The 42,007-nt window shown below is 55.0% G+C and carries 41 protein-coding genes and 1 tRNA gene (1 of these 42 only partly in view); 27 read left to right on the forward strand and 15 right to left on the reverse strand.

Translation table 11 applies throughout. The annotated features are described in order from the left end of the window. The 4 genes from lysS to ilvE form a co-directional block, all read left to right on the forward strand. Positions 1-252, forward strand: partial view of a lysine--tRNA ligase gene (gene lysS, locus SFX18_13185; GenBank protein ID MDX1964101.1) — the 3' portion only. 1,254 nt of this gene lie to the left of the window's left edge; the window shows 252 of its 1,506 coding nt (coding positions 1,255-1,506); its start codon lies off the left edge, out of view; it ends in the stop codon at positions 250-252. Between the two features lie 349 nt (positions 253-601). Further along, entirely contained in the window at positions 602-2,212 is a 1,611-nt protein-coding gene (locus tag SFX18_13190; protein MDX1964102.1) for an FtsX-like permease family protein, read from the forward strand. Continuing rightward, positions 2,205-3,092, forward strand: coding sequence for an ABC transporter ATP-binding protein (locus tag SFX18_13195; GenBank protein ID MDX1964103.1), 888 nt, complete (start codon positions 2,205-2,207; stop codon positions 3,090-3,092). The genes SFX18_13190 and SFX18_13195 overlap by 8 nt, the downstream gene beginning before the upstream one ends. 166 nt (positions 3,093-3,258) lie before the next feature. Next, positions 3,259-4,116 (forward strand): branched-chain-amino-acid transaminase, encoded by an 858-nt coding sequence (ilvE, locus tag SFX18_13200; protein ID MDX1964104.1) that lies wholly within the window; start codon positions 3,259-3,261, stop codon positions 4,114-4,116. A 352-nt stretch (positions 4,117-4,468) separates the two neighbouring features. On the opposite strand, the gene SFX18_13205 is transcribed toward ilvE, so the two are convergent. After that, the gene (locus SFX18_13205) at positions 4,469-5,611 is read right to left on the reverse strand and encodes a DUF1570 domain-containing protein (GenBank protein ID MDX1964105.1); all 1,143 of its coding nucleotides are present in this window, start codon (positions 5,609-5,611) and stop codon (positions 4,469-4,471) included. 187 nt (positions 5,612-5,798) lie between these two features. On the opposite strand from SFX18_13205, the gene SFX18_13210 reads away from it, so the two are divergent. The 3 genes from SFX18_13210 (at position 5,799) to SFX18_13220 (ending at position 9,394) form a co-directional block, all read left to right on the forward strand. Next, positions 5,799-7,292 carry a hypothetical protein gene (locus tag SFX18_13210; protein MDX1964106.1) on the forward strand — a complete coding sequence of 498 codons (1,494 nt, stop codon included), beginning with the start codon at positions 5,799-5,801 and terminating at the stop codon, positions 7,290-7,292. A gap of 162 nt (positions 7,293-7,454) precedes the next feature. After that, positions 7,455-8,567 (forward strand): peptidylprolyl isomerase, encoded by a 1,113-nt coding sequence (locus SFX18_13215; protein MDX1964107.1) that lies wholly within the window; start codon positions 7,455-7,457, stop codon positions 8,565-8,567. An 83-nt stretch (positions 8,568-8,650) separates the two neighbouring features. After that, positions 8,651-9,394 carry a response regulator transcription factor gene (locus SFX18_13220; protein MDX1964108.1) on the forward strand — a complete coding sequence of 248 codons (744 nt, stop codon included), beginning with the start codon at positions 8,651-8,653 and terminating at the stop codon, positions 9,392-9,394. 631 nt (positions 9,395-10,025) lie between these two features. Here the strand turns inward: SFX18_13220 and SFX18_13225 are convergent. Then, entirely contained in the window at positions 10,026-10,850 is an 825-nt protein-coding gene (locus tag SFX18_13225) for a hypothetical protein (GenBank protein ID MDX1964109.1), read from the reverse strand. A 25-nt stretch (positions 10,851-10,875) separates the two neighbouring features. On the opposite strand from SFX18_13225, the gene SFX18_13230 reads away from it, so the two are divergent. After that, positions 10,876-11,091, forward strand: a complete 216-nt coding sequence (locus SFX18_13230; protein ID MDX1964110.1) for a hypothetical protein — start codon at positions 10,876-10,878, stop codon at positions 11,089-11,091. 14 nt (positions 11,092-11,105) lie between these two features. Here SFX18_13230 and SFX18_13235 read toward each other — a convergent pair whose 3' ends face one another. The 5 genes from SFX18_13235 to SFX18_13255 all read right to left on the reverse strand — a co-directional run bounded on the left by SFX18_13235 (position 11,106) and on the right by SFX18_13255 (position 16,419). Continuing rightward, the gene (locus tag SFX18_13235; protein MDX1964111.1) at positions 11,106-11,291 is read right to left on the reverse strand and encodes a hypothetical protein; all 186 of its coding nucleotides are present in this window, start codon (positions 11,289-11,291) and stop codon (positions 11,106-11,108) included. A gap of 95 nt (positions 11,292-11,386) precedes the next feature. After that, positions 11,387-11,920 carry a hypothetical protein gene (locus tag SFX18_13240; protein MDX1964112.1) on the reverse strand — a complete coding sequence of 178 codons (534 nt, stop codon included), beginning with the start codon at positions 11,918-11,920 and terminating at the stop codon, positions 11,387-11,389. A 662-nt stretch (positions 11,921-12,582) separates the two neighbouring features. Next, positions 12,583-12,993 carry a J domain-containing protein gene (locus SFX18_13245; protein ID MDX1964113.1) on the reverse strand — a complete coding sequence of 137 codons (411 nt, stop codon included), beginning with the start codon at positions 12,991-12,993 and terminating at the stop codon, positions 12,583-12,585. A 34-nt stretch (positions 12,994-13,027) separates the two neighbouring features. Further along, the gene (locus SFX18_13250; protein MDX1964114.1) at positions 13,028-14,251 is read right to left on the reverse strand and encodes a metallophosphoesterase; all 1,224 of its coding nucleotides are present in this window, start codon (positions 14,249-14,251) and stop codon (positions 13,028-13,030) included. Positions 14,252-14,430: 179 nt separating this feature from the next. Next, positions 14,431-16,419, reverse strand: a complete 1,989-nt coding sequence (locus tag SFX18_13255; GenBank protein ID MDX1964115.1) for an ABC transporter ATP-binding protein — start codon at positions 16,417-16,419, stop codon at positions 14,431-14,433. Between the two features lie 381 nt (positions 16,420-16,800). Between SFX18_13255 and SFX18_13260 the strand changes: the two genes are divergently transcribed. Then, complete coding sequence (locus SFX18_13260; GenBank protein ID MDX1964116.1) at positions 16,801-17,640, forward strand: RNA polymerase sigma factor RpoD/SigA; 840 nt, start codon at positions 16,801-16,803, stop codon at positions 17,638-17,640. Between the two features lie 137 nt (positions 17,641-17,777). Here SFX18_13260 and SFX18_13265 read toward each other — a convergent pair whose 3' ends face one another. Next, positions 17,778-17,942, reverse strand: a complete 165-nt coding sequence (locus SFX18_13265; protein ID MDX1964117.1) for a hypothetical protein — start codon at positions 17,940-17,942, stop codon at positions 17,778-17,780. A 344-nt stretch (positions 17,943-18,286) separates the two neighbouring features. On the opposite strand from SFX18_13265, the gene SFX18_13270 reads away from it, so the two are divergent. From SFX18_13270 to SFX18_13290, 5 genes are all read left to right on the forward strand, one after another. Then, positions 18,287-18,907 carry a DUF447 family protein gene (locus SFX18_13270; GenBank protein MDX1964118.1) on the forward strand — a complete coding sequence of 207 codons (621 nt, stop codon included), beginning with the start codon at positions 18,287-18,289 and terminating at the stop codon, positions 18,905-18,907. 46 nt (positions 18,908-18,953) lie between these two features. Then, complete coding sequence (locus SFX18_13275) at positions 18,954-20,036, forward strand: hypothetical protein (GenBank protein ID MDX1964119.1); 1,083 nt, start codon at positions 18,954-18,956, stop codon at positions 20,034-20,036. 22 nt (positions 20,037-20,058) lie between these two features. Beyond that, the gene (locus SFX18_13280) at positions 20,059-20,862 is read left to right on the forward strand and encodes an ATP-grasp domain-containing protein (GenBank protein MDX1964120.1); all 804 of its coding nucleotides are present in this window, start codon (positions 20,059-20,061) and stop codon (positions 20,860-20,862) included. A 628-nt stretch (positions 20,863-21,490) separates the two neighbouring features. After that, a tRNA-Ile gene (locus tag SFX18_13285) sits at positions 21,491-21,563 on the forward strand. Between the two features lie 326 nt (positions 21,564-21,889). Beyond that, positions 21,890-22,747, forward strand: coding sequence for a hypothetical protein (locus SFX18_13290; protein MDX1964121.1), 858 nt, complete (start codon positions 21,890-21,892; stop codon positions 22,745-22,747). Positions 22,748-23,271: 524 nt separating this feature from the next. Here SFX18_13290 and SFX18_13295 read toward each other — a convergent pair. Further along, on the reverse strand, positions 23,272-23,706 hold the full coding sequence (locus SFX18_13295; protein ID MDX1964122.1) for a hypothetical protein: 435 nt from the start codon (positions 23,704-23,706) through the stop codon (positions 23,272-23,274). A 195-nt stretch (positions 23,707-23,901) separates the two neighbouring features. Between SFX18_13295 and SFX18_13300 the strand changes: the two genes are divergently transcribed. From SFX18_13300 to SFX18_13350, 11 genes are all read left to right on the forward strand, one after another. Continuing rightward, entirely contained in the window at positions 23,902-24,204 is a 303-nt protein-coding gene (locus SFX18_13300) for a hypothetical protein (GenBank protein MDX1964123.1), read from the forward strand. 328 nt (positions 24,205-24,532) lie between these two features. Then, the gene (locus SFX18_13305) at positions 24,533-25,519 is read left to right on the forward strand and encodes a hypothetical protein (GenBank protein ID MDX1964124.1); all 987 of its coding nucleotides are present in this window, start codon (positions 24,533-24,535) and stop codon (positions 25,517-25,519) included. Positions 25,520-25,522: 3 nt separating this feature from the next. Beyond that, a complete protein-coding gene (locus tag SFX18_13310; protein MDX1964125.1) occupies positions 25,523-27,229 on the forward strand; it encodes a hypothetical protein in 1,707 nt (568 codons plus the stop codon). Further along, positions 27,226-27,549, forward strand: coding sequence for a hypothetical protein (locus SFX18_13315; GenBank protein ID MDX1964126.1), 324 nt, complete (start codon positions 27,226-27,228; stop codon positions 27,547-27,549). Before SFX18_13310 ends, SFX18_13315 begins: the two co-directional genes overlap by 4 nt. 29 nt (positions 27,550-27,578) lie before the next feature. After that, positions 27,579-27,797: a hypothetical protein gene (locus SFX18_13320; GenBank protein ID MDX1964127.1), complete on the forward strand. Its 219-nt coding sequence runs from the start codon at positions 27,579-27,581 to the stop codon at positions 27,795-27,797. Next, positions 27,784-29,715 carry a hypothetical protein gene (locus tag SFX18_13325; protein MDX1964128.1) on the forward strand — a complete coding sequence of 644 codons (1,932 nt, stop codon included), beginning with the start codon at positions 27,784-27,786 and terminating at the stop codon, positions 29,713-29,715. The genes SFX18_13320 and SFX18_13325 overlap by 14 nt, the downstream gene beginning before the upstream one ends. Positions 29,716-29,826: 111 nt before the next feature. Next, positions 29,827-30,831, forward strand: a complete 1,005-nt coding sequence (locus tag SFX18_13330; protein ID MDX1964129.1) for a phage minor head protein — start codon at positions 29,827-29,829, stop codon at positions 30,829-30,831. Beyond that, positions 30,828-33,038, forward strand: a complete 2,211-nt coding sequence (locus SFX18_13335) for a hypothetical protein (protein MDX1964130.1) — start codon at positions 30,828-30,830, stop codon at positions 33,036-33,038. The genes SFX18_13330 and SFX18_13335 overlap by 4 nt, the downstream gene beginning before the upstream one ends. Before the next feature lies 1 nt (position 33,039). Further along, a complete protein-coding gene (locus SFX18_13340) occupies positions 33,040-34,053 on the forward strand; it encodes a hypothetical protein (GenBank protein ID MDX1964131.1) in 1,014 nt (337 codons plus the stop codon). Between the two features lie 594 nt (positions 34,054-34,647). Further along, entirely contained in the window at positions 34,648-36,198 is a 1,551-nt protein-coding gene (locus tag SFX18_13345) for a LamG-like jellyroll fold domain-containing protein (GenBank protein ID MDX1964132.1), read from the forward strand. Positions 36,199-36,211: 13 nt separating this feature from the next. Beyond that, positions 36,212-36,385, forward strand: a complete 174-nt coding sequence (locus tag SFX18_13350; protein ID MDX1964133.1) for a hypothetical protein — start codon at positions 36,212-36,214, stop codon at positions 36,383-36,385. An 8-nt stretch (positions 36,386-36,393) separates the two neighbouring features. On the opposite strand, the gene SFX18_13355 is transcribed toward SFX18_13350, so the two are convergent. Together SFX18_13355 and SFX18_13360 are read right to left on the reverse strand one after the other, a co-directional pair. Further along, entirely contained in the window at positions 36,394-36,684 is a 291-nt protein-coding gene (locus SFX18_13355; protein ID MDX1964134.1) for a hypothetical protein, read from the reverse strand. Further along, positions 36,656-36,967 carry a hypothetical protein gene (locus SFX18_13360; GenBank protein ID MDX1964135.1) on the reverse strand — a complete coding sequence of 104 codons (312 nt, stop codon included), beginning with the start codon at positions 36,965-36,967 and terminating at the stop codon, positions 36,656-36,658. The genes SFX18_13355 and SFX18_13360 overlap by 29 nt, the downstream gene beginning before the upstream one ends. A gap of 321 nt (positions 36,968-37,288) precedes the next feature. On the opposite strand from SFX18_13360, the gene SFX18_13365 reads away from it, so the two are divergent. Together SFX18_13365 and SFX18_13370 are read left to right on the forward strand one after the other, a co-directional pair. Then, positions 37,289-37,735, forward strand: a complete 447-nt coding sequence (locus SFX18_13365) for a hypothetical protein (GenBank protein MDX1964136.1) — start codon at positions 37,289-37,291, stop codon at positions 37,733-37,735. Next, entirely contained in the window at positions 37,732-38,793 is a 1,062-nt protein-coding gene (locus SFX18_13370; GenBank protein MDX1964137.1) for a site-specific integrase, read from the forward strand. The genes SFX18_13365 and SFX18_13370 overlap by 4 nt, the downstream gene beginning before the upstream one ends. A 137-nt stretch (positions 38,794-38,930) precedes the next feature. Here SFX18_13370 and SFX18_13375 read toward each other — a convergent pair whose 3' ends face one another. The 4 genes from SFX18_13375 to SFX18_13390 form a co-directional block, all read right to left on the reverse strand. Next, on the reverse strand, positions 38,931-40,271 hold the full coding sequence (locus SFX18_13375; GenBank protein ID MDX1964138.1) for a site-specific integrase: 1,341 nt from the start codon (positions 40,269-40,271) through the stop codon (positions 38,931-38,933). Then, a complete protein-coding gene (locus tag SFX18_13380) occupies positions 40,271-40,519 on the reverse strand; it encodes a helix-turn-helix transcriptional regulator (GenBank protein ID MDX1964139.1) in 249 nt (82 codons plus the stop codon). The genes SFX18_13375 and SFX18_13380 overlap by 1 nt, the downstream gene beginning before the upstream one ends. 137 nt (positions 40,520-40,656) lie before the next feature. Then, positions 40,657-41,073, reverse strand: a complete 417-nt coding sequence (locus tag SFX18_13385) for a hypothetical protein (protein ID MDX1964140.1) — start codon at positions 41,071-41,073, stop codon at positions 40,657-40,659. Then, the coding region (locus SFX18_13390) for an AAA family ATPase (GenBank protein ID MDX1964141.1) at positions 41,070-42,007 on the reverse strand (938 nt) is incomplete at its 5' end. The genes SFX18_13385 and SFX18_13390, both read right to left, overlap by 4 nt.

Here is a 42,007-nt window from a genome sequence, read left to right on the forward strand (position 1 = left end):
ATGGAACTGGCCAACGCCTATACGGAACTAAATGATCCCGACCTGCAGGAGCAACTGTTCAGCCAGCAACTGGCTGGCCAAAAAGAAGAAGACAGCATGGCCAAGATGGACCGCGACTTTATCAAGGCCCTGCGCCACGGCATGCCCCCCGCCGGCGGCCTGGGAATCGGCATCGACCGGCTGGTGATGCTACTCACCAATAGCACGACGATCCGCGATGTGATTTTGTTCCCGCTCTTGCGGGGGGAATGAGGGATACAGAGTCTAAAGGGAGAGGATACTGATTTAAGCACGGAGTCACGGAGTAAATCCAGAGTTGCACGGAGAAAAGAGGGAAACTGATGGCATTGCAATTAGAAGAGCTTACCCACGAGATCATTGGCGCAGCAATTGAAGTAAATCGTGTGCTAGGTCCAGAACGAATTAAAGTCAGAATTATGAATGCAGAATGAAGATTTGAATGCTTGCCAATCGGCGCTTTGCATTTTTACTTCCCTATTCTGCTTCTCACTTTGCCCTACCCCCCGTTCACTATCCCCTATCCCCTTCCCCCTGTTCCCCATTCCCCGTTCCCTAACTTCCCGTCCACGGATGGACAACCATGTACAAAATTTTGCTCTGCCTGCGGTATCTGCGGACCCGCTGGATCGCGCTTGCCAGCATTATTAGCGTGATGTTGGGTGTGGCGACGATGATCGTGGTTAATAGCGTCATGTCGGGCTTTACGCACGAAATGATGACCCGTCTGCGCGGCAGCTTTGCCGATTTAATCTTTGAAAGCACCAGTCTGGACGGTTTTCCCGACGCCGACTGGCACATGGCCAAAATCCGCGAAGTCGGCGGTGACCGCATCGTCGGGGTCACGCCCACAGTCCATGTCCCCTCCATGCTCAGCTTTCAGGTCAATGGCCAATGGATCAACCGCCAGATCGTCTTGATCGGCGTCGATCCCGCCACCCAAGCCAGCGCGAGCGACCTGTCCCAAAATCTGCTCCATGCGGGGAATCGGCAAAAGTTGTCGTTTGACCTGCGCGAGGGAGGCTTCGACCTGTATGATCGCCAGGCTCCCGCCGGAGAAGCCCAGGAACGAACCGACCTCAAACACGCGGGGTGGGAGTATCGCCGTTTTCAGGCCGAACGCCGCAAAGCGCTCGAACGAACCCAACAGGCCGAAGCCGCCCTGCGCGAGCAACAGGCCTTGGCCAATCCATCCCCGGCCCCCCTAAATCCCGCCGCGGGCAACTCCTCCGCGCCCGTGGGCGTCCCCACGGACTCAGCCGCAACCGATAGCGCCGCGGCCCCGGTGACGGATCCGTTCGCCCAGCGAGCGACACAACCAGAGCAGGTTTTTGACCCAGCCAAGGAGCAGTTCACCGGGATCATCCTGGGGAAGGAGCTGATTTTTCATGACGCGCTGGCGCGGTTTTTGGTGATCCCCGGCGATGATGTCAAGATCTCCTTTCCCACCGTGGGCCACCCCCCCAAGATCCTCAGTGATAACTTTACCGTGGTGGATATTTATGAAAGTAAAATGACCGGGCATGATGGAAACTTTGTCTTTGTGCCGTTGCGCCAATTGCAAGAAATGCGGGGAATGATCGATCCCGCCACTGGCAGCGGACGAGTCAATGCCATTCAAATCCGCGTGCGGGACGGCGTCGATGTGACAGAGCTGCGCGCGGAAATGGCCGCGGCTTTTTCCAAGGCGTTTTATAAAATCGAAACTTGGCAGGAAAAAGTCGGCCCGCTGCTGGCCGCCGTCGCCATGGAAAAGCAAGTGCTGAACATACTATTGTTTTTAATCATTGCCGTCGCCGGATTTGGCATCTTGGCGATCTTTTTTATGATCGTCGTGGAAAAAACCAAGGACATCGGCATTCTCAAATCGCTCGGGGCTTCGCGGCAGGGGATCATGGGCATCTTTCTGGGCTATGGCCTGTCGCTGGGGATTGTCGGCTCCGGAGTTGGGCTAATCCTGGGCTTGATTTTTGTTTGGAATATCAACACCATTCGGGACCTGCTGGAGTATTGCACCGGCCAGCGCGTCTTTGATCCCAGCATTTATTACTTTTACAAAATCCCCACAGTGGTCGAGCCATTGACCGTGGGCTGGATTGTTTTAGGCGCATTGGTGATCGCGGTGTTGGCCAGCGTGCTGCCGGCCATTCGCGCGGCCAATCTTCATCCCGTGGAGGCGCTTCGCTATGAATAACCTAATCGAGTCATTTTCCACCGCGACAGTACCCCCAGCGCGCGGCGGGCAGGGAGCTATTTCTCCCCAGGAACAGACCCACTTAAGCCAAAATACCGCCGCCGAGCGCGGCGTGCGCGGTCCACACGCGCGGTTTCCACCAGCGGCGATAGAGCCCTCCGGGGAGCACCAATCTTCCACCGGCGCAAAAACGCAACTATGTGCGCGGGGGTTGGTCAAAAATTATCGCAAGGGAGAATTAGAAATTCCCGTTTTGCGGGGGGTGGATTTGGAACTGCGGGCGGGAGAGTTTTTGTCGATTATCGGTCAAAGCGGATCGGGTAAAAGCACGTTATTACATTTGCTGGGGACGCTGGACGCGCCGACCGCGGGGGAAATTCACTTTTGGGGGCATCGGATTGACAATTTGCCCGTCAAAGCGCGCGATCGCCTGCGAAATGAAGAATTTGGCATGGTGTTTCAGTTTTACCACCTCTTGCCGGAACTGACCGCGCTGGAAAATGTACTGATGCCGCTGATGATTCGGGAAAATTGGTGGAATTATCAGCGAAACAAGCGAAAATACGCCGCCCGCGCGACGGAACTGCTAGAGATGGTAGGCCTGGGTCACCGCAGCCATCACCAACCGCGGGAAATGTCCGGGGGTGAAATGCAGCGGACCGCCATCGCCCGCGCCCTCATGACCCAGCCGCAAGTGCTCCTGGCGGACGAGCCGACGGGAAATCTGGACGCGGCGACCGGGGAGGAAATTTTGGGAATCTTGCGAACCTTGAATCGCACCCAAAACCTCTCTATCATCATGGTCACACACGATCAGGGGCTGGCGGCCCGCGCCGATCGTATTATCCGCTTGTCCGCGGGGCGTGTGGAGTTGGTATAATGGTAGCGAGCAGGGACAAGGGGATAGGGAGCCAGGGGCCAGGTGTTAGGGACGAGGGGTCAAAGTGCCAATTCTCGTACCAAAATAATAAATACCAAAAACCAAACTTCATTACTCCAAACTCCACTCCTCCAAACTCCAAAACCAAACTTCATCCTCCCGCATCATGTCGCTGCAAATTTACATCTCTGGCAAATTCTACCCCAAAGAGGACGCCAAGATCAGCGTCTATGATCATGGGTTGCTGTATGGCGATGGCGTGTTTGAGGGGTTGCGCAGCTACGGCGGCAAGGTCTTTCGCCTGGAACAGCATTTGGACCGCCTGTGGGCGTCGGCCCGGGCGATCATGCTAGAGATTCCCCTCTCGCGCCCCGCCCTGGCCAAAGCGGTCAACGACACCGTCGCGCTCAATAAAATCCAGGATGGGTACGTGCGGCTGGTTGTGACCCGCGGGGCGGGCAGCCTGGGCCTAGACCCCCACAAAACCAGCCATCCCCAGGTGATCATCATCGCCGACGCGATCAGCCTCTATCCGGATGAGTTTTATCAAAAAGGGTTAGAGATCATCACCGCCAGCACGATCCGCAACCATCCCGCCGCCCTCAGCCCCCGAATCAAGTCGCTGAATTATTTAAATAATATCCTGGCCAAGCTCGAGGGCCTGCAGGCGGGATGTGTCGAGGCCCTCATGCTTAACCACAAAGGTGAAGTGGCGGAATGCACGGGAGATAATATATTTCTGGTTAAAAATTCCGCCGTCCTTACCCCCCCCTTGGACGCGGGAATACTCGAAGGGATCACCCGCGACGCTATCATGGAACTGGCCCGCAAGGCGGGCTACGAAGTTCGTGAACCCGCCCTGACCCGGCACGATGTCTACACCGCGGACGAATGTTTCTTAACCGGTTCCGCCGCCGAGGTCATCCCCGTGGTCAAGGTCGATCAACGCCCCATTGGCAATGGCACCGTCGGCCCCGTAACCCGCGACCTGCTAGAACGCTTTAAGAAAGCGACACGCGGCTAGGGGACAGGGTTAGGGGATAGGGGTTAGAGACGAGGGATGAGGGACGAGGGTGGCGGGGAAAAAACTTGGCCCCTCACTGCTTCAACAAATCCGCCGATGGTATCGGCGGTGCGAGAGACGGGAGGTGGGAGACGAGAGGCGGCAGGCAGGAGACGCAGGGGTGCAGGGGAGCGGAGGTGCAAGGGGGGAATGGCAACAAAGCCGCCGATGGTATCGGCGGTGCGGGAGACGAGGGTCGAGGGACGGGAGACGCAGGGAGAATGGTAAAAATTTAGTAGTAAGAATGCAGCAGGCAGAATGACTGTAATCAATTTTTGATTCTTCATTTTTAATTCTTATTTGACAGCCCTCCTCACCGCAGTTCCTCCATAAACCTTAAATACCGCGCGTTCAGCAAGCGAAAGTCCTTGCCAAACACACTGACAAAGTCCGTCAACCGCGCTTGCGGTGGATAATCCGTAAATGCCTCGCGATTGGCCGTCAGTTGCAAATACCGCGCGTATTCCCGTGGGTGTTGCTCCACCAGAAAAAACGTGAACGCCCACGCCTCGGCATAACCCGCATCCGGGTCGGCGTCAAAAAAACGGTCATCGGCAATTAGTCGCAACAACGCGTCTTCCGGACGGCGTTCTTTTACATATGTCCTAAACTGCGCTAGCCGGTCGCGATTGATGCGATCCTCGCGTCGGGGATAGCCTCGCGAATCCCACACGCCGGGGGCTTCAAACATGGTCCCCAACCCCTCCGCCACCCACCGCGGCGGCGGCGACCAGCGATTATGGATGCCGGTGTTAAACGCCGCCTGGTGGGCCGCTTCATGCACAATGGTCGCCATATTTTGCTGCCAGTTGCGAGTGGATTTTCCCCCATCCAGGTCAAAGAGGGCCACGCGGTTGGTTCCTCCCAGGTAATAGCCCAGCATTTCCGGCGTCGCGGCCACCCCTTGATTGGTCGAATACCTGATAAAATCGGCCTGCCGGTCCAACACCACGGCCACGAGCGGAAATTCCGGCTCCGCCAGTTGAAACCCCCGCACCTGAAAATACATCACGAATGAACGGTACATTTCTTCAAACCGCTCCGCCCAGGCGCGGGCTTTGCCGGATTGGGTGGCGACCAAAAAATGCCCGGTGGATGTGACCGTAAAATCATGTCCTAGTTCGGCTTCTAGCCGGGCTTTCATGACGCTGGCGGGATAGCTAGTAAAATCACGCGCGGTCTGGCGAAAATCCGTTGCTTGATTAGGGTGAAATGATTTGAGCGCCCCCGCGCGGGTCAGCAGCAGAACGTTATCCTCCGACCAGGCGAGCGGCCGCCCCTCTAGCCGCTCGCCAGCCAAAGTCAGTTCAAAGGTCACCCGCGGCGGTTCCGCCGACAACGTCAGAGGCAAAATCATCTGCCCGCAAATGGCCAGGACCATAGACAACCAGCCGCGCGCTTGCCATCTCGTCCGCCCAGCCACAAAATCATCCCCTGCCGGCGTCAGTGCTTGCATGTTTCACTCGATGATAAGTGTCTAATCCCCCAGGCTCCGCACTTTAATTCTAGGTTACGCGAAATGACGGTGACGCCCCATAAATAACGATTTTTCTAGCGAACCGGGGGAAATAAAATGTTAAAATGAATTTGCCTAAATGGGATTTGTCATGTTGCCGCCCCAACACTTTTTTTACGGTTGCCCGATGACCGCCGACACCCTCATTCATTTCCTATTTTCACCCAAGTTCCCCGGGAGGATAACCAGCCAGCTCATGCGGTTGCTGGCTGGGGCGTTGTTGCTGGTTTATTTGCAGCATGGGGGGACGCGCGCGGGCATCGCCCAAGACACAACCAAGCCAGGCCCCCCCTCCCCTGCTGCTCAATCACCTTCCCCGACGCAGCCCCCTTTGACTACGCAGCCCCCATTAACAGATAAACCGCCATTGGCGGACCAGGCTTCCCCGGCTTCGGAAACGTCGGACATGTCCGACACCCCGCAAGCGACGGCCGTGCGAAAACTACTGCGTCAGTTAGAGGCCCCCGTGCTGGAGGACCGGGACGCGGCGGAAGCGGAGCTGATCGAGCTGGGGCCGGATATCTTGCCGCTTTTGCCCGCGGAAAAAACCTTGCCCAAGGGGGCCCAGCAAAGCCTGGCCCGTATTCGCAAAGCCATCGAGGTGCAGGCGATCGCGCTGACGGCTAAAGGCTCGTTGGTAACGCTCAAGGTTGAAAAAATCCCCTTGGCGGATGTCCTGGCCGACCTGCAAAAGCAAACGGGCAATACGCTCAAACTTGGCGAAAATCAAGCCGACCTGGCCAACACGCCGATCACGCTGGATTTAACTAAGGAACCATTTTGGCGGGCGCTCGACAAAATTTTGGACCAGGCCCAGGCCACGACCTATCTCTTTCATCCCGATCATGGAATTCTAATTATTCCCAAGGCCAAAATGGCTTTGCCGCGCTTTGGACAGGCCAGTTACAGCGGTCCATTACGGATCGATGCCACGCAATTAATTCTGAGCCGCGATCCCCGCATGGCCAATGACCCATTATTGCGGGCCACGGTGGAGATCGCCTGGGAACCGCAGTTGCGGCCGATTTTTTTGGAATTGGACCAAAAATCACTAGTCGCCAAGGATGATCAAAGCCGCACGTGGTCCTCGGCGATGGACCAGGGGAGCGCGGGGAGCCTGATTAATCATAAAACCAACGCCGCTTCCCTGGATATGCTGCTGGAGGCTCCCCCCCGCGCGGCGACCGAGCTAAAAAGCCTGACCGGCAGGATCAAGCTATTGATGCCCGGCCAAACCCAGACGTTCACCTTTAACGACCTGGGCAAGGCCAAGAACGTGGAAAAGAAGCTGGCTCAAGCGACAGTCACGCTAGAGAACATTGTCAAAAACGATGAATTGTGGGAATTTCATGTGCGCATCCGCTATGACCAGCCGTATGTCGCGTTTGAATCGTATTTGGCCGCCTGGATCTTGTCTTATCAGCCGGTCTTGTTTGACAACCAGGGCAAAACAATAGAACATATCAGTTTGGATACCAACGGCCGCAATGAGCGGGAAATTCTCTTGGTGTATCTGTACGATGTGGCGGACCTGACGGGGTGTAAATGGGTTTATACCTTGCCGGGGGGGATTTTGGAGGTACCGTTAGAATTTGAACTACAGAGCCTGCCGCTCCCCTAAGAATATTGATTTGTCCGGGTTTCCCGGAAAAAAATCTTGTCCCACGCAACTTTGTTGACACCTGGCCACTTTGTGCCAGAACATCCTTTTTTCCAAGACCGTATTTTCGCATAGGTAACGCCAGTGCCCGCCCCCATGAGAAAGCCTTTCCGGAGTCAGCCCTTGTTACTGACTTGCAATTTCTTTCGAACGCGCGGGGCGTCGCTTGCCCGGTCGGTCATTACCAGTTGGTGCCTGCTGTTTTGCCTATGGGCGGTATGGGGTTACCGGGCCGCGGCGCAAGCCGTCGGTGACCCGCCTGCCGCATCCCCTCCGTCCCCCACCAGTCCCGCCCAGCCCCGCCCCGACCAAATCATCGTGGCCAAAATTAACGAATTGCCCATCTTTATGGCCGATGTCGAGCAAGCGCTCGAGCGGCATCTCAAGGGAAGGCAAGTGGATCAGCAGGTACGGACCCTGATGATCGCCGAACTGTTGCGAAAGCTGATGGAAGAGCGGATGTTGGTCGGTTTTATCGATCAATGGCCAGACCGCGCCACGGAGGCGGAGATAGATAAAGTGCTAGAGGAACGGCGGGAAATGATCAAAACCAAGGATCCCATGGCCGATTTGGATAAAATCCTGCAAAAGGCGGGTATGACGTTGGCGCAATACCGTCGGCGGCTATTTTGGGAAACCAGTTGGAGCAAGTACGTTGCCCAAAAAACCACCCGTGAGGCCCTGGAGAAGTATTTTGAGGATCACCATCAGGAATTTGACGGCTCGCAAATTCGCGTGCGGCATGTGCTTTTTCGCCCGGTAAAAAACCTGGATGAACGGGAATTTCAACGCCTCTACGACCGGGCGTTGGCCGTTTATCAGCAAATCCAGGCCAAGGAACTGACCTTTGATCAGGCTGTCGAAAAATACTCCAACGGTCCCAGCCGCCTGCAAAACGGCGATTTGGGCTGGATAGAACGGAGCGGCCCGATGCTCGAGGAGTTTTCCAAACCCGCGTTTGGACTAAAAATGAACGAAGTCAGCGAGCCGATCCTGACCCAATTTGGCGTGCATTTGATCATGGTGACCGAAACCCGGGGCGAAAATCTAAAAAAATTTGACGATGTGCTGGATAAAGTGCAGGTCGCCTATTCGCAAATGATCATGAGCCAGGCCACCGAAGAATTTCGTGCCGCGGCCAAAGTGGAAATCAGCCCCTACATTCCCCACTATGAATGGGGGACTAAAAAACTGCACATTCCCGACCCCAAATTGCTTCAGAAAACTGGTAAATAGCCCACCTACAAAGGGCTGGGCCAGCGGTGGAATTACCGCGCGGGCCGTGGCCCCCCCTGTTAGTGGCTCCCGCGGATTCGCGTATGGCACATATCTTGATAGTCGAGGACGATCCCCATATTGCCCGCGCGCTCAAGCTGAACCTGGAGGCGGAAGGATACGACGCCAGTATTTCCGCTGACGGCCAAACCGCGCTCGCGTTGCTGGGCGAGTCGTCCACCACGATTGATTTGGTGATTTTGGATCTCATGCTTCCCGGCCTAAGCGGGTATGCCGTCTGCGAATCGCTACGTAATCGGCAGTGCGAGATACCAATCGTGATTTTAAGCGCCCGGACACTGACCGAGGACCGCGTGCGGGGGTTTGACTCGGGGGCGGATGTGTATTTACACAAACCGTTTGACCTGGAGGAATTGCTAAGCGTGGTGCGAAATTTGCTTAACCGGCGCTCCCGGGGGCGAATTGACGCCGAACAAAAGACCACTGGCAAGGGGGCGACTTATGCCTTTGGCGATGCCAGCGTGAACTTTGACACTTATGAAGTCACCGTCCACGGAAAGCTGGTCCGGCTGACCACCCTGGAAATCAAGCTCCTGCGATACTTTATCGAGCACGAGGGGATGGTGGTTTCTCGTTCGGAACTTCTGGAAGAAGTGTGGGGGCTGGCCCACACCCCCACGACCCGCACGGTGGATAATTTTATTTTGAATTTACGAAAGACGTTCGAGCAGGATCCGGCGAATCCGCGGCATTTTTTGAGTATTCGGGGCACAGGTTATCGTTTTGTGGCCCGACCCCAGACAGATCCCCCGACGGGCGACGGCTAAAAACAGCACAAGCGGGTACGCTCTTGCACCCTCTTCCGCCTGTGCGATCGGGGCCATAACGATTGGCGGCACCGGCCCATTCAGTATCGCCATTTATTTAGTCCAACAAAAAAATCGCATTTTATATTCACGGTCAAGAATCGCGCCTGTTGACTCGATAGAAATAGGGAACCACCCGCAACCGCCAACACTCGACTTCACGGGTCAGACAAAGCTATACAGGTGGCATATATCCCCGGCGATTCAACCGAACTCCGGGGCTGGCGGCCTTGGTGACTAACGGCGCTGGTTGTGTAGCTTCCAACCAGTAGGACTATGGGGGTCCCGCCCTTATTCCACCACGGCTCGTCCTCCCTGGATTCGGTTTTTTCAAAGTTTCCGCAGGTTTCCGCCCGTTTCATCACCACACCCTAGGTATCCTTGGCTGGGGGAATCTACCGGCGCATTCTTGTCCGAGCTCAAATCAACAGCCGCCTAAGGTTTGGGGGGCTTGCCCGATGGCCGGAACGGCGCGCGAGGCTGTATCAAGATAACGCCAGATAGCCCGGGGATAGCGGGCGCAATAAAAAACCGCCGGGTTGTGCCAGCCCGGCGGTATCGCGATTCTTGACTTCAAACTTTGTCCACTAGATTAGCGGAACAAGAACAGGGCCGCCAATAAGGAGCAACCCAGGACGACATTTTTACGCAAGTCGTGTTTGCGGGATAATTTTCCAAACAACATAAGCACACCTACCGTGGATAGGAAGATGCCCCCCATTAAAACGCTGCTGACTTCGGGAATGATGACTTGGTTATAAAATTGGAAGAATTCACCCAAGTGGGCGGAACCGGATGCTCCCCCTGTGACGGAGATCGCCTTGCGAACAAAGACCGACGAACTAGGTGTAGTCAAGGCTGTGGTTTGCTCTAAATCGCCAAGCGGGCTATTTTGCTGCTTTGAAACGCTAAGGCTACCTAGGATCGGGGAATTCGGCGAGGAGTTGGCAAAAATCGTCTCTGCGATATTGACAATGCCATTTCCCGTGGCGGAGGCACCGCTCATCACCATCCCGACACCCGCTCCGCCAATCACCATTTGCTGGGAGGGAGGAAGCATTGGATCCGGGATAACCGAAACCTTAAAGGTCAGGTTGGCGTTGGTTGTCGCGCCGGACCCGGCGTTCATCGACATCAAGAAACGCAACCCGTATTCCCCTGTCATGCTATCCTGGCCCCCTTGGACAAGGAATGTGCTCAAGCTTTGGGGAATGGAGCCGCCAAAAGCGATCCCATCCAAGGCAAACATGCTAAAGAGCTTGTCCCCGGCAATCAATTGCCCATTCGGCAAATTGCTGAGGGCCACGGGATCGCCCGTGAGGGAAACAAATGCTGCTGGGGCATTTTGTAGCGGCATACAAACCGCAAATGCCAGGGCCGTTAAACAAACCGCCCAAATTCGACGTAGTCGTCGCATAGGATGAGTCCTTAGGTGCAAACACGTGTGTAGTTTCTCGCAGACAACAGGTTGCCGCGACCATGATGGCTCTAAAACCTTGCCGGACAAACGGAGTTTTGCCCGACGATTTCCCCCCAGCCCGCCGAATGGCGCGGCTTCTCCCGTCTTTCAAACCACCATGGCCGATGACCACATCCCACCCGGGGGAAGAGGCTGGCGAATACCGGGTAAACCGGCAATCGACAACGACCAACGATAGCTCTGACAGACCCCTTACCAGCTCCAACGCTTGTTCCGGCGACGATGAATTCCGTTCATGCTGACCGGGCGCTTCTTAGTGCGAAAATCTTGCTTACGAGAGCCTTGCGGGGCTTCGTTGGACTTTTCGCGGACCCGCATCGAGCGATAATCCAGATCGTTGCCTTCGTCTTCGTGAATCCAAGTGTTAGGAGCGTTCATGAGTCTGTCCTCTAGGTAAAAAGTGCTTCAACCCAACTAATGATTGACCGCTTAAAATCCAAACCATCGTTAAAACGCGTCGCGTTGTACTATCCTTAAACCGTTGTCGGCGAATGCCTGGCGGCAATTTGCAGGGCTTGCTCACACAACTCGGTGTAATTCGCCTGCAAATCAACCTCGGATAAGTAGGTCCAAACCCCCGCCTGTCTGGCCCATAGTTCAATCTGCGGATCCGACTGGGAAGCTCCCACAATGAGCAACACCCCCCCGATCCACGTCATGTGTTCCACTAACTGCCGCACTCCGCTCGCCGCGGAATCTTCCCCGGGCAAATGCAGAAAAGCCATTCTCACGGGATTGCGGCATAAAATCTTCAATGCTCCGACCGCGTCCCGTGTAATCCACGGTTGCCAACCAGCCCGCTTCGCCCCGGCTGCAAACTCGGTGGATAACCTTTCGTCATGACTCATGACCAAACACGGCCAGTGGGAATTGCCTTGCATTGTTATTCCACTAGTCGTTTGCTGATCTGTCTGACGCGGTTGGTCCGTGATGTTTGTCTGCGTGGCGTTCGGCCCATCGCCAGGTAAAGCGACGTTGTTCGGCAAAACCATTGCGCTGGGTGACATCCTGAATCAGTCGTTGTGCATCTGTGATTGTTGGCCCGTAATCCAATTCCAACCCGCAATCAAAATCCACACTCTCTCTGCGCAGAATCCAATTGCTTTCTGACGCACTGTTACAAAGCAATTGATATGCCATGAGCCGCATGACCTTAAAAGCTATTCTTTAACCACAAGCGCAATAACGGTTTACAGAATTTAATAACCACCCATGCGGCACTAAATTGGATTTATGAGAATTCACCCAAATGGTGATTCCATTACCGCCGAAGAGCCTAGATTGGCCGTATAATGCGGCACTTTAGCTACGATTCACCAATTTAGTGACAGCTCACCAAAACAGTGATTTTCACAACTTAGCCTGCTAGCAAGGACAAATTATCCCAAATGGCCCAGCCAGGGATCTTGTTATTATGAGTAACGTTTATCCCTTTAGTTTTGTCATAGCTAGGGGTAAAAATCGCGCAGAACCACCGGTGGGAATCAGTCCGTGGATTTTCGCTTCAACCATATTCAATCGTCATGCGGCGAATCGCGTTGACAGCGTACCTGATTTCTACGCCCAGCAGGTTCCGTGGGTTCTGCCTAAGCCACGATGCTCCCGCCAACAGGGGGGCCCGGGTAGTACCGCCAGCGCGAGAATGCCACTGACGCGCAAAGAGAGCTAGCTAACCCAGCGGCGGGGCGTTCTCCACTGCCGCTAAACCCCGTAAAAATGTTTGCGCTTGCTCAAAAGAGGCTTGCAAATTCAAAAACTTTTGCCGGTCTCCTCCTTTATCGGGGTGCAATTTCTTTACCTTTTCACGATAAGCTTTTAATAAATCTTCCTCGCTGCAGGGCAATCGCAGTCCAAAGGTCAATAAACAGGGAGGCGTTTTTTGCCTGGCCCAGGCTGGAATTTGCGGCAAATAATTGCTCACCACAATCATCACCCGCCGCGCTGCGAGCCACCAGGCCCGCAAATCAAAAAACATGAGCACATAACCGCTTCCCACCAAGCTTAACAGCACAGTGAAAAATACAATCAACACCCAGCGGTCAAAATCGTCCGGCCAGCGATTCATGGCAAAAAAGCTCATAGCAAATCCGACGCCCAACTTTCAATAATAAATCTCAAGCCGTTCCGGCGGCTCCCCGCACAAGTTTGAGCAAACTGATTTCCGGAGGGGCGTTCCACCGCAGGGCTAATTCCGCCGAAAGCCCGCGGCTGACATGCATCACGCACCCTCCTTGAAAAAACGTACCGCCCGCATAGCGTACCCCATGATAGCTGGGGGCAAAGATCGGCCCAATCCCTGGCAGGGCTATCTGGCCACCGTGGGTGTGGCCAGCCAACATGAGGGGAAAATTCCACCGTTGAGCGTAGCCAAATTGATCCGGTGTATGCGCTAACAAGACGCGAAAATATGGTTTTCCCCGCCATTCCACCGGGGCATGCCGCAGGTCGGCCGCTGGACCCAACCAGGGAAGTTCGTTACCGGCTAATAAGAGCGGCCAACCACGCGGATAGGCAAATTTCCAACCTCCCCCCACATCCTGAATTCCCACATCGGCCAAGACCCGGTGAATGCGGCCCAGATTGTGGGTGCGGGAATCGTGATTTCCCAGAATGTAATAAATGCCATGTTCCGCCCGCAAATTTCCCACTGTTTCCGGCAGCCAATCAATGCAATCCGCGGCATCGACTAGGTCTCCGGTAATGGCAATTAATTCCGGTTGCAAGTCCGCCACATGTTGAAGTGCTAACTGAAAATAACGTTGAGAGATGTGGCCGGTAAAATGCATATCCGACAGATGCACGATCCGCAAACCGTCCAACTCCGGCGGTAACTGGGGAATCGGCAATTCGTGCTGCTCCACGTGTAAACGCAAAACCTCATTTCCCGGCCAAAATTGGCATAGTTTGGCGAACCAGCCCACGCATAATGGCTGATCCGCCTGGTCGGCGACATTGAGTTTCTTTACGGTTGAATGATGTGTAAAGGCGACGGGATCGCCCGGGTACTTGCGTCTGGCCCAAATTACCGCCACAAAAGCCATCCAGGGGAGCAGGACGCAACTGTAGATTTGCCAGAGGGGGAATTCCTCCCGCCAAAATTGCCAGATTGACGTGAGTGGCTGTGCCTGACTGGCAAATAGCATGGCCTGCGTCCGCCAGCCAATGAATAGCCAATACATCAGCCCCACGGGCATGAGTATTAGCCCCACCAGGGAGCAGCTTTTGACAATCCAGCGCGGCATGCCAATGGCGTGGATACGATTAACCAGTGCGGCGCACAACGCCCAATGCCCGGCCAGGGACCAACTCCAAAAAATCGCCGCCAACAACAGGGACATTGTGCTTGGAGCGGTTCCAAAAGGATAAGGCCGGGAAAACCTGCGAAACAGGGGAGGCCAGAAGGCCAAATCGCGCGGGGGTAAGCTGTAGTTTAAGCAACGTTCCGCTATTCGCCCAGTCAAGCTAAAATTTTGGCCCGGACAATCGCGTTACCCTGCAGCGGCGTATGGAGCAAACATTATGCCGCCGCCCGCAATTGAGTTTGGTGTAGACGGCGGTACATTTCACACCGGCCAAACAATTCTCGGTGCGGTCCGGCGTCCACAATGGTTCCCCGGTCCATGACCACGATATGATCCGCTAAATCCAAGGTCGAGACGCGATGCGTGATCATGATGGTGGTCCGGCCGCGAATAAACTCTTCGAGGGCCCGGTGGATTTCTTGTTCGCTTTCGGGGTCGATTTGGCTGGTTGCCTCGTCCAGAAGTAATATCGCAGGATTGCGCAGAATCGCCCGCGCCAAGGCAATCCGCTGCCGCTGCCCCCCCGACAGACGCGCTCCCTGCGGGCCAATGATCGTCTGGTAACCATGCTCTAATTGTTGTTCAATAAATTGATGCGCATGGGCCTGTTGGGCGGCGGCAATGACCTGCTCAGTGGTGGCCGTCGGGGCGCCATAACGAATGTTATTGAATACCGTGTCGTCAAATAGCAGCGCTTCCTGGGTGACCAGGCCGATCTGGCCGCGTAGTTCGCGCACCCGCGCCTTGCGGATGTCGATGCCGTCTATGCGGACGCTGCCAGCGGCCGGGTCATAAAACCGCGGGATCAGATTGAGCAATGTACTTTTGCCGCAGCCATTAGGCCCGACGATCGCCACGGTCTGGCCGGCAAAAATTTCTAGACTAAGATTGTGCAGGACGAGTTGATCGGGATGATAGGCAAATTTGACATTCTCCAAGGTGATCGCGCGGCTATGCCGGGACAGGCGGACTGGCCGCGGCGGGTCCTGGATGGTTGGTTCGCGGTCCAAATACTGGTAAATTCGGTCTCCCGCCGCCATCGCCCGTTGCAACCTGCCAAAAACGTCCGAGAGCTTGCGGGCCGGATCGGTCGTGCCAACCAATAAACCATAAAAAATCAGCAGGGAACTTAGGCTTAGCGGGCGGTCCGTCATGCGAATGCCAAAGATGTGGGTTTCTTGGTTGAGCACCAGATAAGCCCCGGCCAAGATGCCCAGACAGATCGCGCTGATGCCCATCATCTCGGTCAAGGGATGAATCAGCGCGTCATAACGGGCAATTTTCATCCCGCGTTTAAAAATCTCTTTATTATTGCGATGAAAGCGCAGCCGTTCGTGCCGTTCGCGGGTAAAGGCTTTGACCACTTTGATATTGCCAAAGGTTTCGCCCAATATGCCAAAGAGCGCGGCGATTTCTTCCATGGCGCGGCGATTGGCGCGTTTCAGCGATTGGGCCAGGCGATTGATCAGAAATCCCATGATCGGCGCGAAAACTAGCGATAACAACAAGAGCCGCCAACAGACAAACGCCGCCCCGGCCAGGCAGACGATCATTTTGAGCGGCTCGCGCACCGCCCTGCCCAAGAGTGTCTGGATCCCCGCGTACAAGGCGTCCATATCATTGGTAAAGCGGCTTAGCAAGTCACTGGTTTTACTCTCGCTAAAGTTCGCCAGATCCAGCCGTAGCGTGCGGCGAAAAAACTTTTTGCGCAGGTCGGTCATCACCAGCATCGTCAGCCGATCGACCAGGATCGAATCAAACACCAGGAACACATTTTTTAGAATTGTACCCGCCAACAAGACCATCATGATCGCCAGCAAGGTTTGAAATTTATCACTGGGCAAATATTCATGGATAAGCGGGCTGAGCCACTCTTGCCGCGCCAGATGCGTTTCTTCCGCGGATAGCTTAAAAACCAATTCCTCGCGCCGCGCGCGGGCAAAGTCACCTTCTGGGGCCGGGGCATTGCCCGGTAATGCCGCCAATTCTGCCTGCCAGGCCTGGATATTTGCCCGCGATGCCTGAATATCCTTGGTCACCCATTCTTGTAACGACTGTCCGCGAAAGATGACTTCCACCACCGGGTACGCGCCCCCGATGTTCGCGCCCCATAATAGCGCAACCAGAATCGCACAACCGGCCGAGGCGGCCAGCGTGGCTTTGTACCGTAACACGCGCTGCAAGGTGCGCGCAAAATTCTTCATTCGTCAGTCCCGGATGCGTATGGCTGCTTTTTTATCGCCGCATTGACGGGGGCTTATTATCCCCCCCGCGACAACACGTGTCCCCCCCCGCGAGCGCTGCTTTTGCGTAAAATCCGGCCCGGGATGCCACCCAAAGCTATTTCACGCATAAAACTTGCTAGCACGTTCCCGTCGTTAGACGGGTGGGGACGCTACTTTTAGCACAATGCGAACAGACGGCCAAGAGCGATGTCCGCCGCCCATCCCCGTTACAATCCGCGGATTTGGCACACCCCTTTCAATCTGTCAACTCCGGTGGGTGGGTGGAGAAGGCCGCCCCTCTGTGTCGAAACCCTTAGGTAGGCCCTCCCGTTTGCGCACCTGGTATTTTTTGACTTTGCCATGCCCAGTCCCCGCCGCAAATCCGCTTCTTCCGTGCAGACCCCGTTAGAGACGTATCTGCGCGAAATAAACGAAACCGCGTTATTAACGGGGGATGACGAGCAACAATTGGCCATTGCCATTGGCCAAGGGGACCTGCGCGCCCGGGACCGCATGGTCCGCGCCAATCTGCGACTGGTGGTCAATATCGCCCGCGGTTACGCCGGCAAAGGCTTGGGCCTGCAGGATTTAATCGAAGAGGGAAACCTGGGATTACTGCGGGCGGTGGAGGGGTTTGACCCCGCGATGGGGACCCGCTTTAGCACGTATGCCAGCTACTGGATCAAGCAGTCGATCAAGCGGGCGCTTATAAATTGCGGCAAGACAATCCGTATACCCGCCTACATGGTGGAATTGCTCTCTAAATGGCGGCGCGCGTCTGCCCGCTTGACCGAGGAACTTGCCCGCACACCCACCCCGGAAGAAGTGGCCCGGGTTCTGGGCCTGCAGCGGAAAAAGCTGCCGATTATCAAAAAAGCGATTCGCATTTATAACTCCACCCCCCAAACCGAGCAGGCCGATGTCGGCTGGTCGCTGGGGGATATGGTGTGCGACGAGAACGCCAAAACGCCCGAGGATGTTCTATTAAACGAGGACAATCTGGTCCACGTCATGGAAATGATCAAGTCCATGGATCCCCGCGAGGCAACCGTCCTCAAAATGCGCTTTGGCCTGGATGACCACGAGCCCAAGACGCTCAAGGAAATAGGAGAATCGCTGGGTCTGACACGCGAGCGTGTGCGTCAGATCGAGACCGAAGCGCTGGCTAAACTGGCGGCGGGGCTTGATTCGCGTCCGTAGCGTGACAACGCCGCCGATGTCAGCGGCGGTTGCACAACGCGGGACCAGTGTGGCATGACTCTAGATGGCACATGCGGGCTATAGAACGCGTCTCTGCCGAGGGGCAAACTCCTCTGTTCTATATTGCCGTTCTCCGTCTACGTTCCCTGGACGGCGGGTCCTGGTTGGGGAAAAGCAATCGGCTGGGGGCGCCGGGATGAGTTTTTTAGAATTACCGGTCGGGCGCGGTCCCGGCTAGCTGGCGTCGCACCATACCCCGGGAAATTCCCCAAGAGCACGCGCTGGGATAAATTCGCTTGCATCGTTCGATCCTCCTGATCGCAGGTCCCGGGCCGTGGCGAGATCACCGACAATCATGCTGTCGGATCGGATCACGCGCCAAGTATCCCGGTACGGTAAAGAAGTCCTGTTTTCCGCTTTCCGCCTGGCAAGCGCCGGTAAAATAATTTCCGGCAATCAGCAACTGCATCGTCGGATACGCGGATAATCTTGATGCACAACGTGGTTTTGGCGGAAATAAGTAAAACATTTCTTTCATATCCCGAGCTTGATTGGCGCAATCGTTACAACGCGCAGCGCGACTATTAAAATTTCCCGCCAAGCTCTAAAATAGGACTGCCTCAACCCAACGTTCACTTTCGCGCCCATGCCGTTCATCCTGGAAACCCTGGTCACCACGCTGAATGCCGACGGTTCGGTCAATTTGGCTCCCCAAGGCCCGATCGAGTTGATCCGCGACGAACGCTATTTGCTGCGCCCTTATCAAGGCTCCCGCACCTTTGAAAATTTGCTTCGCGCCCGCTGTGGCGTGCTGCACATCTGCGACGATCCGCTGTTGTTGGCCCAGGCCGCCCTGGGCGAGCCTGATCCACCCCCCAAGACGCGCCCCGCCAAGGAATTTGCCGGACGTGTGCTTTCCGCCGCCTGCCGCTATTATGAATTTATCATCGAGGAAATCAACACCGCCGCGGAACGGAGTGAACTTACCGCCCAGGTGGTCCGCAAAAAAACGGTACGCGAATTTGGCGGATGGAATCGGGCCCAGTTTGCCGTGTTGGAGGCGACCATTTTAGCGACACGGTTGCGATTCTTTCCCCCCGCGGTCGTGCAGACGGAACTGCAACGATTGCGCCCCCTGGTGGAAAAAACCGGTGGCGAACGGGAACTTGCCGCCTGGAGTTATGTGGAAGGTCAAATTCAAAAATTTTACAATCCTATCATTCCTGGCGACGGAACTGATACCATGGAACATTCATCTCCCGGCTGAAATTGCCTGAAATCAAATTGCCCGACGGACGAGCCCCGATGCTTTTATGACCGATCTTCCCGCCATCCTTGATATCAATACGCCAGCGCGGCTGCACTTTGGGCTATTGGGGTTTGGCCAAGGAAATTCCCCGCTGGGCAGGCAGTATGGCGGTGTCGGGGTAATGTTGGCCCAGCCAGGCTGGCGGCTGCGGATGACCACCGCCGCGGAATGGCGGGTAACCGGTCCCCAGCGGAGCCGGGTGGAGGGGGTGCTAGAAAAAATAATCGAACGTTGGCAGCTACTGCCAACGGAAGGTGTGCAGACTCCGGGAGTATCGGGGGAGCAGCACCCATCCAAGAATTTACCCGTCGATCATGCAGACCGGGCATCCCGGCAAGTCCGTCCCTTTGCCGTCGAGGTCTTGCAGGCCCTCCCACCGCATGCCGGATTGGGTAGCGGTACCCAACTTGCCCTGGCCCTGGCGTTGGCCCTCTTTCACTGGCATGGTCGGCCGATTGGCCATTTGTCGGAATTGGTCCGATTAGCGGGACGGGGAGAGCGCAGCGCGGTGGGGAGCCACGGTTTTTTGCACGGCGGTCTTATTGTGGAACCGGGCAGACTGACGGGCGAAACTCTTCCACCACTGGTCCGACAAGTTCCATTACCTCCTGACTGGCATGTACTGCTGATCCGACCACTGGATTTGACGGGCACCGCTGGCGACGCCGAACGGGCCGCTTTCGCGCGATTACCCCCTATCTCCCCCACCATCACGCATGCCTTGGCCGGATTGTTGCTCTTGGAAATACTCCCCGCCGCTCTTTCCGCCGACTTTGTCCGCTTTGGCCAAGCCGTTTATCGGTATGGACTGTTAGCGGGAGAGTGTTTTTCCCCGATCCAGGGGGGACCATACGCCCACGAGCGGATCGGCCAGATGGTGCAAGCGCTGCGCGGCCGTGGTGTGGCGGGGGTGGGGCAAAGCTCGTGGGGGCCGGTCATTTACGCCTGGTTTAAAAGTCTTTGTGCCGCGGAGGAATGGGCGGAGGCGTTATCCCAAGACCCCCTATGTGCTGGCTGTGAGCTGACCGTGACCCCCCCCGCGCGACATGGAGTCACCGTGAATGGTGCCCCGTGGTGCTTTGTCTAATTGCCTGTTTTGCCACAATAATATGCCTGACGTAACTTGGGTACTTGAGCCCAACATTTTTCCCGAGACGCATGGCCCGATCCGGAAAGCCATCCGTGATCAGGGGTATCGTATCGTTGAATGGTCTGACACTTGGTGGTCTGAAGGTGTGCCCTCGCATATTCCCACTTCGTCTGTGGTATTTCATGGCTCACTTGGCAACGCTGCACGAATTACCGATGAACTTCAATGGACTCCTGGCTCATTTTGTCCAGTTGAATTTTTTCGTTGCTCAACATGGTATGAATCCGCTCGAGAATGGCTTATCCATAGTGATTGGAAGATCTGTCCTGCAAATGAATTGGTCGCAAACTCTCGCTTGATTGCAAATGAACTCGGCTCTACTGATCGCCTATTCGTGCGTCCTGACAGCCCATTAAAACCATTTAGTGGACGGGTTGTTGATATTGCCACGCTTACGCTAGCAAAGCTCGATCATGGTTTCTACTACGATGATGATTCAATTCTGGTCGTCGTCGCACCCATTCAAACAATCGGCAATGAATGGCGTTTTGTGATTGCAAATCGTTCAGTCATCGCAGGTTCGGCCTACGACCCTAAAGTGCGAAAACCGGTGACCGTACAATTAAACTCTTCTGCAGCGAACTTCGCGTCTACTATAGCGACGTCGCTCGCGGAACCTGATAACGTCTACATACTCGATGTCTGTGAATGTAATGGACAATTGCGACTATTGGAATTGAATCCCTTTGGAGGCGCTGACCTTTACGCCTGTGATCCAGTGGCGATAGTCGAGCGTGTGTCGGCGCTCGCTTCCTCAATGTAAGGGAATTCACGCAAAGCCGCTTAGCTGTGCGGTCTAACAATGGAAAATCGTTCGCCGCGGCCTGGTGAACGATGTCGTTAATACACAAGCTGCTTCTCCCGTTAATAGATATTTGGTATTGGCCAATACCAAATCAGCTTATGGCAACACTTTTTACTCAACAACTTCCCATTATTGCGCTTATTCGCCCAGAGATCTGTCAACAGCATGAGTTGGCGGGGGCACGTCTTATGATTGATAATGCCGTTTAGCGAATTTTTCCGCATGCCACGGGGTGTAGAACAATTCTTTCCCTGTGAACCCTAGCGCCACAGGTCGTGTCATTGGCGATTAAATTCGTTGGATTGTGGCACCAGATTTTGCAATGCGCTATTCATACGGCACACAATGTTGCACGGCTAAAAAATTGCGATTGGGAAAAAATGCATGAATTGAGGGAACCCTGCCAGTTAAAATACGCTGGTTTTGATCCGTTACATGTCCCTTCCGCGAGTGATTTTTTTTAATTTTTTTGTGTTCTAGCGGGGCCATCCTCTGGCAAAAAAATTCGAAAGCTGGGAAAATTTGATTTTTGAAATACGGGGCGGATCTGCCGAGAGGCTCTGCCCCGAAATTTACAGTAAATAACGGGCCCGTAGCTCAGCGGTTAGAGCAGGGGACTCATAATCCCTTGGTCGTGTGTTCGAATCACACCGGGCCTACTGCATTTTCTTGTGACAAAACGCCCTTGGTAGCCTGTTTGGTAGCCCAAAATGAAAAGATTCTCAAACGGCTCGATGGGTTGCGGGATAATCCAGTAATCTTCTGGCGTTTCTATTCTGTTAGTCCAGTATTTTCTTGTGATTTGCCGCCCCAAATAGATTGACTAAAGCGGCAAGCCTGAACATACTAGGCGTGCTATCAGTTTGGCCAAATTGTTAGCTATTTCTAGGAGCCACATTTTCATTCAATCAAGGGGCAGCCAATGCGGTCCGTGCTATGCGCGTGTTTGTTATTTTTCAGTGGCCTATGGTCTCTCCAGGCGGTGATGCTTGACCCTCTGTCGGTCGGCAACTGCAATCTCTTTCTCGATGCTCGGGACCTCTCGACGCTCACATTGACCCCCGCGGGTAAAGTGCTGGCCTGGAAAGACAAAGCCACGGGGCTGGTCTTTGCCGCCCCGGATGAAGCCCGCGCACCGCAATACGTGCTAAACTCCCCCCTGGGACCAGCCGTTTACTTTGAGCCGATTCACTACCTGAAAGCTGTGGTCGCGGATTGGATGACAACCCAAGGTCAAATCGGCATGAACGTGCATTGGCTCGAACAGTCATCCGAGACGTTCCCGCTCTCGAGCGCGGATGAGCAGAGCAACAGCAAATACACGATGTTTTACACGCGCCAAGTAGGACCGAATTACCGATTTGGCATGCGTATGCGTAATCAACCCGACGTTCCGGCGTTCAACGGCGGGATCGAGGCGGATGGATCGAATATGCTGCTCAATACCAACTATTCGCTGAATATCCGGGCACACGGGATCGGCGGAACATCCAGCTATGAACTGTGGGGGAACGGGGTCAATTATCCGCCGACCTACGGCAGCAACGCGGCCATGCTGAATAGCTGGATGGGGAACGTGACCGGGCGGGATAACCTCATTTTGGGGGCGTTTCAGCTACAAGACAGCGTGCAGCAGACGGGCAAGTTCTACATCGGCCAGGCCGTGGCGTTTAGCGCGCCGCTGAACACCACGCAGAATGCGGAGTTCCAGGATATGCTCTTGAATATTGGGTCCACGCCGATCCCCGAACCGGGGGTGGTATTTGTGGGAATGGGGGTATCGCTGGCCTACTTGTCTTTGAGCTTTTCCCGGAGAGCGTCAAGGGTGTCCATTACCCGATAGCTTGCGGATCGCGCGTGCAGTGTGAAAAGCTAACCAACCCGTGAGAAACGAACAAATTAGCGGGTAGGCGACCGCGACCACGTCGATCAACAATCTGGGAATGTATTCCCTGTAATCATACCATTGCATTAAATAGGCGGCGTTTCCCAATCGTGCCCAAAACCAAGAGCTAATCCCGGCGGTCACTGCAAATAATAGCGGTAATATCAAGTGGTTCTGATCTAATTGTCGAGCTTGGGTGGCAAATTTTTTTGCAGCGGCCCGATACGGCTCTACCTGCGATTCACCTTGCCTAAAGTTGAAATCTGGTGTGGTTTCGGGGGGTGTGAAATGCACCACAGGGGGTGGTGATGGCGGGGATTGGCTATGCGCCTTACCAAACACAGACAATACGTCTTTCCAGGGTCCACCCTGGGACTTTGAGACTAGCGCCACACCCGGGATTTGTCCGGAATCCCAAAGTTCGCGAAATTGGTCCAGGGAATAGGGACCATACTCCTGGTTTTCAATTTTAAGAAACAACGTCACTTTCCACTCTCTTTCTTGGTTTTAACTGGCTTATCTCTTTTCTCCGGCACCACTTCTTTAGGGGCCGGGGGCTGTTTGGCCGCCTCGGCGTCGATCTTGGCCAGGGCCTGGAATACTTGCCGGTTGAGGTGCGGGTCTTCGGGGAAGGGACCGGCGGCAAGGGTTTCGGCTTGTTTGAATTGATCTAATGCGTCGGCGAACGGGTCATCGTCATCGAGCTTTTTGCCTTGGCGGTTAGGCATTAAAAGCCCACGTTCAATTAGGAATTCATCGTATTTCGGGCGTTTTTCTAGCGGTAATGAAAGGAACTTTGCGCGGTACTTTTCGTAATGTTTCGCGCATAAACCACGGGTAATTCGCGTGCTCCCGTCTTCGCAGACGATGCAAACGCGTCTCGATTCACGTTCCTTGGCCAGTTCTCTTTGCTGCATTCATGAATAATAGCAAACTTTTTTAGATATTTCTAAGTGCTTTTCTGGTAATAGTTTACATATTCTTTGCTGTTTGTTGTGGAAACTTCACGGAAAGTACACTGTTGACAAAGCCGATAATGTTTGTACTATACCGTTACTTTACAGCAACCAAGCAGTTAGCGCACGGAGGCCGGATCATCAAGAGGTTCCACCGTGCAGCTAAATCGAATAGTCGGATTCACGATTGGCATTAAGGCCATGATCAAAATACCACGTCGGCATATTGCTCGCATTCGTGAGCGAATCCTCCAAGGGGTTTGCTTACTGTGCGATGAACCACACGCAAAACGTGGCCTGTGCCACCGGCACGCCAACGCCTATTACCAGCGATGGTGGCGACTGGGGGACGACGAAAAGAGGCAGCTTTACGAGGCGCGTTGCATTTCCAAGGGGCTGATTTTGCCCACGGGAGCCATCCGCCAGATCAAATCCACCAACCCATTTTCGGAGGCGTGATGGACGGGGAAACCTACAGCTTTCGTTTGAATCCAGTGCCCGACAGTGAGTCGCAAATCTTTGATCAGATTGCGTCGCGGCTGTTTGTGGAATGGTCTTCGTCGTACTCAGTCACCGATGCAACGTCCACGGATGTCCTGAATAAATTGGCGGACAAAGCGCTATTCTTTGCCGCCGCGTTCGTTGAGGCCAGACGGGGCTATTTGACTACAAGGGAAAAAAAGGAGGCGTGATGGATGCCGCGCCGAGTTTGCCAGGCGGAATGCCCCCCAAGCGTCCAGACAAACCGGAAACTGGCCCGGATGCCAGCAAGTCCGTATTCACTTTAATGCGTGATTTGGGGCTTGGCCGACTGGCGGAAATGGGCCAACTGGCAATGCGCCTGCCAGGTGAAATCAAGGACGTGGCCCAAGCGTTCCGGTTCATTCGCACAGGCACGCGGGCGGCAGGTTCCGCTGTCGGCGCGAGTGCGGGAAATGGCGCAAACGGGGCGATTGCCACCGCCGGGGCTTCTGTGGCACAAGCAGTGACCGCCGGGTCACCAGCGGCGAGCGGTGGCACGGCAACCGTGGGACCAGCCGTCGCCACGGGCGCGGCGACAGCGGCGGGCGGAGCGGCGGCTGGTGGCGGCGCGGCCACCACGGGCGCGGCGGCGGGTGCCGCAACGGCGGGTGGAGCGATGGCGGCAATGGCCGCGACACTGGGGCCGGTGGGGATCGCGGTGGCGGCCCTGACGGTGGCTGTGGCGGTTTCGGTGATCGCATTTAAGGCCCTCTCCGCCGCGGTCAAATCACAAACCGCGGCGATTAGCCAGTATTCGCCGGAACTCTCCATAGCCGAATCCATTGGCGAAATTCGCCAAATGCAAGCAGAGATACGACGGGCTGATGCGATCGGACCGGGACTGGCAAAAATGTATGACGCCATCAGCCGGATCGAGACAATCTTTTACGACATAGGGACAAGCTGCCTGAAATTATTAGTGAAAATCTTTGAACTTCTGGAGCCATTTATTGAATTCATGATTGACACGCTGGGCTTAATAGCCGCTGCCATAGATTTTGGCGTGGACGATTTGGTAACCATCATCGATTTGTTTACCGATCCCGTGAGGGTCTGGACGGAAGACCTAGGCAAACTCAAAGAATTACTGGGAAAAATCAACAAGGCAATTCAGGCATTTGGTGAAAATGGGGATGAAATCGACGATTTTGGCGATAAGTGGCTGGGTCAACTGTCGGCACTCTACACCGGCATGGGGGGGGTGCGTTTAGCGCCCCCGGCCAACATCAAGCCTCGACCGGCGGGAGGTTAAATCATGCCCACACTCGCGGACCGCACATTTGTCGGGCAACCTCTGGGGACACTGTCTTACGACGGCTATGTTTTCGATGGTAGTTCCCAGGTCAAGGCCAAGACCATCCCCCTCAAGGATGACGCTGGGCGCGTGACGATTGCGCATGAAATCACACTCACCATTACGGGTGTCATTGCCAATCAAGGTGGCAATAGAATGTTTTGGACGGAATTGGAAACAAAACTCCTGAGACAAGGGGGGCGGTTTGTCATGACTGGGCGGGGGTTCTTGGACATCGATACCAGCGGGTATAATTCGCTGAATCGATCCAGGGACATCGCCAATGGGCCAAGTCCCCAGTCCCTGGATTGGGAACCGATAGGCTCAAGCAATTCGTGTGCCTTCGTTTATGTGGTCAAGATCACCTTGCCGGTTCCATGCTATCTGGACCAACTGGGTATACCCAGCGTGCTCAACTCGGGCGTCATGGCCTTCAATTACAGCCTGGATTACAGTTACAACGATGGTGGGTATTGCACACGGGCGATTGCGGGTTATATCCAAATCGCGCAAAACACCGGTACGGATTCGCGTCCACTGGATGCCATTGATCAATACCGCGAGCGTTTGCGGGTGCCGGTGCTTCCTAACTTCACACGCAACCAATCTTTCCAAATCACACCTGACCGCACGAGGATGAATTTTACGATCACCGATACGGAGATCGAGTCCCCCAACGCCTACCCCGAAGGCGTGCGGAAAATTGAAGCCCGGCATCGGGTGAGTTGGCAACGTGGCAAGGGACAGGGGATGCTCCCACGAAACTTTGTGGGAGCCTCGATTGAACTGTTGCCGACGGTTGCGCCCGAACGGGCGTTCCGCATCTTCCTGGACCTGCTTTTCAGTCGCATCCAAACATCGGAGCAAAACGGTGTTCCGGTTTTCCTGGATTCCCTGGATGTGGAAGAGGATATTTACTCGCGAAGTTCCAGCTTTTCCGCCAGCTACCGTATCCTAGGGGGCATCCCGGAATTTTTGGACATGGGATTGTGGAAGCGTCTGCCCGACACGTGGGACCGCTGGGCAGTGGGAGCACGGTTTGCCAAAGATGTGCGCGGCCACACCTTGCTGAATTTTACGCGTGGCGAAGACATTGTGATATCGCTCTGCAACCAAAGGGATGGCGCGTTGTTTGAGGATTATCTCAAGCCAGAGCCACGTTACCGGGAAAAACCCAGAAAACCAGAGAACAAAAAACCGCCACCAGACAAAAGTTACGTTGGTTTTCAAAACCAGATTGTGCCAAAATCTCAAACGCCCTCTTATCGACAACGTCCATTGCAGCCACCCAAGTCCCAGAGCGATGACCCGTATGCGCCTGGTTATGTGTCAGGAGGAACCGTTGCCGGGTCAGCGGATATGCGGGCCACGTCGCTGGACCTGGGAACAACCAGCGGAACGGCGGACACTTTGCAACAGAGCGGCCAACCATCGATGGACGTGGCGCTGATCGGCCTTGCGACCCGCGCGGGATACCCCATTCCCAAACCCAAGCTGGAAAAATTCGGCAACCAGACACCAATCGAAACGGACTCGGTATTTGATTGTCGGATTGTCGCGGTCTGTTTTGGTGTGCCACTGTACGCTGCCCGCTGGGCCATAAATTACATGATTCCGGGGCTGCCCGGAACAGTCACCATTCCCGATAACGTGGAGCAAAATCAATGAGTGCACAGTTACCTATAGTGGACCTGCAAACGGGTTCGATGAAATTCAACATTGTGGACGATGCCACCGGTACAAAAACGCCACATGAAGTGGACGTGATGCTGCTGAAACTTGCTTGCGAAGAGCAAGAACGGACCCACAACCTGGAAATCCGGGATGGCAAATACGTGCCGACTCCGCAGTTCCTGTTCGACCTGGCAAACAGCCTCAAGGGGCTGGGGTTGCCAATGTGCACCCCCACGATGGCGTTCCAGCTATGGTGCGCGGCCGGTGCCCAAATCGAAACCTTAAAAAAAAATACCGAGACGCCGCCGACATAGCGTTTTGGTACGGACTGGACGCCGAAAACATGCCCCGCGGCAAGCAAATCGGACTGCTAAGCAACCTCAACCGCGTTAAAGCCCAAGAGCGGATCAACCTGGGCTTGGTAGACCCCTGCGATTACCAGCAAGCCTACCACACCTATTTGCAAGCTTTTGATGACGAACAGTTAGCCCGCGAGGCGCAATCCCGTGCCGCGCGGGCCTATGCCGAAAGAGCGACCCGTAATACCCATGCCCCAAATTGACACCCAAACTCCCCCGCCTGAGCCAGCCGGAATGCAGAGCGCCGATCCCCGGATCAACAAGGCGCTCCGTTCGCTCTTGGGACTACCGGAAACGCGCGGCTACAAGCCGGTCGATCATCGCTACTTTCTGCGGCCCAGGGACTTACCCCCGTTCACGTTCAATGTGATCGAGGCCATGCAGTATGAGCCGACCATCAAACTGGGGTTAGCGGCCCGCGCGGCACCGCTCTGTACGCCGGAATTTGCCTACAAGCAAGGGGATAAATGGATTCCCGGCATTCAGGCCGAAAACGAAATCATCGCCGCTTACGTGGAACGGCAACTATTGAAAATCTGGAATCAAATCGACGTGCTCCTGGATGCCCAACGCTGGGGCTGGGCGGCGGCGGAAATCACCTATGAGGTGACACACTATGGAACCGTGGAGGTGTTGGATTTGCTGCCCCGCCATGCCCGTGATACGCGGATCATCAAGTTTCAGGGGCAACCCGTAGGCGCACGATTTCTGAATGTGCAAATGGCCGACGAGGGCATGGTGGACTGTTTTTTCCCCAATTGTGTGTTTCACAATCATGCATTGGGGGCGGGTGAGGATTACGGCACGAGCATCCTCATCGGCGCGTATTCGCCCTGGGCCGATAAATGGCTCCATGGAGGGGCCCTCGACGTGCGCAGGCTCTTTATGCACAAGGATGCCTACGGGGGAGCCGATTTGGCGTACCCCGAAGGGACCACAATCATTGGTGACCAGGAGGTGCCAAATCGAGACATTGCCCGAGAAGTTGTCGAGCAACTCCAGGCGGGAGGCGTCACCAGTTTCCCCAGCAAGAATGACGCCAATGGCAATCCCCTCTGGAAACTAACCCGCGCCACCGTACCCGCCAATCCTACTCATATCCTGCAATTCCCCAAGGACCTCGATACCGAAATCTTGCGCGGCCTGGAAGTTCCGGACGATGTTTTAAGCTCGGATAATTCGGGCGCCTGGGCTGGCAAGCAAGTCCCAATGGCGGCATTTTACAATTCCCTGGATCGCTGGCTGGCCAGCTTGGTACGTGACGTTGTGAGGCAGGTTTTACGCCCGCTCGTGCGGATGAATTTTGGTGGTGGCCGCTGGTTTGAAGTATCAACTAAGCCGCTGGCCGTGCAGGCGCTCGAGCAGCAAAGTAAAGCGGGACCAGCCAAGTCTCCTGATGGCGGTGGCGGAATGCCGTTCGCTGGCGATGACGGCATGGCCGACGATTCGATGGGAAACGATGAGTATGGGGGTGGGGCGGATGACAGCATGGTGATGGAACGGGCGGTCGGCATGGGGCTGCTACGGGCGGCCAGCACAATTCGCCGGGCCAGGTCGATTGTGCGAAGAGTTCACGCTGTGCCCCCCCAGGCATTAAGCGTGGACAGCCAAGGAAACGAACATGCACCAGCCGGGTCGGAGAAGGGGGGGCAGTTTGTGGGGAACGATCAAGAGAAAGGCAATGGAGACGAATCGCCTTCCGTAGTTGAATTCAAGGGGAATGAATTCGATTTGCAGGCCGACAACAAAACATTAAGGCGCGAGGTTTATGAATATGCCAAAAGCAATTTGGCGGGAAAGAAGTTTGTGAATCTGCATACGAAACGTGAAATTCAGGTATCAATGAAGGGGATCGAGAAAGCAATCGCCAACCTGACCGACAGGCGACGGGCGCTGGCAATAGCCAAGCTCCCTGAATTGCTGGCCAGCGCACAGTACCAAAGCTCGGCCCTGCCAGATATGAAGCCGGGCCACACGGCCAAAGGGTCAAATGTAAGAATGTTCCACGTGTTCAATGTTGCGGTTAATATCGCCAACCAAAAATCCAGGGGGAGATTGATCGTCAGGGAGGACAACAACGGAGATTGGTTTTACAGCCACGATTATGAAGACGCGCAATAAAAAAGCTCGTGGATCAAGCCGGGCGTCCACCATAACGTGTCACGACACCGGCCCACGAGCTATTACTATTATCGGCCACATTCCCCACAAAGCAAGTCAATTCCATCATAAATGACCACTCTCGACAAAATCATCGGACGGGGACTGATCGCCAGCGAAGCGATTTTTGATGAATTCTTGCGCCGATTTTGGCGTGAATTGCGACTGGCCGACCTGCAAAATCCGGCCCTCATTGTCGCCAAAGCCCGGGCGATCCTAGCCGAACTAGAGCCGTCTTTTACGTCGGTCATCGCTATCCCGCAACTCGCCGCTTGGATTCTGGGGCAGAAGCAAATCTCCGATAAGCTGCCGGAATTCACGAGGCAACAATTGCGCGGCTGGGGGGGAGGCAACGACCCTCCCCGGCCCCCCCGGCTCACGCTGGCGGCGTTTGGGGAAGATGGTCCGCCGGTGATTCGCTTTCCGCGGATCGAGCAAGCGGCCAACTTAATGCAAACCCGTGGCATTCTCGATCCGGCGGATTATTACCATGCCGGTGATGCCATCCGGGCCAACTCCTTCACGATGAGCGGCAAGGTCAACGAAGCCATTCTGACCCGCGTGCGGGACGTATTGGCCGAGCAAGTCCAGGATGGGGCTAGCTTGGCTGATTTTCGCCGCGCGATGGCGGGAGAACTGGAGGAGGCCACGCTTGGTCCAGCACACCTAGAAACCGTGTTTCGCACGAATGTGCAAACCGCGTATTCCGATGGCCAGGAAGTGCTGGCGAGCAATCCCGTGGTGGCCGCTGTGTTTCCTTATCAGGAATACTATGCCACACATGACGCCCGCACGCGGCCTGAACATATCGCGCTTGAAACGCTGGGCCTCGATGGCACCGGGATTTATCGGCGGGATGATCCTCTATGGGATATGTTTACGCCCCCGTGGGGTTTTAACTGCCGCTGCACGGTCAATCTCTTGACGATTCGTCAAGCCGCGGACCGGGGCGTTAAGGAAGCCCAGCTTTGGCTGCGGACTGGCCGCGAACCGATCAATCCCGAATGGCGCATTGCGGCGATCCCCTTTCGCCCTCCGGTCGGCTGGGGCCAGCGCAGAAAGTTGGTGGCCGCATGACGACAATCACCCGGTACCCCCTGGTGGATGGCCGTTACTGCCTCGATCCGGGGCCTCTGCGCGAGGATCTGACGCGCTATGGCGGCGGCCACGTGAATTTTGACGGTTTGGCTAATTCCGTGGAATGCCCGCGCGGCAGGCAGCCGGGGAACGCCTGGTTCCTGATGAGCCGCGAGAATGCCGGCAAGCTCCCCAAGAACGCGGCCATCACGATTTCTTGGGTCAGTGGAGCAACGGAAACTTTTGATAACTACTGGTTGGTGAAAGCCGTCGCGGTGACACCTGGACTGAAAGACCAAGCGTATCTGGTGCATTTGCAGGATGTGCGCTGCGTCCTGGAACTGACGGCCATCAACAAGCGATACAACCAGGAAAAGCCGCTGCCGTTTGCGCTGGCCGATTCGCGCTTAGCCGAAAAGTTTTATTCGGATTCTCTGAATAGCGGGGCCTTGTGGACCTGGGCCACGATTTTTGCGGATCTCTGGGCGTTGCTGCCTGGCGTGGCAGGTGCCGCCCCCGCGCTGCCCATTACCCCAGCTAGTTCGCCCCGCAACCTGGCGTTTGTAGGATGCTCGGTCTGGGGGGCGATTTGCGAACTTTTGGCCCGAATCGGCTGCGAACCAAGTTTCAATCCACGGACCGGCACGTTCACGATCATCAACATGGCCGCAGCGGACAATGCCGCGACGCTCAGCAATCTCTCGACCGTCCGAGTATTTGACGCCTTTGCGCTGGAGGGGATCAACGCCAGTCAATCGCCGGCCAATATAATTACGCACTTTGGTAAGGTGGCGCCGACCGCCGAGCCGGACAATCCGGCCCTGACTTATAGCACCGCCAGCGAAATCACGGGCGCGGTGGCGGGGACGAATTGGCCCGCATGGGATGCCGCGCCGGCCAAATACTGCCCAGATCAAACGCTCAATAACGGTGCCGCGCTCAACAGCCGAGCCACCGAGCTAGCGGGATATCTGTCCGGCTGGTTCGCCCAAGCCAATACCGACCGGATCATGGTTTTTCAGGGTGTGCAGCGATTGCAGCCCACGAGTCGCATCCAGCGGATTGTGTGGCGGGACTGGGGGGACGGGGAAGGGACGCTGACGGAAGTTTACAACGGGGGCGGGATGCCGCCGAGCTTTTCCGCCGAGACCGTGGAGCCACAGCGGCTGTGTCGCTTTATCTTGACTGCGAACCTAAACCCTGGATCATCGGCGGCGGCTAGTGTGCTGGAATACGTGAACGCGGCGGGCAATTGGCAGGCTGGCACGTGCCCAATCACGGTTTACGACTCCGCCAACTTGCTCTCGACCGCGTTGCCAATTAACAGCAAAGGGTTTGCCTACTACCACCTCGACAGCGAAAAATGGGAATTGTTGTCTGTTGCCGCCAACGCCGGCACGATCATCCGGGCCAAGGTTTACGACGATCAAATTGGCAGCAACTCCCCCGGCTATGTTCTATTTTGGGATGAGTCGATTGCTGGCTATGTGAGTGCCGCCAACAAAACCCAAATTGTCAACCGCGAATGTCAGCAATTATTTAAAGATGAAATCATTTTCGTCACATGGAACACTGACGAACAAGAATACCAGCCCGTTCGCTGTGAACACTGGGTGCAGCACGGCAAGTTCACGGCGAATGTGGCTAAAGGGGATACGGGCACGGCCCGCCGCTGGGTAGCCGGCGTGGAAGTCGCGGCAGTTGACATTACCGTCCGGTCCCGTTACCGGGCCGTTGATAAAAACCGTTGGATAGCCTTTGCATGGGACGAAAACGAATGGTCAGTTATCGAGGACGAAGGCTACAAGCATTATCGGGCCAAGGTTGACACGATCCAAATTGATTCTAGTGCCAGTGGGCCGGTGAAGCTGTTCCGCGACGGGGCATACGACGCGGGCACAACTTCCGTTTACGTGATGGAGGGCCACACGCCGGGTTTGCGGAACGAGATTGTTTGGGTCACGTATACACCAGAGGAAGATAAATACTACATCACCAAAACGCCGGTGCAAGTTTATCGCGGCAAGGCTATTACCGCCATCACCGCAGGCAGCACAGGCACCGTTCATCGTTACGACCGAAGCGGCACGCTAATTACCGATGACTTAACTGTTCGGTCCCAAATGGGGGCGGTCGAAATTAACGCCGAACTCATGTTTGCGTGGAACGGCCAGGAGTGGGAAGTCGTGAACAAGGAGTGCCCATAATATGGCCGGGTGGGGTTTTGGATGGTGTTGTTGTGATGGTTTTGCGTGCACCACGCAATACGAACAGGAGTTTGCTGGCAGCAGCTTTGACGCCGAGTGGTCAGTGGACAGCGGAACGTGGACCGTAGGAAGCGGGACGGCCAGCACAAGCAATAGTGATGTTTCCGTTGAATTGGATTTAGCGGCCTTGAGTATAGGTTCTCAATTTCCGCATATTCAAGTTATCGCCAAGGGAACGGCCAGCGGGGACCAAATCCGCTTCGGGCTTGGGCCTTACGCTACTGGGATTAGTGTTGAATTGCAAGTTGGAACGTCCGCAAAAATCCGCATTTACAGCCATTACCTTGGCACAGACTATTTGACGGTTGAATGCAGCGTGACGGCGGCAGCCAACACCGACCACACTATCGGATTAAGGTCAACTTCAATTTCAGGGGCGTATGAAGTTGTTTTGAACGGAAGCACCGTCACGCGAATTTACTCAGGTGTAACGCCCGCGCCAGGGCTTGTATGCCATATCGGGACCGGGACCGTTACCGGCACCGTGCATTTTAGTCAGTTCTGGGGCTATCTAAATGATTGCTCCTACCAGTTTTGCCCGTGGCCGTTTATTCCGGGGCAGCCAAGCGAACACGAATTGAACCTTGCCAATGCCGTGAATGCCGGGAATTTTAAGTGGAGCAACACGAACGGCACTTATTTTATTCCAGTGCTTACGAATTGCGGCGGGTCATTAACCGGATTGAGTTTACTTTATTATGACGACGGGCTAGGCGATCAGCGATATTTTGACACCGTTAGCATTGGGCTTTTGTCTGTCGTTGGTGGAGATGTTGGCTACCAGTGGAGGGCATTGCTAGTCGATACAGTGAACACCGTGACTTATCAAATTATTTCCAATTATATCGGCGGCGATCCAGGGTCAGGTGATTACGTTGTCTGTCCAAGTAGTAACGTTGTTTTAAGCACTATTGCAGGAGGGTCAACATGGGACGCGACATTAATCCACCCATAGAGCTAACATTATGCGAGTTTGAGGTGACGGAGCCAGCGGGAGTGGTTAAGCGATGCCGGAAGTGTGGGACTGTTCGGCGATCCGGGCACACGCCAGAGAGGATTTACCGCGTTTGCAGTCAAGCATCCCCCACCACCCACACCACCCCCTGCATCCACCTAGGCCCGACCATCCGCACTGAAACCTGCCCTACTTGCTCCGGCACAATCCAAATTAAAATTCACGCCTGCCCAATCCATACCGAATGCACGCTTTCCCCGAAATTGCCTTACGTCAGGTGGTGCGATCAATGTCCAGACCACACCTAACAGGTAAAGACAACCTAGAATGCAAACACCGCACGGGCAGCATCGGCACCGTCGATTGCCCCAGTTGCCTGGGCACCGTGAAAATTAAATTGTTCGCCTGCGCGCTATTAAAACTAAAATGCGCCCCGACCGACAAGCTGACGGAACATGGCGTATTGGATTGCGAAACGTGTGTACATCGCGAGTCCCCGCAAACGCTTACCAGTGGTTGACCTGAAAACTCTCTGTACGAGAGCCCAATTATTTGGGAAATTACCTGACAACTTTCACAAACGGAGTACCGACCATGACCCAGACCGCCCCACGTTATCCCAAACGCAACCGCCGCAATGTCAATGACGAGGAACTGGTAGCCTATCGCGGCAATCGCAAGCCGTGGCTCGACCCTTATTGCCACGGGTGGTGGGACCCGATGGATCTGAGCACGCTCACACTCTGGCCTGTACATGGCTTTGGGAACAGCAACAAAAGCTATTTGAGCACGCCCACGGCCCCGGAACTAAACGCCGGATCCCAATTGACTCTGGAAATGTGGGTCAACCTCAAGGCGATCACCGCGGATCGCGCCTTCTGTTCTAAGTCTGTTTACGCAAGCGATGTTTGCGGCTGGGCTGTGGGAGGAGGTGGTGGCTCCAACCAAGGCAACACCGTGGTCTTTTGGTTGCGAACTCCCGGTGGCGCGTGGATCAGTTGCAGTACTCCCGCGTATGCGGCCGCCGTGGGTGAGCAGCTTTCACATTTCGTCATCACCTACAACGCTGGCACGGTCAAGATTTGGCGAAACGGTGTGTCACAAACCGTGACACCTTCCGCCGCTATTCCAGCCACTATCGGCGCCAACAACACCGCGTTGCAAATCGGCAATTGGTCCGTTTACGCGGGGACCTCAAACTTTGGCTGCGGGGTCTTCCGCTACTGGACGGCGGATATTGGAGACACCTTGGCGGCGGCGCTGTATGGCACGGGAGAGCCAACACTGTATGACAATTTGCCGAGCGCGTATAAATCGACCAAGCTAGTCGCGGCCCTGGACGGCGACTCTAAAATCTGCAAGCACACCGGGCGGGTTTTTTCCGACACCCTCACTGTCGATGCCGAAAAAGTTTGCACCCGCTGGCGGGATAAAAGCCGCTATGGCCGGCATTTGAGTGCTACCTTTGGACGCGGTTATTGGCAAAGCACCATCAATTCCGCGCCCAACAGCGCGTTGCGGGGCTATGTGCAGAACATCATGGGGGGGAGCACGGCCAATGCGCTCAACAACCCCACGGGTTCGGTGTTTCTCATGCACCAATTCGACACGCTGTATAATGCCGAGTGTTTTTACCTGACCGCCGAAGGTGACAACGGCAACAGTACCGGCAAGTACGGGATTGTGGGCAGCAAATACCTTGACCCATCGGGTGCCGCGCCGCTTGCAAATTATCCGTGGCTGCGGATGCGCAACGATTTAGCGGGCACAGGCGGGGACGTGCAAAGCCAAGTGGCCGAGGCAGCTTATGCGGCGGGTGTGCCGTATTTGATCAATTGGAATGGCTTGGAGACGGGCGATGCAGCCAGCTTCACCTACTTTTGTAATGGCGTGCAGCACGCCACGATCATCACACAAGAAGGAGACGCGCTGCCTAATGAGCCAACCCCCAACGAATGGTTTAATGTCATCGGCAACACCGACACCTTGTACGTTGGTGGTGGCCTAGGCGGCTTGGCCAATGGCGGCGGGCAGTATTACGCTGGCCGACGAGGCATGGTCGCACTCTTTGGGCCACGCATGAGCAGCGAATACAGGCGGTACATCGAGGTTATGATTAGCCAGCGGTATGGTAATGTTTTGTAGATGTAGCCCAACTATGATCCCCAATCCCTACGCGCCGCCGCAGATACGCGACACCCTCGAACCGCTCCCCCTGGCGGAATTCGCTCCCGAGCCGGAGTATCCGGCCCCGAAAACTAACTGGTGGTTAGCCGCGGGGATTTTCTTAGTGGTGCTGGGGGGATATTTGGCCGCGGTAGTGTTCGGCTAAAAGACTTTTTAACAAACGTTAGCAGAAGCTTCCCATACGTAACGGTATTTTTTTCCGTTAATGCTTGTTTCATTGAAATAAAAACAGGCATGTATGGTTAAGTCAGAATCAATTTTTGCATCTATATCACAAACAAATAAATGAACCGGAGCAACAATTTCCCTGAAAGAACTTGTTGCTTCGGTTTTAAGTTGTGCAATAGCTTTTTTCATTAAATCCAGGATAAAAATATCTGGAATTCCCTGGTCTCTGAGTTTTTCAATTATTCTTTCACGATGTAATTGAACATTCCAGTTCATCAATCAATTGCTCCATATCCACGAGATCGCCCCTCTTAAGTTCTTCTAGCGTTTGCTCCTGCAAGCTAAAATCTACATCAATGGGGACAGGCGTGTTTTTTGACATCACGTTGTGAATTGCATCGGCAATGCACTCTGAAAGTTCGGTTTGTGTCATATTGCGGCACTGCCCGTGTCGCTCTCCCGCCAACCTCAAGATTTCCGACTTGAAATCTTGATTGTATTTTCGGATTGCATTGCGAACGTAAAAACTGATCACTTGATTATTCTTGGTGCTTTTCATGATATTACTCCTTGGATGCGTGTCTAACCATCCCCCCGTGTTTGAATCGGCCACTCCCCTCCATTATCCTAAATATGACTTACAAGATAGTCCAGCTTTAGAATTTTTTTGTTTTTGTTTCAGGTTTTTCTGCATTTGATTGGCAATTGCAACACATATGCATCCAAATAGTGTACGAACGCCCCATAGTGCATGAACGCCCCCCCAACCACTACATTTTGTGCTACCAAAATCCTTGCAACCGCTAAAAATTACTGTATAACCGTTCACACAAGGAGAAATTTCGGTAAGGAAACAGCACAATTTTGACAGGGGGAAGTCATGTTTTCTGTAGGTTCTGTGCTGAATTTCAGCTATCCGGCGGTCAACCGCATGGGAAAATTGACCCGCCTGGCGTCTCGCCGGGTGGTGATTCGGTCGATTCGGGATTTGGACGATCGCCCGCTCGACCCCCGGACAGTTAGGCTCCGGCCCGATTTGCGCCGTGGCCGGCTGCTCATCCAGGCCGTGGACCTAGAACGCCAAGAGTGGCGTCAATTTTACTTTGACAGTATGCGGAGTGTGCGGGTCTGCCAGGTGCCGCTGGTACGGATCGGGGTCTACGATCCGACTGGGTCACATGGCCCTCGGCTTATGGGGCCGATCCTGACCGATTCGCGGGCCGACCAAGCCCGGGCCATGGAGTGTATTGCTAGGATGAATCAGTGGCTCAGGCACGCTGGGCGGGGGGAAGTCGCCCGGCTCTTCGCGGTGGGGGGTGGGGTATGATCCGCGTCAATGTGCGTTGGCGACCTGACCGGGGTCTATTTCAGCTTTATTTCAGGCATCCGCTGACCGGCAAGCGGGTCATGAAGTCGGCTGGAACCGACAACCGGCGCGAGGCCGAGCGTGCCGCGGCACGCTGGCAGGCCGAATTAGAGCGATCCAACCTGGGAGAAAATAAGAATGTGAGTTGGGATGCGTTTCGTTTACAGTTTGAGGAACGGCACCTCTTGCAGCTTGCACGGGGATCCCGCACGGCTTACCGGGTATCGCTCAATCACTTTGAAAAGCTCATTGGTCAACCGACGAATATCCGAATGATCAGCGCCGGTCATCTGAGTGAATTTTCCACCAAGCTATTAGCCAAATCCAAGAGCCGGGTAACGGTCGGTAAAATACTCAGGCATTTGCGGGTGGCACTGGGGTGGGCCGAAAAGATGGGAATGCTGGACAGCGTTCCCCGGTTCTCAATGCCGAGCATGCGCGGCGTGAACGTGATGAAAGGCAGGCCCATCACAGAGGCCGAATTTGCCCTGCTGCTGGCCGCCGTGCCAACGGTTAGGCCCAATGACCCAGAGACCTGGACGCAGCTTCTACTGGGCTTGTGGCTCTCTGGATTGAGGCTTGGGGAGGCTTGCCGTCTAGCATGGGACAAGCCGCCGATCATGGTGGATTTGGCAAGCGGTAAGTATCCCCGTCTGATCTTTCGGGCGAGCGGTCAAAAATCTGGCAAAGAAGAGTTGGTGCCAATCACGCCGGAATTTGCGGAGTTCCTTAAAAAAACTCCCGCCAACAAGCGGACCGGCAAGGTATTCTCTAGTGTCACCCGCGCGGGTAGAATCATTAGTGAAATTGGCGAAGAGGCGGGCGTGGTGGTCAACGAGCATGGCAAATTCGCCAGTGCCCACGATTTGCGCAGGGCCTTTGGGACAAGATTGAGTTTGCGCGTGCGGCCTGTGATTCTGCAAAAGATCATGCGACACGCCAGTATTCACACGACGCTTAAGTATTACGTCGATCAAGACGCCGACGACCTGGGGGCAGAACTGTGGGCCAAACGGTAGCACGCTTGGTAGCCTAAAGGGACCCGAATGGAATCAGCAGGCCAAATATGGCACTCGTTTTTAGGCCAGGAAATTGCGATCTCGGACACCTGTTCACTACTAAATAGAACTCATAATCCCTTGGTCGTGTGTTCGAATCACACCGGGCCTAGTGTACACATGTTCACTATACTATCATCGAATGTCACTGGCTGCGATTTACCTTGTTTTACGCTACTTGCTGTTGCCCGCGATTGTGACTGAGCACGCTTGATAGTGCCTGAATACGTTACGTTTTTCGTTACGCTCTTGGCCTTGTCGAGGGCCTGCCGTTCCCGTGCCAGCGCGGTTTCAAAATCCTGGGGCTTCACTTGGCGATAGTGTTCCTGGGCGATTTCTTCCGAATGTCCCATCCATGCGTTCACGATATGGGACGGGTATTCGGCAATCAATTCGGTCGCGCAAGTGCTGCGCATGTTCTGCCAGGGTTTCTCCCACAATTCCACGCCAGCATAAGCGGCATATCGATCCAATGCCGTGCGCAAATTCAACCCGATCGTGTTGGTTCCCTTATCGCGGCCAGCTTGACCTAGCTTGCGAATTTCGGGGAAAACGTATTCCGCACCCGCCTCCGCTTGGTCGAAGCATGCTTCCAGGTAAGGTCGAATTCGTTCCCAGAGGGGAATGATTCTGTGGGGTTTGTTCGTTTTGCGGCATGTTTTAACATTCGTGACTTTGATCCGTCGATTGTGCCAGTCCACGTCCTGCCAGCGCAGGGGGAGCAATTCACTAGGGACGCGCAAGCCGCCATAACGGGCCAGGACCACCGCCAGACGCCATTCGGCGTTGGGCATGGCATCCACCAGCTTCGCCGTCATTTCCTCGGTGACTTCGACAAACCGTTGGTCGTTGGCCTTTACCCGTAGGCCGGTGATGTCCTCAAATGGATTCGTGGGAATGTGGCCTTTTTTCACGGCGCGGCGGAATATCTGCTTGGCCAGTGCCGTCCGGCGCAAGGCGGTGGCAATGCTGAGTCCGGCCTTGCCTTGCATGTATTCGTAAAACTCCAGCGCGTCCCCATCGGTAACATCTTTTAGCCGTTTATTGGCACCAAAAAAATCCGCCAAGTTCCGGCGAATGTGGCGATAGGTCTCTTTGGTGGATTGTTGGACGTCGGCCTTATTTTCAATAAAGGTAGTCACCCATGCGTCAACCGTCCATTCGTTGGCCGGCTGTGGTTTTAACCGCGATTCCACTAGATTTGCATTGGCCAATTTTTGATAGGGGGCATCGTCCAGGCGGTTCAGCCATTTGAGCGTTTGCGGCGGGATCGATTTGCCTTGCAAAGACGCTAGGACGGCTTCCACGTGAACGTGCCAAATCCCCGCATCATCGGCACTAAATTCGTTTACCGGCAGGTAGATCGTCCTACGCCGTTTATCCAAGGGATGCTTGAATTCGATCCGCCAATGCTTGGCGTTACTATTGAGACTGGCCATTATTCCGGTTCCTTGCTGGAAAGTTCGATCCTGAAAAGTTCCGTTAGTTTTTCGATTAAGGCGATCCCAATTGCGCCTTTACCGTTCACAAAGCGCGATAGCTGCGCTTGGTTAATTCCCGTCCGTTGGTAAATCTGGTAACGTGTCAGCTTGGATTGCGTGACAATCCGCTTTAATTGCTCGGCGAATGTTTTATGTTTGGCCATACCAGGATGATACCAAATGCTAGACTGATAGGCAAGTACCATCAGCACAATAGTTCCTGACAGTCTGTGACAAACGGCGTCGTAATAGGCCATTAGACGCGTTCCGACGTAATGGTATCCATAAGTCCACTTGCCCCGCGAAACGCATTCCTGGGGCATTCTAGGGGGTCGGATTATGGTCAAAACGGCAATGCGTCGGGATCAGGCGGGAGTTGGGCATACTCGCGGGCTTCGGCCAAAAATGCTCTAACCCCCGCTCGTTCCGCTTCGGTCTCTGGCCCCCGCACACCGGGCAGGTCAAAGGTCACCTGGGCCACCTGCCGGGCGTCCAGTTCCACGGGCCATAACTCCCTCTGCCGGTCACTTTGCTGTTCCCGCCGCCGTCGTTTTTTAGTCCGTGTTGGCATCCCTGCCCCTGTTAATTTGGGTAACTTTCCTATTACTACGATGTTGGCCAAGTTCACGATGTTGGCCATGTACTTGGCCAGTTGGCCAACTTCGCTGGCGTGCCGCATTTTGCGGGGTCCGCACGATGTTGGCCAACTCATTTTGGTAATGGCCAAGTTCGCATGTTGGCCAAGTTCCCACCGGGTCAAAAATCCACTCCGGGCATCCCCCAAGTCCACTTGCCAGCAAACTGACCGCCTGCCTTTTGGGGCTTGATCCCCAGTTCATCCTTGGCCCGATAAAGGGTCTTTTTGCTGATCCCGTTTTGCTCCGCCATTGCGAATAGTTCGCCAGATTCTTTTGGTCCAAATTCCAGCGCCGTTTGCAGAAACGCTACCGCCGCGTCCAGGCTCTCCGCTTTGCGTTCCCCGCCACCGGGCCTGTGGGCCAGGGCTTCATCGGCGGATATTTCCACGGGTTCGCTCCCCCATGCCACCAGAGAATCCATAATCCTGAATGACAGTCCGAAAACGTCCGGGGCGATATTGCTTTTGGTGGGCAAGAATAGCCGGGTTGTTTCATCATCCGGGCTTTTGCTGATTGTCCAGGCGGACCTAACCATGCCGACAATCGAGATAGACCCGCTTGTGCGATAAATGGCACTCCCGCCGCCGTTCTTGTTTAGGTGGGCAATCAATACAATCGCGGCCCCCGTCCGCTGGGCGAGTCCCTTAAGAGGGTCCAGGGCCTGCCGAATTTCGCCCGAGTCATTCTGTTTGACGCCTGCCAGATAGCTAGAAATGGGGTCGATGATAATGAGCTTGCAATCGTCGATGCCGCTCGCCGCCTGTTCCAAAATGTCCAGGTCTTGCCGCAAGCAAAATTGCCGTTCCCCGTCCCCTGTGCGGATTGCGTCCAGCAAGTGAATCTGGCCCACGTCCGCACCCATGCAGTCCAGGCGGGGGCGGATTGTGTCCCCCGCGTCATCTTCTGCATTTAAGATAAGCACACTTCCCCGAGGGGCCGAACGACTCGGCGCATCCGGCCAGGGGCTTCCCAGCGTTATCCGCGTTGCAAGGTCCAGGCTAATGAAACTTTTGCCTAGACCGGGGTCGCCACTGATTAAAGTTACCTTGCCGCATG

It is taken from the genome of Pirellulales bacterium, from assembly GCA_033762255.1.
Lineage (GTDB): Bacteria > Planctomycetota > Planctomycetia > Pirellulales > JALHPA01 > JANRLT01.

What these genes read in the sequence shown, in the direction of transcription:
- SFX18_13190 (MDX1964102.1), top strand. Translation starts at nt 602, where the DNA reads ATGTACAAAATTTTGCTCTGCCTGCGGTATCTGCGGACCCGCTGGATC.
- SFX18_13195 (MDX1964103.1), top strand. Translation starts at nt 2,205, where the DNA reads ATGAATAACCTAATCGAGTCATTTTCCACCGCGACAGTACCCCCAGCG.
- ilvE (MDX1964104.1), top strand. Translation starts at nt 3,259, where the DNA reads ATGTCGCTGCAAATTTACATCTCTGGCAAATTCTACCCCAAAGAGGAC.
- SFX18_13205 (MDX1964105.1), bottom strand. Translation starts at nt 5,611, where the DNA reads ATGCAAGCACTGACGCCGGCAGGGGATGATTTTGTGGCTGGGCGGACG.
- SFX18_13210 (MDX1964106.1), top strand. Translation starts at nt 5,799, where the DNA reads ATGACCGCCGACACCCTCATTCATTTCCTATTTTCACCCAAGTTCCCC.
- SFX18_13220 (MDX1964108.1), top strand. Translation starts at nt 8,651, where the DNA reads ATGGCACATATCTTGATAGTCGAGGACGATCCCCATATTGCCCGCGCG.
- SFX18_13225 (MDX1964109.1), bottom strand. Translation starts at nt 10,850, where the DNA reads ATGCGACGACTACGTCGAATTTGGGCGGTTTGTTTAACGGCCCTGGCA.
- SFX18_13235 (MDX1964111.1), bottom strand. Translation starts at nt 11,291, where the DNA reads ATGAACGCTCCTAACACTTGGATTCACGAAGACGAAGGCAACGATCTG.
- SFX18_13240 (MDX1964112.1), bottom strand. Translation starts at nt 11,920, where the DNA reads ATGTCACCCAGCGCAATGGTTTTGCCGAACAACGTCGCTTTACCTGGC.
- SFX18_13245 (MDX1964113.1), bottom strand. Translation starts at nt 12,993, where the DNA reads ATGAGCTTTTTTGCCATGAATCGCTGGCCGGACGATTTTGACCGCTGG.
- SFX18_13250 (MDX1964114.1), bottom strand. Translation starts at nt 14,251, where the DNA reads ATGTCCCTGTTGTTGGCGGCGATTTTTTGGAGTTGGTCCCTGGCCGGG.
- SFX18_13255 (MDX1964115.1), bottom strand. Translation starts at nt 16,419, where the DNA reads ATGAAGAATTTTGCGCGCACCTTGCAGCGCGTGTTACGGTACAAAGCC.
- SFX18_13260 (MDX1964116.1), top strand. Translation starts at nt 16,801, where the DNA reads ATGCCCAGTCCCCGCCGCAAATCCGCTTCTTCCGTGCAGACCCCGTTA.
- SFX18_13265 (MDX1964117.1), bottom strand. Translation starts at nt 17,942, where the DNA reads ATGCAAGCGAATTTATCCCAGCGCGTGCTCTTGGGGAATTTCCCGGGG.
- SFX18_13270 (MDX1964118.1), top strand. Translation starts at nt 18,287, where the DNA reads ATGCCGTTCATCCTGGAAACCCTGGTCACCACGCTGAATGCCGACGGT.
- SFX18_13275 (MDX1964119.1), top strand. Translation starts at nt 18,954, where the DNA reads ATGACCGATCTTCCCGCCATCCTTGATATCAATACGCCAGCGCGGCTG.
- SFX18_13280 (MDX1964120.1), top strand. Translation starts at nt 20,059, where the DNA reads ATGCCTGACGTAACTTGGGTACTTGAGCCCAACATTTTTCCCGAGACG.
- SFX18_13290 (MDX1964121.1), top strand. Translation starts at nt 21,890, where the DNA reads ATGCTTGACCCTCTGTCGGTCGGCAACTGCAATCTCTTTCTCGATGCT.
- SFX18_13295 (MDX1964122.1), bottom strand. Translation starts at nt 23,706, where the DNA reads ATGCAGCAAAGAGAACTGGCCAAGGAACGTGAATCGAGACGCGTTTGC.
- SFX18_13305 (MDX1964124.1), top strand. Translation starts at nt 24,533, where the DNA reads ATGCGTGATTTGGGGCTTGGCCGACTGGCGGAAATGGGCCAACTGGCA.
- SFX18_13310 (MDX1964125.1), top strand. Translation starts at nt 25,523, where the DNA reads ATGCCCACACTCGCGGACCGCACATTTGTCGGGCAACCTCTGGGGACA.
- SFX18_13315 (MDX1964126.1), top strand. Translation starts at nt 27,226, where the DNA reads ATGAGTGCACAGTTACCTATAGTGGACCTGCAAACGGGTTCGATGAAA.
- SFX18_13320 (MDX1964127.1), top strand. Translation starts at nt 27,579, where the DNA reads ATGCCCCGCGGCAAGCAAATCGGACTGCTAAGCAACCTCAACCGCGTT.
- SFX18_13325 (MDX1964128.1), top strand. Translation starts at nt 27,784, where the DNA reads ATGCCCCAAATTGACACCCAAACTCCCCCGCCTGAGCCAGCCGGAATG.
- SFX18_13330 (MDX1964129.1), top strand. Translation starts at nt 29,827, where the DNA reads ATGACCACTCTCGACAAAATCATCGGACGGGGACTGATCGCCAGCGAA.
- SFX18_13335 (MDX1964130.1), top strand. Translation starts at nt 30,828, where the DNA reads ATGACGACAATCACCCGGTACCCCCTGGTGGATGGCCGTTACTGCCTC.
- SFX18_13340 (MDX1964131.1), top strand. Translation starts at nt 33,040, where the DNA reads ATGGCCGGGTGGGGTTTTGGATGGTGTTGTTGTGATGGTTTTGCGTGC.
- SFX18_13345 (MDX1964132.1), top strand. Translation starts at nt 34,648, where the DNA reads ATGACCCAGACCGCCCCACGTTATCCCAAACGCAACCGCCGCAATGTC.
- SFX18_13350 (MDX1964133.1), top strand. Translation starts at nt 36,212, where the DNA reads ATGATCCCCAATCCCTACGCGCCGCCGCAGATACGCGACACCCTCGAA.
- SFX18_13355 (MDX1964134.1), bottom strand. Translation starts at nt 36,684, where the DNA reads ATGAACTGGAATGTTCAATTACATCGTGAAAGAATAATTGAAAAACTC.
- SFX18_13360 (MDX1964135.1), bottom strand. Translation starts at nt 36,967, where the DNA reads ATGAAAAGCACCAAGAATAATCAAGTGATCAGTTTTTACGTTCGCAAT.
- SFX18_13365 (MDX1964136.1), top strand. Translation starts at nt 37,289, where the DNA reads ATGTTTTCTGTAGGTTCTGTGCTGAATTTCAGCTATCCGGCGGTCAAC.
- SFX18_13370 (MDX1964137.1), top strand. Translation starts at nt 37,732, where the DNA reads ATGATCCGCGTCAATGTGCGTTGGCGACCTGACCGGGGTCTATTTCAG.
- SFX18_13375 (MDX1964138.1), bottom strand. Translation starts at nt 40,271, where the DNA reads ATGGCCAGTCTCAATAGTAACGCCAAGCATTGGCGGATCGAATTCAAG.
- SFX18_13380 (MDX1964139.1), bottom strand. Translation starts at nt 40,519, where the DNA reads ATGGTACTTGCCTATCAGTCTAGCATTTGGTATCATCCTGGTATGGCC.